Annotated in this window: 52 protein-coding genes, 3 tRNA genes, 1 other RNA gene and 1 pseudogene (1 of these 57 cut by a window edge); 50 read left to right on the plus strand and 7 right to left on the minus strand. The window is 40.2% G+C overall.

Going from position 1 to position 57,671, the window contains the following annotated elements; genetic code table 11:
• Positions 1-127: 127 nt before the first annotated feature.
• The 9 genes from SPPN_RS04125 (at position 128) to deoD (ending at position 10,306) form a co-directional block, all read left to right on the plus strand.
• On the plus strand, positions 128-985 hold the full coding sequence (locus SPPN_RS04125; protein ID WP_000192087.1) for a bifunctional methylenetetrahydrofolate dehydrogenase/methenyltetrahydrofolate cyclohydrolase: 858 nt from the start codon (positions 128-130) through the stop codon (positions 983-985).
• A 140-nt stretch (positions 986-1,125) separates the two neighbouring features.
• Entirely contained in the window at positions 1,126-1,998 is an 873-nt protein-coding gene (locus tag SPPN_RS04130; protein WP_000863090.1) for an NAD(P)H-hydrate dehydratase, read from the plus strand.
• 281 nt (positions 1,999-2,279) lie between these two features.
• Positions 2,280-2,963 carry a ribose-5-phosphate isomerase RpiA gene (gene rpiA, locus SPPN_RS04135; protein ID WP_000429302.1) on the plus strand — a complete coding sequence of 228 codons (684 nt, stop codon included), beginning with the start codon at positions 2,280-2,282 and terminating at the stop codon, positions 2,961-2,963.
• A gap of 13 nt (positions 2,964-2,976) precedes the next feature.
• A complete protein-coding gene (locus SPPN_RS04140) occupies positions 2,977-4,188 on the plus strand; it encodes a phosphopentomutase (protein ID WP_000033123.1) in 1,212 nt (403 codons plus the stop codon).
• Position 4,189: 1 nt separating this feature from the next.
• A complete protein-coding gene (locus SPPN_RS04145; protein WP_000199115.1) occupies positions 4,190-4,750 on the plus strand; it encodes a DUF1697 domain-containing protein in 561 nt (186 codons plus the stop codon).
• The gene (locus SPPN_RS04150) at positions 4,747-5,556 is read left to right on the plus strand and encodes a purine-nucleoside phosphorylase (RefSeq protein WP_000143382.1); all 810 of its coding nucleotides are present in this window, start codon (positions 4,747-4,749) and stop codon (positions 5,554-5,556) included. The genes SPPN_RS04145 and SPPN_RS04150 overlap by 4 nt, the downstream gene beginning before the upstream one ends.
• Before the next feature lie 303 nt (positions 5,557-5,859).
• Complete coding sequence (locus SPPN_RS14295) at positions 5,860-8,607, plus strand: galactose-binding domain-containing protein (protein WP_000690151.1); 2,748 nt, start codon at positions 5,860-5,862, stop codon at positions 8,605-8,607.
• A 107-nt stretch (positions 8,608-8,714) separates the two neighbouring features.
• A complete protein-coding gene (locus tag SPPN_RS13850) occupies positions 8,715-8,924 on the plus strand; it encodes a hypothetical protein (RefSeq protein ID WP_031233770.1) in 210 nt (69 codons plus the stop codon).
• Positions 8,925-9,595: 671 nt separating this feature from the next.
• Positions 9,596-10,306: a purine-nucleoside phosphorylase gene (gene deoD / locus SPPN_RS04175; RefSeq protein WP_000022091.1), complete on the plus strand. Its 711-nt coding sequence runs from the start codon at positions 9,596-9,598 to the stop codon at positions 10,304-10,306.
• A 94-nt stretch (positions 10,307-10,400) separates the two neighbouring features.
• Here the strand turns inward: deoD and SPPN_RS04180 are convergent, their stop codons facing one another.
• From SPPN_RS04180 to coaA, 3 genes are all read right to left on the minus strand, one after another.
• Complete coding sequence (locus tag SPPN_RS04180) at positions 10,401-10,913, minus strand: DNA topology modulation protein (protein WP_000684198.1); 513 nt, start codon at positions 10,911-10,913, stop codon at positions 10,401-10,403.
• A gap of 52 nt (positions 10,914-10,965) precedes the next feature.
• A complete protein-coding gene (gene rpsT / locus SPPN_RS04185) occupies positions 10,966-11,202 on the minus strand; it encodes a 30S ribosomal protein S20 (RefSeq protein WP_001274000.1) in 237 nt (78 codons plus the stop codon).
• Positions 11,203-11,269: 67 nt separating this feature from the next.
• Entirely contained in the window at positions 11,270-12,190 is a 921-nt protein-coding gene (gene coaA / locus SPPN_RS04190) for a type I pantothenate kinase (protein ID WP_000180513.1), read from the minus strand.
• Positions 12,191-12,389: 199 nt separating this feature from the next.
• Between coaA and SPPN_RS04195 the strand changes: the two genes are divergently transcribed.
• The 9 genes from SPPN_RS04195 to SPPN_RS04235 all read left to right on the plus strand — a co-directional run bounded on the left by SPPN_RS04195 (position 12,390) and on the right by SPPN_RS04235 (position 20,739).
• Positions 12,390-12,794 (plus strand): hypothetical protein, encoded by a 405-nt coding sequence (locus SPPN_RS04195; RefSeq protein ID WP_000698105.1) that lies wholly within the window; start codon positions 12,390-12,392, stop codon positions 12,792-12,794.
• Positions 12,795-12,985: 191 nt separating this feature from the next.
• Entirely contained in the window at positions 12,986-13,576 is a 591-nt protein-coding gene (locus SPPN_RS04200; RefSeq protein WP_001038611.1) for a class I SAM-dependent methyltransferase, read from the plus strand.
• Positions 13,573-14,850, plus strand: a complete 1,278-nt coding sequence (locus tag SPPN_RS04205) for a pyrimidine-nucleoside phosphorylase (RefSeq protein WP_001266841.1) — start codon at positions 13,573-13,575, stop codon at positions 14,848-14,850. The genes SPPN_RS04200 and SPPN_RS04205 overlap by 4 nt, the downstream gene beginning before the upstream one ends.
• Positions 14,851-14,869: 19 nt before the next feature.
• The gene (gene deoC / locus SPPN_RS04210) at positions 14,870-15,532 is read left to right on the plus strand and encodes a deoxyribose-phosphate aldolase (protein ID WP_000773714.1); all 663 of its coding nucleotides are present in this window, start codon (positions 14,870-14,872) and stop codon (positions 15,530-15,532) included.
• Positions 15,519-15,908 carry a cytidine deaminase gene (locus SPPN_RS04215; RefSeq protein WP_000246089.1) on the plus strand — a complete coding sequence of 130 codons (390 nt, stop codon included), beginning with the start codon at positions 15,519-15,521 and terminating at the stop codon, positions 15,906-15,908. Before deoC ends, SPPN_RS04215 begins: the two co-directional genes overlap by 14 nt.
• A gap of 89 nt (positions 15,909-15,997) precedes the next feature.
• Positions 15,998-17,050, plus strand: a complete 1,053-nt coding sequence (locus SPPN_RS04220; protein WP_001036123.1) for a BMP family lipoprotein — start codon at positions 15,998-16,000, stop codon at positions 17,048-17,050.
• Between the two features lie 143 nt (positions 17,051-17,193).
• On the plus strand, positions 17,194-18,729 hold the full coding sequence (locus SPPN_RS04225; RefSeq protein WP_000929841.1) for an ABC transporter ATP-binding protein: 1,536 nt from the start codon (positions 17,194-17,196) through the stop codon (positions 18,727-18,729).
• On the plus strand, positions 18,722-19,780 hold the full coding sequence (locus tag SPPN_RS04230; RefSeq protein WP_000038691.1) for an ABC transporter permease: 1,059 nt from the start codon (positions 18,722-18,724) through the stop codon (positions 19,778-19,780). Before SPPN_RS04225 ends, SPPN_RS04230 begins: the two co-directional genes overlap by 8 nt.
• 2 nt (positions 19,781-19,782) lie before the next feature.
• Positions 19,783-20,739, plus strand: coding sequence for an ABC transporter permease (locus SPPN_RS04235; protein ID WP_000029121.1), 957 nt, complete (start codon positions 19,783-19,785; stop codon positions 20,737-20,739).
• 37 nt (positions 20,740-20,776) lie between these two features.
• On the opposite strand, the gene plsY is transcribed toward SPPN_RS04235, so the two are convergent.
• On the minus strand, positions 20,777-21,418 hold the full coding sequence (gene plsY, locus SPPN_RS04240) for a glycerol-3-phosphate 1-O-acyltransferase PlsY (protein WP_000628800.1): 642 nt from the start codon (positions 21,416-21,418) through the stop codon (positions 20,777-20,779).
• 135 nt (positions 21,419-21,553) lie between these two features.
• On the opposite strand from plsY, the gene parE reads away from it, so the two are divergent.
• The 26 genes and pseudogenes from parE (at position 21,554) to sufB (ending at position 46,239) form a co-directional block, all read left to right on the plus strand.
• Entirely contained in the window at positions 21,554-23,497 is a 1,944-nt protein-coding gene (gene parE / locus SPPN_RS04245) for a DNA topoisomerase IV subunit B (RefSeq protein ID WP_000037272.1), read from the plus strand.
• A gap of 14 nt (positions 23,498-23,511) precedes the next feature.
• Positions 23,512-25,538: pseudogene (locus SPPN_RS14195) on the plus strand (HsdM family class I SAM-dependent methyltransferase).
• Between the two features lie 17 nt (positions 25,539-25,555).
• Positions 25,556-26,182 (plus strand): restriction endonuclease subunit S, encoded by a 627-nt coding sequence (locus SPPN_RS04255; protein WP_014017232.1) that lies wholly within the window; start codon positions 25,556-25,558, stop codon positions 26,180-26,182.
• Positions 26,133-26,672 carry a restriction endonuclease subunit S gene (locus SPPN_RS04260; protein WP_237701467.1) on the plus strand — a complete coding sequence of 180 codons (540 nt, stop codon included), beginning with the start codon at positions 26,133-26,135 and terminating at the stop codon, positions 26,670-26,672. Before SPPN_RS04255 ends, SPPN_RS04260 begins: the two co-directional genes overlap by 50 nt.
• A gap of 149 nt (positions 26,673-26,821) precedes the next feature.
• Positions 26,822-27,163 carry a hypothetical protein gene (locus SPPN_RS04265; RefSeq protein WP_000428283.1) on the plus strand — a complete coding sequence of 114 codons (342 nt, stop codon included), beginning with the start codon at positions 26,822-26,824 and terminating at the stop codon, positions 27,161-27,163.
• A gap of 12 nt (positions 27,164-27,175) precedes the next feature.
• Positions 27,176-27,778 carry a protein adenylyltransferase Fic gene (gene fic / locus SPPN_RS04270; protein ID WP_000242275.1) on the plus strand — a complete coding sequence of 201 codons (603 nt, stop codon included), beginning with the start codon at positions 27,176-27,178 and terminating at the stop codon, positions 27,776-27,778.
• Between the two features lie 64 nt (positions 27,779-27,842).
• The gene (locus SPPN_RS04275) at positions 27,843-28,703 is read left to right on the plus strand and encodes an aminoglycoside 6-adenylyltransferase (protein ID WP_001217743.1); all 861 of its coding nucleotides are present in this window, start codon (positions 27,843-27,845) and stop codon (positions 28,701-28,703) included.
• On the plus strand, positions 28,700-29,260 hold the full coding sequence (locus SPPN_RS04280) for a nucleotidyltransferase family protein (RefSeq protein WP_000570840.1): 561 nt from the start codon (positions 28,700-28,702) through the stop codon (positions 29,258-29,260). The genes SPPN_RS04275 and SPPN_RS04280 overlap by 4 nt, the downstream gene beginning before the upstream one ends.
• Before the next feature lie 478 nt (positions 29,261-29,738).
• Positions 29,739-32,210 (plus strand): DNA topoisomerase IV subunit A, encoded by a 2,472-nt coding sequence (gene parC, locus SPPN_RS04285; protein ID WP_080564708.1) that lies wholly within the window; start codon positions 29,739-29,741, stop codon positions 32,208-32,210.
• Positions 32,211-32,344: 134 nt separating this feature from the next.
• Positions 32,345-33,367, plus strand: coding sequence for a branched-chain amino acid aminotransferase (locus SPPN_RS04290; RefSeq protein WP_000219024.1), 1,023 nt, complete (start codon positions 32,345-32,347; stop codon positions 33,365-33,367).
• A gap of 22 nt (positions 33,368-33,389) precedes the next feature.
• The gene (locus tag SPPN_RS04295) at positions 33,390-34,127 is read left to right on the plus strand and encodes a hypothetical protein (RefSeq protein WP_000837382.1); all 738 of its coding nucleotides are present in this window, start codon (positions 33,390-33,392) and stop codon (positions 34,125-34,127) included.
• Positions 34,128-34,191: 64 nt separating this feature from the next.
• A complete protein-coding gene (locus SPPN_RS04300; RefSeq protein ID WP_000454774.1) occupies positions 34,192-34,881 on the plus strand; it encodes a DUF969 domain-containing protein in 690 nt (229 codons plus the stop codon).
• Positions 34,878-35,801, plus strand: a complete 924-nt coding sequence (locus SPPN_RS04305) for a DUF979 domain-containing protein (RefSeq protein WP_000137265.1) — start codon at positions 34,878-34,880, stop codon at positions 35,799-35,801. Before SPPN_RS04300 ends, SPPN_RS04305 begins: the two co-directional genes overlap by 4 nt.
• A gap of 14 nt (positions 35,802-35,815) precedes the next feature.
• Positions 35,816-36,460, plus strand: a complete 645-nt coding sequence (pcp, locus tag SPPN_RS04310) for a pyroglutamyl-peptidase I (RefSeq protein WP_000699369.1) — start codon at positions 35,816-35,818, stop codon at positions 36,458-36,460.
• 167 nt (positions 36,461-36,627) lie between these two features.
• Positions 36,628-36,858: a DUF2969 domain-containing protein gene (locus tag SPPN_RS04315; RefSeq protein WP_000037111.1), complete on the plus strand. Its 231-nt coding sequence runs from the start codon at positions 36,628-36,630 to the stop codon at positions 36,856-36,858.
• A 49-nt stretch (positions 36,859-36,907) separates the two neighbouring features.
• Positions 36,908-36,988, plus strand: a tRNA-Tyr gene (locus tag SPPN_RS04320).
• Positions 36,989-36,997: 9 nt separating this feature from the next.
• Positions 36,998-37,069, plus strand: a tRNA-Gln gene (locus tag SPPN_RS04325).
• A gap of 162 nt (positions 37,070-37,231) precedes the next feature.
• Positions 37,232-38,434 carry a 30S ribosomal protein S1 gene (rpsA, locus tag SPPN_RS04330; protein ID WP_001001629.1) on the plus strand — a complete coding sequence of 401 codons (1,203 nt, stop codon included), beginning with the start codon at positions 37,232-37,234 and terminating at the stop codon, positions 38,432-38,434.
• Positions 38,435-38,520: 86 nt separating this feature from the next.
• A complete protein-coding gene (locus SPPN_RS04335; RefSeq protein WP_000920156.1) occupies positions 38,521-39,018 on the plus strand; it encodes a GAF domain-containing protein in 498 nt (165 codons plus the stop codon).
• Positions 39,018-40,673, plus strand: coding sequence for a DNA polymerase III subunit gamma/tau (gene dnaX / locus SPPN_RS04340; RefSeq protein WP_000283809.1), 1,656 nt, complete (start codon positions 39,018-39,020; stop codon positions 40,671-40,673). Before SPPN_RS04335 ends, dnaX begins: the two co-directional genes overlap by 1 nt.
• A 27-nt stretch (positions 40,674-40,700) precedes the next feature.
• Positions 40,701-40,895 (plus strand): DUF3272 domain-containing protein, encoded by a 195-nt coding sequence (locus SPPN_RS04345; protein ID WP_001041547.1) that lies wholly within the window; start codon positions 40,701-40,703, stop codon positions 40,893-40,895.
• Between the two features lie 149 nt (positions 40,896-41,044).
• Positions 41,045-41,815 (plus strand): Fe-S cluster assembly ATPase SufC, encoded by a 771-nt coding sequence (gene sufC, locus SPPN_RS04350; RefSeq protein ID WP_000114489.1) that lies wholly within the window; start codon positions 41,045-41,047, stop codon positions 41,813-41,815.
• Positions 41,816-41,842: 27 nt separating this feature from the next.
• On the plus strand, positions 41,843-43,105 hold the full coding sequence (gene sufD / locus SPPN_RS04355; RefSeq protein ID WP_000196419.1) for a Fe-S cluster assembly protein SufD: 1,263 nt from the start codon (positions 41,843-41,845) through the stop codon (positions 43,103-43,105).
• A gap of 10 nt (positions 43,106-43,115) precedes the next feature.
• Positions 43,116-44,342, plus strand: a complete 1,227-nt coding sequence (locus SPPN_RS04360; RefSeq protein ID WP_000887741.1) for a cysteine desulfurase — start codon at positions 43,116-43,118, stop codon at positions 44,340-44,342.
• Positions 44,329-44,769, plus strand: coding sequence for a Fe-S cluster assembly sulfur transfer protein SufU (gene sufU, locus SPPN_RS04365; protein ID WP_001218477.1), 441 nt, complete (start codon positions 44,329-44,331; stop codon positions 44,767-44,769). The genes SPPN_RS04360 and sufU overlap by 14 nt, the downstream gene beginning before the upstream one ends.
• 57 nt (positions 44,770-44,826) lie before the next feature.
• The gene (gene sufB / locus SPPN_RS04370) at positions 44,827-46,239 is read left to right on the plus strand and encodes a Fe-S cluster assembly protein SufB (protein WP_000797052.1); all 1,413 of its coding nucleotides are present in this window, start codon (positions 44,827-44,829) and stop codon (positions 46,237-46,239) included.
• A gap of 231 nt (positions 46,240-46,470) precedes the next feature.
• On the opposite strand, the gene pbp3 is transcribed toward sufB, so the two are convergent.
• Entirely contained in the window at positions 46,471-47,712 is a 1,242-nt protein-coding gene (pbp3, locus tag SPPN_RS04375; RefSeq protein WP_000719172.1) for a D-alanyl-D-alanine carboxypeptidase PBP3, read from the minus strand.
• A 102-nt stretch (positions 47,713-47,814) separates the two neighbouring features.
• On the opposite strand from pbp3, the gene cozE reads away from it, so the two are divergent.
• Together cozE and ssrA are read left to right on the plus strand one after the other, a co-directional pair.
• On the plus strand, positions 47,815-48,924 hold the full coding sequence (gene cozE, locus SPPN_RS04380) for a cell elongation protein CozE (RefSeq protein WP_000489838.1): 1,110 nt from the start codon (positions 47,815-47,817) through the stop codon (positions 48,922-48,924).
• Between the two features lie 540 nt (positions 48,925-49,464).
• Positions 49,465-49,812: a transfer-messenger RNA gene (gene ssrA / locus SPPN_RS11945) on the plus strand.
• A 187-nt stretch (positions 49,813-49,999) separates the two neighbouring features.
• Here the strand turns inward: ssrA and SPPN_RS04385 are convergent.
• Positions 50,000-50,087: transfer RNA gene (locus tag SPPN_RS04385), tRNA-Ser, on the minus strand.
• Between the two features lie 161 nt (positions 50,088-50,248).
• On the opposite strand from SPPN_RS04385, the gene SPPN_RS04390 reads away from it, so the two are divergent.
• The 3 genes from SPPN_RS04390 to SPPN_RS04400 are packed head-to-tail and all read left to right on the plus strand — an operon-like array spanning position 50,249 to position 53,852.
• A complete protein-coding gene (locus tag SPPN_RS04390) occupies positions 50,249-50,989 on the plus strand; it encodes a DeoR/GlpR family DNA-binding transcription regulator (RefSeq protein WP_000920650.1) in 741 nt (246 codons plus the stop codon).
• A complete protein-coding gene (gene pfkB / locus SPPN_RS04395; protein WP_000640796.1) occupies positions 50,986-51,897 on the plus strand; it encodes a 1-phosphofructokinase in 912 nt (303 codons plus the stop codon). Before SPPN_RS04390 ends, pfkB begins: the two co-directional genes overlap by 4 nt.
• On the plus strand, positions 51,894-53,852 hold the full coding sequence (locus tag SPPN_RS04400) for a fructose-specific PTS transporter subunit EIIC (protein WP_000701453.1): 1,959 nt from the start codon (positions 51,894-51,896) through the stop codon (positions 53,850-53,852). The genes pfkB and SPPN_RS04400 overlap by 4 nt, the downstream gene beginning before the upstream one ends.
• Before the next feature lie 92 nt (positions 53,853-53,944).
• Here SPPN_RS04400 and SPPN_RS04405 read toward each other — a convergent pair whose 3' ends face one another.
• Positions 53,945-56,266, minus strand: coding sequence for a hypothetical protein (locus SPPN_RS04405; RefSeq protein WP_000188013.1), 2,322 nt, complete (start codon positions 56,264-56,266; stop codon positions 53,945-53,947).
• Positions 56,267-56,757: 491 nt separating this feature from the next.
• Here SPPN_RS04405 and SPPN_RS04410 point away from each other — a divergent pair, with 491 nt between their 5' ends.
• On the plus strand, positions 56,758-57,671 hold the start of the coding sequence (locus tag SPPN_RS04410; RefSeq protein ID WP_080564663.1) for a DNA translocase FtsK. It continues 1,390 nt past the right edge of the window; the window shows 914 of its 2,304 coding nt (coding positions 1-914); it begins with the start codon at positions 56,758-56,760; the stop codon falls past the right edge of the window.

Here is a 57,671-nt window from a genome sequence, read left to right on the forward strand (position 1 = left end):
TAGTGAAAAGCTCAACCAGAGCTTTTTCTTATAGTTTGAAACTATAGGATAGCCTAGGAAAGAAGTGTTAGAGGGTGCTGGCAGTTTTTGGTATAATGGAAGATATTTGAAAGAAAAGAGAAGTGATATGACACAGATTATTGATGGGAAGGCTTTAGCAGCTAAATTACAAGGACAGTTGGCTGAAAAGACTGCAAAACTAAAAGAAGAAACAGGTCTAGTGCCTGGTTTGGTAGTGATTTTGGTGGGAGATAATCCTGCCAGCCAAGTCTACGTTCGCAACAAGGAGAGGTCAGCTCTTGCGGCTGGTTTCCGTAGCGAAGTAGTGCGAGTTCCAGATACCATTACTCAAGAGGAATTGTTAGACTTGATTGCCAAATACAATCAAGATCCAGCTTGGCATGGGATTTTGGTCCAGTTGCCATTACCAAAACACATTGATGAAGAGGCGGTTTTGTTGGCCATTGACCCAGAAAAGGATGTGGATGGTTTCCATCCCCTAAACATGGGACGTCTTTGGTCTGGACATCCAGTTATGATTCCTTCGACACCTGCAGGAATTATGGAAATGTTTCATGAATATGGGATTGAATTGGAAGGTAAAAATGCGGTCGTCATCGGTCGTTCTAATATCGTTGGAAAACCCATGGCCCAGCTTCTTTTGGCCAAAAATGCAACAGTGACCTTGACCCACTCACGCACCCATAATCTTGCCAAGGTGGCTGCAAAAGCAGATATTCTTGTGGTCGCAATTGGTCGTGCCAAGTTTGTGACTGCTGACTTTGTCAAACCAGGTGCGGTTGTCATTGATGTCGGTATGAACCGCGATGAAAATGGGAAGCTCTGTGGAGATGTTGACTATGAGGCAGTTGCCCCACTTGCTAGCCACATCACACCAGTTCCTGGAGGTGTAGGCCCTATGACCATTACCATGCTAATGGAGCAAACTTATCAGGCAGCACTTCGGACATTGGATAGAAAATAAGAGAAAAATCGCTGAAGAGAGTGTATTTTCTATAGCTATATCTGAAATGGCAGAAATGAGTATTAAATTTTAGATATAAGATTACAAAAGGAGGTCTGCGCCTCCTTTTTGTTGTATAATAAAAGCGAGAGGAAAAAACGATGAAAGTGATTGATCAAACTTTACTAGAAAAAGTTATTATTGAACGTTCTCGTACAAGTCATAAAGGAGACCATGGTCGTCTGCTGCTGCTTGGTGGCACTTATCCTTATGGAGGTGCTATCATTATGGCTGCACTAGCTGCTGTTAAGAGTGGTGCAGGATTGGTGACCGTTGGAACGGACAGGGAAAATATTCCAGCTCTGCACAGCCATTTACCTGAGGCTATGGCATTTTCTCTTCAAGACAAGCAATTGTTAAAAGAGCAGTTGGAGAAGGCAGAAGTTGTCTTGCTGGGACCTGGTTTAGGAGACGATGCTTTTGGAGAAGATCTAGTCAAACAGGTCTTTGCTAGCTTAAAACAGAATCAGATTTTGATTGTAGATGGTGGTGCCCTGACCATTCTTGCTAGGACAAGTTTGTCGTTTCCGTCTAACCAGCTTATCCTAACTCCCCACCAAAAAGAATGGGAAAAGCTGTCTGGTATTGCTATTGAAAAGCAAAAGGAAGATGCAACAGCTAGTGCCCTGACTTCATTTCCTCAAGGAACAATTTTGGTGGAGAAAGGTCCGGCTACTCGTATTTGGCAAGCTAGCCAATCTGATTATTACCAGTTACAGGTTGGTGGTCCCTATCAGGCGACTGGGGGAATGGGAGATACTATCGCTGGAATGATTGCAGGATTTGCAGGCCAATTCCGACAGGCCAGTCTCTACGAATGTGTGACGGTAGCGACCCATCTTCATTCAGCTATTGCCCAAGAACTAGCTCAAGAACAGTATGTGGTTTTGCCAACGGAGATTAGTAATTGTATTCCTAAAGTAATGAAAATTATTTGTCAACAAGAGAGGGTAAGCAAAGATAAACTTGTTTAAAATAGATAGATAAACCCACTTCCTTCTCTTAATTTATGATTCTTGAAATGCGCCTGCTTTAATGCTAAACTAGACGTATCAAAGTTAAGGTCTTGTTTTTGGAACTGGAAAGAGATGAACAAAGCAAATACATAAAAGATAAATTCATTTTTATTCGTTTTATAAAAATAAAATGCATGTTTTCAAAGAAAGATTGATAAAAAATGTAAATTTGATCTTTTTACTTGAATAAAAAGCGATTTCATAGTAGAATAAGAACTGAGAATGATGGAGGTAAATCGGTGGAAAATCTGAAGAAAATGGCAGGTATCAAGGCTGCTGAGTTCGTGAGCGATGGAATGGTCGTTGGACTTGGAACAGGCTCGACTGCCTATTATTTTGTAGAAGAAATCGGTCGTCGTATCAAGGAAGAAGGATTGCAGATTACAGCTGTAACAACTTCTAGTGTGACCACTAAACAGGCAGAAGGCCTTAATATCCCGCTCAAGTCTATTGACCAAGTAGACTTTGTCGATGTGACGGTTGATGGCGCGGATGAAGTGGATAGTCAGTTTAATGGAATTAAAGGCGGTGGTGGTGCCCTTCTCATGGAAAAGGTGGTCGCAACACCATCAAAAGAATACATTTGGGTGGTGGATGAAAGCAAGCTGGTCGAAAAACTAGGTGCTTTTAAATTGCCAGTAGAAGTGGTTCAGTATGGTGCAGAGCAGGTCTTTCGTCATTTTGAACGAGCTGGCTACAAACCAAGCTTCCGTGAAAAAGATGGCCAACGTTTTGTGACCGATATGCAGAACTTTATCATTGACCTTGACTTGGATGTCATCGAAGATCCAATTGCTCTCGGACAAGAATTGGATCATGTCGTTGGTGTCGTAGAACACGGTTTATTCAACCAAATGGTGGATAAAGTAATCGTTGCTGGACGAGATGGGGTTCAGATTTTAACCTCAAGAAAAGAAAAATAGAAGGGGGCATAAGATGTCTAAATTTAATCGTATTCATTTGGTGGTACTGGATTCTGTAGGAATCGGTGCAGCACCAGATGCTAATAACTTTGTCAATGCAGGGGTTCCAGATGGAGCTTCTGACACACTGGGACACATTTCCAAAACAGTTGGTTTGAATGTGCCAAATATGGCTAAAATCGGTCTTGGAAATATTCCTCGTGAAACTCCTCTTAAGACAGTACCGGCAGAAAGCAATCCAACTGGATATGCAACAAAATTGGAAGAAGTATCCCTTGGTAAGGACACCATGACTGGGCACTGGGAAATCATGGGACTCAACATTACGGAGCCTTTCGATACTTTCTGGAACGGATTCCCAGAAGAAATCTTGACAAAAATCGAAGAATTCTCAGGACGTAAGGTCATTCGTGAAGCCAACAAACCTTACTCAGGAACAGCCGTTATCGATGATTTTGGACCACGTCAGATGGAAACTGGAGAGTTGATTATCTATACTTCAGCTGACCCTGTTTTGCAGATTGCTGCCCACGAAGACATTATTCCTTTGGATGAATTGTACCGTATCTGTGAATACGCTCGTTCGATTACCCTTGAGCGTCCTGCCCTTCTTGGTCGCATCATTGCTCGCCCTTATGTAGGTGAACCAGGTAACTTCACTCGTACGGCAAACCGTCGTGACTTGGCTGTATCTCCATTTTCCCCAACTGTTTTGGATAAATTGAATGAGGCTGGTATCGATACTTATGCTGTGGGTAAAATCAACGATATCTTTAACGGTGCTGGTATCAACCATGACATGGGTCACAACAAGTCAAATAGTCATGGAATTGATACACTATTGAAGACTATGGGACTTGCTGAGTTTGAAAAAGGATTCTCATTCACAAACCTAGTTGACTTTGATGCCCTTTACGGCCATCGTCGTAATGCTCACGGTTACCGTGATTGTTTGCATGAGTTTGATGAACGCTTACCTGAAATTATCGCAGCTATGAGAGAGAATGACCTTCTCTTGATTACTGCGGACCATGGAAATGACCCAACGTATGCAGGAACGGATCACACTCGGGAATATATTCCATTGTTGGCCTATAGCCCTGCCTTTAAAGGAAATGGTCTCATTCCAGTAGGACATTTTGCAGATATTTCAGCGACTGTTGCCGATAACTTTGGTGTGGAAACTGCTATGATTGGGGAAAGTTTCTTAGATAAATTGGTATAAGATGACGCGCTATGCTTTGCTGGTGAGAGGTATCAATGTTGGTGGTAAGAATAAGGTCGTCATGGCGGAGCTTCGTCAAGAATTGACAAACTTGGGACTGGAAAAGGTTGAGAGCTACATCAATAGTGGCAATATTTTCTTTACTTCGATAGATTCCAAAGCCCAATTGGTTGAAAAGCTAGAGACTTTCTTTGCAGTCCATTATCCATTTATTCAGAGCTTTTCTTTACTGAGTCTAGAGGACTTTGAGGCGGAACTTGAAAATCTACCAGCTTGGTGGAACAGAGACTTGGCACGAAAAGATTTTCTCTTCTACACGGAGAGTTTGGATGTGGATCAAGTCATTGAGAAAGTAGATAGTTTGAAACTGGAAGATGAAGTTCTTCATTTTGGAAGACTTGGGATTTTCTGGGGGAAATTCTCTGAAGAATCCTACTCTAAGACTGCCTATCACAAGTACTTGCTCAAGATGCCTTTCTATCGCCATATTACCATTCGCAATGCAAAAACCTTTGACAAAACCGGTCAAATGCTAAAAACTAATAAAGGAGACACACAATGACATTTTTAGATAGAATAAATGAAACAGCTGCTTTCCTGAAAGAAAAGGGAATCCAAACGCCTGAGTTCGGTCTAATCCTTGGATCAGGACTTGGAGAATTGGCAGAAGAAATCGAAAATCCAGTTGTAGTAGACTATGCTCAGATTCCAAACTGGGGCCGTTCGACAGTAGTTGGTCACGCTGGGAAATTGGTATATGGTGAACTGGCAGGTCGCAAGGTCTTGGCTCTTCAAGGACGTTTCCATTTCTACGAAGGAAATCCTCTGGAAGTTGTGACCTTCCCAGTACGTGTCATGAAAGTTCTTGGATGTGAAGGTGTTATTGTAACCAATGCAGCTGGTGGTATTGGTTATGGCCCTGGTACTTTGATGGCTATCTCAGATCATATCAATATGACGGGGCAAAATCCATTGATGGGTGAAAACTTGGATGACTTTGGTCCACGTTTCCCAGATATGTCTAAGGCCTACACTCCAGAATACCGTGCTACTGCCCATGAAGTGGCTAAAAAACAGGGTATCAAGCTTGATGAAGGTGTCTATATCGGTGTAACTGGTCCAACTTATGAAACACCAGCAGAAATTCGTGCTTATAAGACACTGGGAGCAGATGTAGTTGGTATGTCTACGGTTCCTGAAGTGATCGTGGCAGCCCATTCAGGTTTGAAAGTTCTAGGAATTTCATGTATTACTAACTTTGCGGCTGGTTTCCAAGAAGAACTCAATCACGAAGAAGTTGTAGAAGTAACCGAACGTGTCAAAGGTGACTTTAAAGGCTTGCTTAAAGCGATTCTTGCAGAATTGTAAGAAAAAAGATTTAAAAGGGGGAATGCCTCTTTCCTTTCATGGTTGACTATTCGGAACAAAGAAGAAACATAGGTAGACTATGGGTTTCTTCCTACTCTTGTAACTGAAAGAGTCTGATAGTTAGCATTGTGAAAGATAAGATTCTAGGATGCTAGCATTAGTTTCCTAGCCAAGCAGACTAGGATGATAAGGAAAGATAAGAATGAATTTACTTTCTGAATTTCTTAGCCTTGTCCTATATATAGCACAAGGAGATTTAGTTTGAGTCTGCTTATAAATAAACGAAAAGAAAGATAAAGAATAATGAAAATTGGTCAACGAATGATGCGCTTTGGCATAAAAAAATTAAGTATCGGAGTTGTATCTGTTGCAGTCGGCTTTGCATTTCTAGCTCCAGCTGGAATTTCAGCCAATGAACTACAGCAAGATGTAACATCTGAAGTGGCAACAAGAGTGCTAGATTCTAAGGAGGAATTGAGAGAGCCGGAAAATGCTACTCCAAAACTAGAAACTCCTCTTAGAGAGGAGTCAAGACTAGCTCCTCAAACGCTTCCGGAAGCAAGTGAAGTTCTTGAAAACAAAAGGGAAGAGTCAAAAGTAGAGATAACCGAGCCAGCTCAATACTTACCTATTCTTGCTCCTGTAGAAGAAACTAAAGAAGAAGCTGTGACAGAAAAACCAACAAATACTCGTTCTCTAACAGCAGAAGATTTGGTGAAGATTTCCAAAGGGGAATTGCATTTAGAAAATGATTTGATTGATGAATCTCTCTACGGTGAAAAAGTTCTTGATTTGGAAGGGGATGATGACCAAGATGGCATCAAAAACAAAGATGAACTTTATGTTTACAACAAAGATGGTAAGGATTATCTAGGATATAACAGTCATCCCTTGCTAGCAGACAGTGATGGGGATGGTTTGGCAGATGGAGAAGATGACAATAAGAAAGAATGGTATGTCACAGACCGTGATTCTCTTCTCTTTATGGAGTTAGCCTATCGAGACGATGATTATATTGAGAAAATTTTAGATCATAAGAATCCTTTCCCTAGTCTCTATCTTGACCGTCAAGAATACAAACTCATGCACAATGAATTGGCTTCTTTCTGGAAGATGAAAAAAGCCTACCATACAGATAGTGGCTTGGATGCTTTCTTATTTGAGACCAAGAGCGACCTTCCTTATCTCAAAGATGGAACGGTGCACATGTTGGCTATACGTGGAACAAGACGGAATGATGCGAAAGATTTAAGTGCAGATTTTGTTTTGTTAGGAGGAAATAAACCAGCGCAAGCGGATGATATCCGCAAGGTTGTTGGGGAATTAGCCAAGGATACAAGTATTACCAAGTTGTATATGACAGGCCATTCTCTTGGAGGCTACCTAGCTCAGATTGCAGCGGTTGAAGCTTACCAAAAATATCCTGATTTTTATAACCATGTATTGCGAAAAGTGACGACTTTCAGTGCGCCTAAAGTGATTACTTCCAGAGCGGTTTGGAATGCTGAGAATGATTTCTGGGATGTTGGTTTGGAAAGCCGTAAATTAGCTGTTAGTGGAAAAATTAAGCATTATGTGGTTGATAATGATAATGTTGTGACTCCCTTGATTCATAATGATCGTGATATTGTTACATTTACAGGTAATTCACGCTTTAAACACCGTTCTCGTGGCTATTTTGAAAGTCGAATGAATGATATTCTTAACTTTAATATTGGTAAACGAGCTACCTTAGACAAACATGGTTATCGTGATCCGAAATTGGATAAAGTGCGATTCTTTAAGAAACAGGCTCTGCCTCAATCTTCTAGTCAACCAAGCGCTGAACCAATGGAAAATATTGCCTTAGGAAAACAGGTTACTCAAAGTTCGACAGCTTTCGGAGGAGATGCTAGAAGAGCTGTGGATGGCAAAGTTGATGGTAACTATGGTCACAATTCTGTCACTCATACCAACTTCCAATCTAAGCCTTGGTGGCAAGTAGATTTGGCTAAAGAAGAAACCATTCGCCAAATCAATATTTACAACCGAACAGACACTGCTCAGGATAGATTGGCAAACTTTGATGTCATTCTTTTAGACAGTTCTGGTAAAGAAATTGAGAGAAAACGCATAACATCTCTTAAAGATGTGTCAGCACAAATTGCGATTAACCATAAAAAAGCGCGCTATGTTCGAATTGAGCTAGAAGGCTATAATGCCCTCAGTCTTGCAGAAGTCCAAGTATATCGTGCTGAGAATATCGCTTGGAAAAAACAAGCTAAGCAAAGTTCTACTGATTTTGGAGGAGATGCTAGTCGTGCCTTGGATGGCAATGCCAATAGTAGTTATAGCCAGCAATCAATTACCCATACAAAATTTGAAAACCAGCCTTGGTGGGAAGTTGATTTAGGTCGTACAGAACAGGTAGGACTTGTTCGCCTTCATAACCGTGGGGATGGAGAACTTTCTAAACGTCTGTCAGACTTTGATGTGATTTTATATGATGAAAAAGGGAAAGAAGTTGCTAGACAGTATGTTTCTAAACTTGACGGAGCGAGCTTGGATGTTCAATTAAATGGGAAATTGGGACGCCGTGTTCGTGTGCAACTACGTAAGAACAATCAAGCCCTCAGTCTTGCAGAAGTAGAAGTTTTCCGCTTTATAGCTACGAATGGTGAGACGGCGACACAAGTTTCTAAGCCAGTTCAACCAATCAGTCAGACTCCTGCCAAAGATAAAACATTGACAATTCAACATAGTGGAGCTTACATTGCCCGCTACTCTATCACTTGGGAAGAAGTTACAGTAGACAAAGATGGAAACCAAGTTGTTCGTAGTCGTTCTTGGGAAGGAAACGGTCGCAACCAGACTGCAGGTTTTGTCCTCAACCTCCCAATCAAAGAAAATATGAGAAATCTGCGAATTAAGATTGAGAAAAAGACAGGTCTACTATGGAATAGGTGGCAAACAATCTATGAAAACAGACCAATTTTAACTCAACCCCACCGTAAAATTACCCATTGGGGAACAACATTAAATTCTAAGATTTCTGATGACGATGTCTTGTAAAAAATCCTACTATTCAAGAATGAGATGATTTAGTTTATAAGAGAAGTACTACCTGAGCTCGAATAGGACTCAGGTAGCTATCTGTGAGAGAACAAAATTAATACTCAATGAAAATCAAAGAGCAAACTAGGAAACTAGCCACAGGCTGCTCAAAGCACTGCTTTGAGGTTGTAAATAGAACTGACGAAGTCAGCTCAAAACACTGTTTTGAGGTTGTGGATAGAACTGACGAAGTCAGCTCAAAACACTGTTTTGAGGTTGTGGATAGAACTGACGAAGTCAGTAACCATACCTACGGCAAGGCGACGTTGACGTGATTTGAAGAGATTTTCAAAGAGTATAAACAGAAAGGTAGAGCGCGTGTTCTAATTTGAACATGAGCGGAAAAACTTAGAAAGGAAGGGGAGTTCGGGTTTGAATTGAATCCGATCTACTCTTCTCAATATTATCAAAATTAAGAAAGGAATTGAACCCATCATAAAAGCAGTGGGAAAAGATAGTTGGTCTAGCGAGCATCGCTCACTGCGCCCCACTCCTATTTTCCCTTTGGCTTTTTAACGAGTTTGGTATCTTTCTCAATATAAAATATAAAAAAGAAAGGTAGAGCATGTGTTTTGATTTGAACATGAGCGGAAAACTTTTCTAAAACTCAGAAGAGAAGGGGAGTTCGGGTTTGAATTGAATCCGGTCTAATCTTCTCAATATCATCAAAGTTAAGAAAGAAAGGAATTGACCCCACCCTAAAAGCAGTGGGAAAAAGATAGTTGGTCTAGCGAGCATCGCTCACTGCACTCAACTCCTATTTTCCCTTTGCTTTTTGACGGGTTTGGTATCTTTCTCAATATAAAATAAAGAAAGGTAGAGCGTGTGTTCTGATTTGAACACGAGCGGAAAACTTGGAAAATAGATAATCTGACTGAAAAATCAGGATTTCTCGTCAGATTCCTAATTTTCAGTCGTTTTCTTGTCGCTCTTTGTATCATAAATTATGTCTATCCATATTGCTGCTCAGCAGGGTGAAATTGCTGATAAAATTCTTCTTCCTGGGGATCCTCTTCGTGCTAAGTTTATTGCGGAGAATTTCCTTGAAGATGCTGTTTGTTTTAACGAAGTGCGTAACATGTTTGGTTACACTGGTACTTACAAGGGCCACCGTGTATCTGTTATGGGAACTGGGATGGGAATGCCATCTATTTCGATTTATGCGCGTGAGTTGATTGTTGACTACGGTGTGAAGAAATTGATTCGTGTGGGAACTGCGGGTTCTTTGAATGAAGATGTTCACGTCCGTGAATTGGTTTTGGCTCAGGCAGCTGCAACCAACTCTAACATCATCCGCAATGACTGGCCACAGTACGATTTCCCACAAATCGCTAGCTTTGATTTGCTAGATAAGGCTTACCATATCGCCAAAGAACTCGGTATGACCACCCACGTTGGGAACGTTTTGTCTTCTGATGTCTTTTATTCAAACTACTTTGAAAAGAACATCGAGCTTGGTAAATGGGGAGTCAAGGCTGTGGAAATGGAAGCAGCAGCTCTTTACTATCTGGCTGCTCAGCACCATGTTGATGCGCTTGCTATCATGACCATATCTGATAGTTTGGTCAATCCAGACGAAGACACAACTGCAGAAGAACGCCAAAATACCTTCACAGATATGATGAAGGTTGGTCTAGAAACCTTGATTGCTGAATAAAAGAGAACACAAAAGGAAGACTTTCTGGATGAAAATCTTCCTTTTTTAGTCATTCAGTTCATACTGTGACCTTAATGAAATGTTGCTCTATCGTCTATTTTTTAAGAGATTGCAAGAAATAATCAATCTCTGCTTGAGAATGGAGAATACGCATCTTTTCTGGGTAAGTATTGTTTAAATATTGGTATCTATCCTTAGCATTTTTTGTTCGACCATCCCAGAGAATCCAACGAATAAATTCCCAGTTGAATTGCTCGGGGCATCCCTTAGCCATACTTTCTCTGACTTTTCCCCGGTATTTAAGATAACGCTTAAAAGCTCGAAAGAGACAGGTAAATGGTGAAAAATTGAGAAAGATGATTTGGTCAGCTTCCTGCATTCTTTCCTCATAAAAACACCAAGAATAATTACCATCGATGACCCAAGCTTCATGCTTGGTGAGAAAATTTTTCATCTCGGTTAACATCCAATCACGGTCACTGTCTTGCCAACCAGGTTGAAATTGGAGTGTGTCCATATGAAGTTTTGGGATGGAGTAGTAGAGAGATAACTTTTCAGCTAGCGTTGACTTACCAGCACCAGAATATCCGATAATTGCAATTTTCATTTTCTACCTTTTCCTATTTGGAGACAAAAAAACAGCCTCTATGGACTGTTTCTTATTTAGCAAGTTTAGCTGAAAGACGAGCTTTATCGCGGCTTGCTTTGTTTTTGTGAATCAAACCTTTAGTTTCTGCTTTATCGATAGCTGAGCTAGCAGCACGGAAAAGTTCTTCAGATGGGTTTGCTTCGAAAGCTTTGATAGCAGTACGCATAGCTGATTTTTGAGCTGAGTTCTTTTCGTTTTGTTTAACGTTCAATTCAGCGCGTTTGATAGCTGATTTAATGTTTGCCAATGTTCTTACCTCCATATTTACTAACTATACCATTATATCTGAAAACTTACGTTTTGACAAGGGAAAATTACTTTTTTAAGTAAATTTCATCGATTTCATGGTTCTTGCTTTTATGAAGAATCACTTCCGCACGATTTCTGGTTGGTTCAATATAATTTTGTAGATTTGTGAGATTGATACTGGTCCAGACCTGATGGGCAAAGGACTCCACTTCCCCAATCGGCATCTGAGTAAAACGATAATAGTAGCTATCAGGGTCGTTTTGGGCTAGGCTCAGCATTTTCAAGAAACGGTCCAGATACCAACTCTCAATATCATCCACTCCAGCATCAACATAGATGGAAAAGTCGAAGAAGTCAGTGATATAGAGACGTTCGTTTTGTGGATTTTGAAAGACATTGATTCCTTCAACAATCACAAAATCAGCAGCTTTGACACTTTGCTTTTCCTCAGGTACGATGTCGTAGACTTCATGAGAATAGACAGGAATATCCACATCTTGTCCATTTTTGATGCAGTCCAAGAAGTTGAGAAGAGCTTCCATATCATAGCTTTCAGGAAATCCCTTACGATTTAAAATCCCTTGTTCAATCAAGGTCTGGTTGGGATAGAGAAAGCCGTCAGTTGTTACCAACTCAACCGTAGCATCTGTAAGTGTACGGGACAGTAGGATTTGAAGTAGGCGACTGGTTGTGGATTTTCCAACGGCAACACTCCCAGAAACCCCAATGATAAAAGGCTGGGATTTGCTTTCACGTTGAAGGAAAATCCCTTTTGAAAAGGCCAAATCATCCTTGGTACGCTTGTAAATCTGGATGAGATGGGCTAGGGGGAGATAGACATCGGTAACATCCTGCAAGCTAATCTGGTCATTAAAACTCTTGATGGATTCTAATTCCTCTTCTGTCAAAGGAGGTGTCGTCTTTCGATGTAAAGATTGCCAAGTTTGGCGACTGATTTTTTCAAAATGTAAAAATTCGTTGGTCATTTGTTTTCCCCTAGATATTTTGTCTATCATACCATAAAAAGTTAAAAAAATAAAGCGGTTTCTTGAATGTGGTAAGTCAATAGTATATAATATAAGTAGATAGAGGATGAACAATTTATTGATGAAGTAGGAGCTGCTTTCTACTGACTTATCAGCTATAAAGGGGGCTTTGGGGTTTATAACTTATAGGAGGTGTACTATGAAAATCTTGAAACGTTACCTATTGGAACTCTGTTTTATTTTAAGTTTTGCCTTACCTTTTATAAAAGGAGTCAATGCGGATAATGGTAGACGCTTTGTGGAAATCTATTACGGTTTTACTTTTTTGATGGAACATGCCATTGTAACAGCTGTCTTTATCTGTTCGCTTTTGATTGCTTTCTTCCTAAAAAAACGGTGGACGAAATGGCTTGCTGCTGGTAGTTATTTCTTTTTAGTTCTATGGATTGCGACAGAGGGTTATTTCGCTAGAAGATCGCTAGAAGATTTGATACGACTTTGGACAAGTTTGGAAATCCTGACACAAACTTATCAGTTGGGCTTTTATCTAAACATCCTGTTGGGAATTTTGTTGATAATAAAGTATTTGAAGGTTAAGCAATAGTCATAAAAATGAGCCTAATTACAGACAATAGACTATGAGATATCTGCTCCTACATGATTTGTCATTCGTTTCCAATAATTGAAAGAGATTGAAGAAAAGGTCTTCTTGGCTAGCTTTCTTCAGTCTTTTTCGTTTTATTATCAGTTTGTAAACGATTTACAATTTAAGTCAAATTATGGTAAAATAGTTTCATGAATAAAATGTACTATGCAGAAAATCCTGACGCTGCTCACGACATACATGAGTTGCGAGTAGAATTGTTGGGAGAAAAAATGACCTTTCTGACGGATGCAGGTGTTTTTAGCAAGAAGATGGTTGACTTTGGAAGTCAACTCTTGCTCAAGTGTCTGGAGGTCAACCAAGGAGAAACTGTCCTTGATGTAGGCTGTGGTTACGGACCTTTGGGCTTGTCTTTAGCTAAGGCTTATGGCGTTCAGGCTACCATGGTCGATATCAATAATCGTGCCTTGGATTTGGCGCGACAAAATGCTGAAAAAAATAATGTAAAAGCGACGATATTTCAATCTAATATTTATGCAAGAGTTCAAGGGCGATTTGACCATGTCATTTCCAATCCTCCTATCCGTGCGGGCAAGCAAGTCGTTCATGAAATCATCGAGAAAAGTAAAGATTTCTTGGAAACTGGTGGGGATTTGACCATCGTCATCCAGAAAAAACAAGGGGCTCCAAGTGCTAAGTCCAAGATGGAGGATGTGTTTGGTAATTGTGAAATCGTCAAAAAAGATAAGGGATACTATATCCTTAGAAGTGTGAAAGAATGAGAGTAGTTGATTTAATCCAAAAGAAACGAGATGGTCAAGAATTGACTTCAAGTGAAATTGAATGGCTGGTAGAAGGCTATGTGTCAGGAACTGTCCCTGATTATCAAATGTCTGCCTTTGCTATGGCTGTCTATTTCAAAGGAATGACGACACGAGAAATCTCAGATTTGACTATGAAGATGGTCAAGACTGGGCAAGAGTTTGACCTGTCTGCCATTGATGGTGTGAAAGTTGACAAGCATTCTACTGGTGGTGTCGGCGATAAGGTAACCTTGATTTTAGCTCCTCTTGTTGCTAGCTTTGGTGTGCCTGTGGCAAAAATGAGTGGTCGTGGTCTCGGCCATACTGGTGGGACAATTGATAAATTGGAATCCATTAAGGGCTATCAAGTCGAGCGCAGTCAAGAAGATTTCATTCGTCAGGTTCAGGATATTGGTGTATCTGTCATTGGGCAATCAGACCAGCTGGTTAAAGCAGATAAACTTCTCTACGCCCTCCGTGATGTGACCGCAACTGTCGACACGATTCCTTTGATTGCGAGTTCGGTGATGAGCAAGAAAATCGCGGCAGGAGCGGATGCTATTTTGCTAGACGTAACTGTCGGTGAGGGCGCCTTCATGAAGACGGTTGATGAGGCGCGTGAGTTGGCTCAAACCATGGTGGAACTTGGTAAGGCTGTTGGCCGGAAGACAGTAGCGGTGATTACGGATATGAGCCAGCCTTTAGGGCGTGCGATTGGAAATCGTCTGGAAATCCTTGAAGCATTGGAGATTCTACAAGGTCAAGGACGTCAGGATATTACCCACTTTATTTGTGAATTGGCTCAAATTATGCTTGGTCTGGCAAATGTAAATAAAACAGTTGAAGAAGTTCGCCAACATCTTGAAAATGGCCAAGCGCTGGCTAAGTTTGAGGAAATGGTCCAAGTCCAAGGTGGAGACTTAGAAGACCTCTATCGTCCTGTAAATGTGTCCCATGTGGTGGAAATCCCTGCTCAGGAAACGGGTGTCATTTCAGCTCTTCCAGCAATGGAATTTGGGCTTTATGCCATGAGACTGGGGGCAGGCCGTGCAGTCAAGTCTGATGCCTTGGACTATGAAACAGGAATTGTTTTTGAAAAGAAAGTTGGAGATTCCGTTCAAACGGGAGAAATTGTTGCAAAAGTATACACAAATGGAAAAATTTCTCCTCAGCTAGTTACAGATTTTCAAAAATATGTTAAAATAAATGATAGGGTGCAAAGTTTACGAGAAATTATAGAAATTATCTCATAAACAGCAGGAGAATCCGAATATGAAATTAAATAAATATATCGATCATACGCTTTTAAAACAAGATGCAACAGAAAATCAAATTGATTGTTTGTTGTCTGAGGCTAGGGAGTATGATTTTGCCAGTGTTTGCGTTAATCCGACCTGGGTTGAACATGCCAAAAAAGGGCTTGAAGGCACAGATGTCAAGGTCTGCACAGTAGTAGGTTTCCCTTTGGGGGCAACAACTTCAACTGTGAAAGCTTTTGAGACAAAAGAAGCTATCCAAAATGGTGCAGATGAGATTGATATGGTGATCAATGTTGGGACTCTCAAATCAGGCAATTTAGCCTTGGTAGAGTCAGATATTCGCGCAGTCGTGGAAGTAAGTGGTAACAAGTTAGTGAAAGTCATTATTGAAGCATGCCTTCTGACAGACCAAGAAAAAGTTGTGGCTTGCCAATTAGCCCAAAAAGCTGGAGCTGACTTTGTCAAAACATCTACTGGCTTTTCAACTGGTGGTGCTACGATAGCAGATGTTCAACTAATGCGTGAAACAGTTGGAACTGAGATGGGTGTCAAGGCTGCTGGTGGAGCTCGTTCTTATGCAGATGCTCTAGCCTTTGTAGAAGCAGGGGCGACCCGTATCGGAACGTCAGCTGGGGTAGCCATTCTAAAAGGAGAATTGGCAGATGGCGACTACTGAGTTGATTGAACTGGCAATTGAAACCAGCAAACATGCCTATGTCCCCTATTCTCACTTTCCTATCGGAGCAGTTTTAGTAGCCAAAGACGGAAGTGTTTACACGGGAGTGAATATCGAAAATGCTAGCTATCCTTTGACCAATTGCGGTGAGAGAACAGCCATTTTTAAGGCTGTATCTGAAGGGCAAAGAGAATTTTCAGAGCTGATTGTTTATGGTCAAACTGAAAAACCGATTTCACCATGTGGTGCTTGTCGCCAAGTAATGGTCGAATTTTTTGAACAAGATCTAAAAGTGACCTTAGTCGCAAAAGATAAATCGACGGTCGAGATGACGGTCGGGGAATTACTTCCATACTCTTTTACAGACTTAAATTAGTCTGAGTCGCTCTCTGAGTGGCACGGTCCTTGCGGCCAACCAATCCATACTTGCAACATCGTTGCACATCTTATTTAGGAGGTTCAGTAATGAACAAGAAACAATGGCTAGGTCTTGGCCTAGTAGCAGTGGCAGCAGTTGGACTTGCTGCATGTGGTAACCGCTCTTCTCGTAAGGCAGATTCATCTTCTGATGTGAAGACAAAAGCAGCAATCGTCACTGATACTGGTGGTGTTGATGACAAATCATTCAACCAATCAGCTTGGGAAGGTTTGCAGGCTTGGGGTAAAGAACACAATCTTTCAAAAGATAACGGTTTCACTTACTTCCAATCAACAAGTGAAGCTGACTACGCTAACAACTTGCAACAAGCGGCTGGAAGTTACAACCTAATCTTCGGTGTTGGTTTTGCCCTTCACAATGCGGTTGAAGAAGCAGCTAAAGAACATTCTGACTTGAACTATGTCTTGATTGATGATGTGATTAAAGATCAAAAGAATGTTGCGAGCGTAACTTTCGCTGATAATGAGTCAGGTTACCTTGCAGGTGTAGCTGCAGCAAAAACAACTAAAACAAAACAAGTTGGTTTTGTAGGTGGGCAGGAGTCAGAAGTTATCTCTCGTTTTGAAGCAGGATTCAAGGCTGGTGTTGCGTCAGTAGACCCATCTATCAAAGTACAAGTTGACTACGCTGGTTCATTTGGTGATGCTGCTAAAGGTAAAACAATTGCAGCCGCACAATACGCAGCCGGTGCAGATATTGTTTACCAAGTAGCTGGTGGTACAGGTGCTGGTGTCTTTGCAGAAGCAAAATCACTTAACGAAAGCCGTCCTGAAAATGAAAAAGTTTGGGTTATCGGTGTTGACCGTGACCAAGAAGCAGAAGGTAAATACACTTCTAAAGATGGTAAAGAATCAAACTTTGTTCTTGTATCTACTTTGAAACAAGTTGGTACAACTGTAAAAGATATTTCTAACAAAGCAGAAAAAGGTGAATTCCCTGGTGGTCAAGTAATCGTTTACTCATTGAAGGATAAAGGGGTTGACTTGGTAGTAACAAACCTTTCAGAAGAAGGTAAAAAAGCTGTCGAAGATGCTAAAGCTAAAATCCTTGATGGAAGCGTAAAAGTTCCTGCAAAATAATGGATGGAAGTCATTTCTTAGGAAGCGGCCCTCGGCCGCTTTTTTAAGAGTTGAGACAAAGTCATTTTGTCTCAGTAAAGCTTGCTACTAGATAAAATAGCAAGTTTTATTGAAATAAAATAAGACTCTGAAAGGAAGAGCACATGGCACACGAAAATGTCATTGAGATGCGTGATATTACCAAGGTGTTTGGTGAATTTGTTGCCAACGACAACATCAACCTGCACCTACGAAAAGGTGAAATTCATGCACTTTTAGGAGAAAATGGGGCTGGAAAGTCCACGCTCATGAACATGTTAGCAGGACTTCTTGAACCAACTAGTGGTGAAATCGCGGTCAACGGTCAAGTTGTCAATCTCGATTCACCATCTAAAGCAGCTGGCTTGGGAATCGGAATGGTTCACCAGCACTTTATGTTGGTAGAAGCTTTCACGGTGGCTGAAAACATCATTTTAGGAAGTGAATTGACTAAAAATGGTGTACTAGATATTGCTGGAGCTAGCAAAGAAATCAAGGCTCTTTCTGAACGTTATGGCTTAGCTGTTGACCCTTCTGCCAAGGTAGCAGACATCTCAGTCGGAGCCCAACAACGTGTAGAAATTTTAAAAACCCTTTATCGGGGGGCTGATATCCTTATCTTTGACGAACCAACGGCTGTTTTGACTCCATCAGAAATTGATGAGTTGATGGCTATTATGAAAAATCTTGTCAAAGAAGGAAAATCAATTATCTTGATCACCCACAAGTTGGACGAGATTCGCGCAGTTTCTGACCGCGTTACAGTTATCCGTCGTGGGAAATCAATTGAAACCGTCGAAATTGCAGGGGCTACCAATGCTGATTTGGCAGAAATGATGGTGGGACGTTCTGTTTCCTTTAAAACGGAGAAACAAGCCTCTCAACCAAAAGAAGTGGTCTTGTCTATTACAGACTTGGTGGTCAATGAAAACCGCGGTGTCCCAGCTGTGAAAAATCTGTCCTTGGATGTTCGTGCTGGAGAGATTGTTGGAATTGCGGGGATTGATGGAAATGGTCAGTCTGAACTGATTCAAGCCATCACAGGTCTTCGCAAGGTTGAATCTGGTAGCATTGAGCTAAAAGGAGATTCAATTGTAGGCTTGCATCCACGACAAATTACAGAGCTAAGTGTTGGGCACGTTCCAGAAGATCGTCACCGTGATGGTTTGATTTTAGAGATGATGATTTCTGAAAATATTGCCCTTCAAACCTACTACAAAGAACCACATAGTAAAAATGGAATTTTGAACTATTCAAATATTACTTCTTATGCTAAAAAGCTAATGGAAGAATTTGATGTTCGTGCTGCCAGTGAATTTGTTCCTGCAGCTGCACTTTCAGGAGGAAATCAACAAAAAGCAATTATTGCTCGTGAAATTGATCGTGATCCTGATCTCCTTATCGTCAGCCAGCCAACTCGTGGGTTGGATGTCGGTGCCATTGAATATATCCACAAGCGCTTGATTGAAGAGCGTGATAATGGTAAGGCTGTTCTAGTTGTCAGCTTTGAATTGGATGAGATTTTAAACGTCTCAGACCGTATTGCCGTTATTCATGATGGTAAGATTCAAGGTATTGTGTCACCAGAAACAACCAATAAACAAGAACTTGGTGTCTTGATGGCTGGTGGAAACTTGGGAAAGGAGAAGAGTGATGTCTAAAAAATTACAACAAATTTCGGTTCCCTTGATCTCTGTCTTCCTTGGAATTTTACTTGGAGCCATTGTCATGTGGATCTTCGGCTATGATGCTATTTGGGGCTACGAAGAATTGTTCTATACATCCTTTGGTAGCCTGCGTGGGATTGGAGAAATCTTCCGTGCAATGGGGCCTTTGGTCTTGATTGGTCTTGGATTTGCTGTTGCCAGTCGTGCAGGTTTCTTTAACGTTGGGCTTCCTGGTCAGGCTTTGGCAGGTTGGATTTTAAGTGGTTGGTTTGCCTTGTCGCATCCAGATATGCCCCGTCCCTTGATGATTCTAGCAACCATCGTGATTGCCTTGATTGCTGGTGGGATTGTCGGAGCGATTCCGGGTATTCTTAGAGCTTATCTAGGGACGTCAGAGGTTATCGTCACCATCATGATGAACTACATTGTCTTGTATGTAGGGAATGCCTTTATTCATGCCTTCCCTAAAGAATTCATGCAAAGTACAGATTCGACCATTCGTGTCGGGGCTAATGCAACCTATCAGACACCTTGGTTATCTGAATTGACTGGTAACTCACGGATGAATATTGGTATTTTCTTTGCTCTCATTGCCGTTGCAGTCATTTGGTTTATGCTCAAGAAAACAACCCTTGGTTTTGAAATTCGTGCGGTTGGTCTTAATCCACATGCTTCAGAATATGCTGGTATTTCTGCAAAAAGAACGATTATCCTCTCAATGATTATTTCAGGTGCCTTGGCTGGTCTTGGTGGAGCTGTTGAAGGACTTGGAACCTTCCAGAACGTCTATGTTCAAGGGGCATCATTAGCTGTCGGATTTAACGGGATGGCGGTTAGTCTGCTTGCGGCCAACTCACCAATTGGTATTCTCTTTGCAGCCTTCCTATTTGGTGTTCTCCAAGTTGGAGCTCCTGGTATGAATGCGGCGCAGGTACCGTCTGAGCTTGTTAGCATTGTAACAGCGTCTATTATCTTCTTTGTCAGTGTTCATTACCTTATCGAACGCTTTGTCAAACCGAAAAAACAAGTTAAAGGAGGTAAGTAAAGATGTCTATTACAACCTTGCTCACCCTCTTGGTGTCTTCTATGCTGATTTATTCAGCACCCCTCATCTTTACAAGTATTGGTGGTGTTTTCTCTGAACGTGGTGGTGTGGTAAACGTCGGTCTTGAAGGAATTATGGTTATGGGTGCCTTTTCTGGAGTTGTCTTTAACCTTGAATTTGCAGAACAATTTGGAGCAGCAACCCCATGGCTATCCTTGCTTGTAGCAGGATTGGTAGGGGGAATCTTTTCTATCATCCACGCAGCAGCAACGGTTCATTTCCGTGCAGACCATGTTGTCAGCGGTACTGTCTTGAACTTGATGGCGCCTGCCTTGGCTGTTTTCTTGGTGAAAGTTCTTTATAACAAAGGACAAACCGACAACCTAAGTCAGACTTTTGGACGCTTTGATTTCCCAGTCTTGGCAAATATCCCAGTGATTGGTGATATCTTCTTCAAGTCAACTAGTCTTCTTGGTTATCTGGCCATTGCCTTCTCATTCCTTGCTTGGTTTATCCTCTTCAAGACTCGATTTGGTCTTCGTCTCCGCTCTGTCGGTGAACATCCTCAAGCATCGGATACCTTGGGAATCAATGTCTACAAGATGAGATATTTTGGAGTTATTATTTCAGGTTTCCTAGGTGGAATTGGCGGAGCGATTTATGCTCAATCAATCTCAGTTAACTTTTCAGTGACAACTATTGTTGGACCTGGATTTATCGCTCTTGCTGCGATGATTTTCGGAAAATGGAATCCAATCGGAGCCATGCTATCTAGTCTCTTCTTTGGGCTTTCACAAAGTTTGGCTGTTATCGGTTCTCAATTGCCGTTCCTACAAGGAGTTCCTGCGGTTTACCTTCAAATCGCACCTTATGTTTTGACAATTCTAGTCTTGGCAGCTTTCTTTGGAAAAGCAGTCGCACCAAAAGCAGATGGTATCAACTATATCAAATCAAAATAAGCATACAAAAAACGTCAGTACATATAGAACTGGCGTTTTATTTTTTAGGATGTTGGTGGGTCAAGTTCAATCCCCAAGGGACCAAATTTTCAGTTTTATTTTTGATGCGTGTGATATTGTCCTTATGGCGAATGATAATCAAGCTAGCAAGAGCCAGGATAATAGCGATGAAGAGAGGGTCATAATTGCTCAGGATAAAACCAAAAAGTGGAAAGAGTAGAACTCCGATGACAGCCGCGATAGATGCTGTGACACTAGATAGCGAAATCATACTACCAAGATAGAGGGTTCCAAAGAAAATAACTGCAAGGTAGAGACAGAAGACAGGCGCAAATCCGAAAATCACTCCAGCGCTAGTTGCGACAGCCTTGCCACCCTTAAATCCTGCAAAGATAGGGAAGGTATGACCAATAACAGCCAAAAGTCCAAAGATGAGAGGCGAAACACCTTGAAGATGAAACATAATTGGAAGAAGTGTTGCTAGGGTTCCTTTGAAAAAGTCAATCACAAAGGTCGCCATACCTGCTTTCTTACCTAAAATACGGAAAGTATTGGTTGTTCCAGTATTTCCAGAACCATGCTCGCGCAGATTGATTTGAAAGAATACTTGTCCAATCCAGAGACCAGACGGAATCGAACCTAGCAGATAGGCTAGAATTAATAAAACTATTGTAATCATACTCCTATTATATCATGAAATGGAGAAGAAAGGCAGAGAATCTCTTCTGAAATTGTCACAGCGGAGAAAGAAAAATTTTGCAAAATCCTTAGAAAACTTGTAGAATAGTAAAGATGAACGAATAGGAGGTTCCTTGTGTCAAAAAAGGAAATCAATATTAACAATTATAATGATGATGCCATTCAGGTGCTAGAAGGGTTGGATGCGGTCCGAAAACGTCCAGGGATGTATATCGGATCGACCGATGGTGCTGGTCTCCACCACCTAGTCTGGGAAATCGTCGATAATGCAGTCGATGAGGCCTTGTCTGGATTTGGTGATCGTATTGATGTGACCATCAATAAAGATGGGAGTTTGACTGTGCAAGACCACGGACGTGGGATGCCGACAGGTATGCACGCTATGGGAATCCCAACTGTTGAGGTTATCTTTACCATTCTCCACGCTGGAGGAAAATTTGGTCAAGGTGGTTATAAGACATCTGGTGGTCTCCACGGGGTTGGTTCTTCCGTTGTAAATGCTCTATCTAGTTGGCTGGAGGTAGAAATCACTCGTGACGGTGCAGTCTACAAGCAACGTTTTGAAAATGGTGGAAAACCTGTTACGACTTTGAAGAAAATCGGTACAGCACCCAAGTCTAAGACAGGTACCAAGGTTACTTTTATGCCAGATGCCAGTATCTTTTCTACGATAGACTTCAAGTACAATACCATTTCAGAACGTCTCAATGAGTCAGCCTTTCTCTTGAAAAATGTGACCTTGTCCTTGACGGACAAGCGAACAGATGAGTCTGTTGAGTTTCACTATGAAAATGGGGTACAGGACTTTGTTTCTTATTTAAACGAAGACAAGGAAACCTTGACGCCTGTCCTCTACTTTGAAGGTGAGGATAATGGTTTTCAAGTAGAAGTAGCTCTTCAGTACAATGATGGATTTTCAGATAACATCTTGTCCTTTGTCAATAACGTTCGTACCAAGGACGGCGGAACGCATGAGACAGGACTCAAATCTGCTATCACTAAGGTTATGAATGACTATGCGCGTAAGACGGGGCTTCTCAAGGAAAAAGATAAAAACCTTGAAGGGTCAGATTACCGTGAAGGGTTAGCAGCTGTTCTTTCTATCTTGGTTCCTGAAGAACACCTCCAGTTTGAAGGTCAGACCAAGGACAAGCTAGGAAGCCCTCTTGCCCGTCCGGTTGTGGATGGCATTGTGGCGGATAAGTTGACCTTCTTCCTCATGGAAAATGGAGAATTGGCTTCTAACCTCATTCGCAAGGCTATTAAGGCCCGTGATGCTCGTGAAGCAGCACGTAAGGCGCGTGATGAGAGCCGAAATGGGAAGAAAAATAAGAAAGACAAGGGCTTGCTGTCTGGGAAATTGACCCCAGCCCAGTCTAAGAATCCAGCTAAGAATGAACTCTATCTAGTTGAGGGAGATTCTGCCGGAGGTTCTGCCAAACAAGGCCGTGATCGCAAGTTCCAGGCTATTCTACCTCTTCGTGGTAAGGTTATCAATACAGCTAAAGCCAAGATGGCGGATATTCTCAAAAATGAGGAAATCAACACTATGATTTATACCATCGGTGCTGGTGTGGGGGCTGACTTCTCTATTGAAGATGCCAACTATGACAAGATCATTATCATGACCGATGCGGATACAGACGGTGCCCATATCCAGACCTTGCTCTTGACATTTTTCTACCGTTACATGCGTCCGTTAGTTGAGGTAGGCCATATCTATATTGCCCTCCCACCTCTTTACAAGATGTCCAAAGGCAAAGGCAAGAAAGAAGAAGTGGCCTATGCTTGGACGGACGGAGAGCTAGAAGAACTCCGCAATCAGTTTGGCAAAGGCGCAACCCTCCAACGCTACAAGGGACTTGGTGAGATGAATGCGGATCAACTCTGGGAAACAACTATGAATCCAGAAACCCGTACACTCATCCGTGTCACCATTGAAGACCTAGCCCGCGCCGAACGTCGCGTCAATGTTCTCATGGGAGACAAGGTCGAACCACGCCGTAAATGGATTGAGGATAATGTCAAGTTTACGCTGGAAGAAGCGACAGTGTTTTAATGAAAGAAAATAATATGTTAGTAAACTGGAAATTAGAGTCGGATGTGAATGACTATGTGAAAAAGCAGTTTGAAAATCTTGGTTTGAAAAAATTGCAGGATTATAATGAAGAATCTGCTATGAGTGCTTATCTCAAAGAGGCGCTTAAGGGAGCGGCTAAGACGCAAACTAAGACTAATTTTGGAAAACCAGATTTTCATATTGAAAAATACAAACAAGTTCCTATCTTGATTGAAAACAAACTCAAATTATCTAAGCTAGTTGCTCAAACAAAGGACGGTATTAAGTTTGATGATAAATCAATTAGTGATTTTGCGGTGAATGGGGTTTTGCATTATGCGAGGGCAGTTATTGATAGTGGTAAATATCATGAAGCCGTCGCAGTTGGTGTTGCAGGTGATAACGAAGAAAATGTGACTATCAAAGTTTATTATGTCTTTGGTTCTGCTCCTAATGCCTATAAAGAGCTATCAAAGGTAACGACTTTTGATTTTTTGGAAAATGAGTCCACCTTTGAGATATTCTACAAAGATGCTGTTTTGAGCGAAGAAGAAAAACACCAAATTCTGATTGATAGTCAAGCGACCTTGCAAGGCTATGCTAAAAAGCTCAATAAATTGATGCACAACCATAATATCACAGCTCCTCAACGGGTGCTTTATGTGTCTGGTATGCTATTATCTATGCAGGATATCGTAGATTGTAAGGGCAAAAAGGTTGATGAGGGCTTAATACCTGACGATTTAAAAGGTGTGCAGTCTGAAACCAAGCGTGATGGTAAGAAAGTTGTTGATCAAATCAAGGCTTTCCTAGATGAACGTGAAATCAATGAAGATAAGAAAACTCTCATGTTGGCTTCTTTTGGAGAAATTTCCAAAGATAGCCAGCGTGACGAGTTGATTACCAATGACAAAGAAGTAGCACAACTTCTCCCTCAAAAGGAAAATTCTGTTACCAAGCAAATCTTCACTTTTATCTATGAGAATATTTTCAAGTCCATTGATGGTTTGGGTGGACATATCGATATTATGGGGGAGATGTACTCCGAATTTCTAAAGTATGCTTTGGGAGATGGAAAAGAAATTGGTATTGTTCTGACCCCTCCTTATGTTACCAAAATGATGGCGCAAATTCTGGGATAACAAGTGAGAGCAAGGTTATGGATTTGGCGACTGGTTCAGCTGGTTTCCTCATTTCAGCGATGGAGTTGATGATAGATCATGCAAATATCAGTTTTGGGAAGGGGACTTCTCGAGCCAACGAGGAGATTGCGAAGCTCAAGAAAGATAACCTGCTAGGAATAGAACTTAATGCAGAGATGTATACCTTAGCGACAACCAATATGATTCTTCGTGGAGATGGATCTAGTCGAATTGAAAAAGGTTCTGCATTCAATCATCCTGAGAGTCTGTTTACGGATTTTAAAGCTAATCGTGTCTTGCTGAATCCCCCTTTCTCTTATGAAGAAAATGGTCTTCCTTTTATAGCCTATGGTTTGGATAAGATGGAGCGTGGTGGCCTAGGTGCCATTATCATTCAAGATAGTGCTGGTTCTGGTAAGGCAACAAAGACAGCTAAAGCTATTTTGAAAAAGCATACCCTACTTGCTTCTATCAAAATGCCTGTTGACCTTTTTGTTCCCATGGCAGGAGTCCAGACTTCTATCTACATTTTTAAGGCTCATGAGGCACACGATTACGACCAGACGGTTAAATTTATTGACTTTAGAAATGACGGTTTTAAACGTGCTAAGCGAGGTATTTCAGAGGTTGATAATCCTATCCAGCGTTACCAAGATGTGATTAAAATTTATAAGGCTGGAAAGAGAGCGGAAGTGAGTAAAGAACTTTGGGATTTAGATGCTATCTTTATTGAGGACTTTATCACTGACAAGGGTAATGATTGGAATTTCGAACAGCACCAGATCATTGATACAAAACCAACCTTGGATGATTTTAAAAAGACTGTTACTGACTACTTAGCTTGGGAAGTGGAACAACTCCTGAAAAACAAGGGGGAAGATAGCTCAAAAAAAGCCTAAGCCCTCGCCTTCAAAAATTGGAAGAGGAATTTGAAGCAAGTGGGGGCGAGTGGAGAGAGTATCGGATAGGAGATTTATTTGGTAATATTGTTCAGGGTTCCCGTCTAACGAAAGCAGATCAGATAGATGGCCTTTTACCATTTGTGATGGCAGGAGTGACTAATACGGGTGTCGTTAGACATATTGGGAATAAGATGACTATTTTTCCAAAAAATTCTCTGACTATTGATATTTTTGGAAATGTTTTTTATCGAAATTATGAATTTAGCGCATCAGATGATGTGGGTGTCTACTGGAATGACGAAGAGTATAGTGAACACTCCATGTTATTTTTAGCATCTTCAATTCAAAAATCTTTAGTTGGTAAATTTGATTTTGGAAATAAGCTACGCTTTTCTAAATCTCATGACCTCCTAGTTAAACTTCCAACTCTCAATAACAAATTAGCATTTTCATACATGGAAAGCTACATCAAAGCGCTCGAGTCTGAACGCATCGAGACGCTTGAGTCTTATCTAACTGTAACAAATCTTAGGGATTATCATCTTACAAAAAATGATGAAAAAGTACTTGACAAGTTTGCAAAACTTTCCGATACTAAGAGTAGAGGAGTCGGAGGTATTCCAACTTTCTCAGGTCTTTAACTTATCCAGTAGTAAAAAGAAATTCAATGCAAATATGATTGAGTTTGGAGGAAAGTTTCCTTATGTAGCTCGTGGAGATAGTAACAATGGGATTCGAGGTTATATTACAGAGAGTGAAGAATTTCTCAATCCTGCCAACACAATTAGTTTTGGTCAAGATACGGCAACGATGTTTTATCAAAAAGAACCCTATTTCACAGGAGATAAAATTAAGGTATTGCGCACTAAAGAAGTAGAATTGGATAGGTATAAAGCTCTTTATTTAATTACTTCATTAAGAAAGAGTTTCTCTACATTTAGTTGGGGAAGTAGCTCTTTTAATGAAAAAGTATTAAAAGAGACAGATGTTAAGCTTCCTATCAAAAATAATCAAATCGACTATACATTTATGTCTGACTTTGTTCGAGCAGTGGAGAAATTAGTTATCAAGGATTTAGTCATCTGGGCTGACAAAAAAATTGCTGCGACTAAGGAAGTAGTAGCAAGATAGTTCAGTATATCTGTCCTTTTTAGGGAGTAGCTGTCCTAATTTTTAGGCAGTTTTTCCCTAAAAAGGACAAGTTGAGTTTTGATAATAGCTATTTATTTACACCTTACAAAAAGTTTACATTGAAAAAAGTAAGAAGGAGGATCCAGTAAATGGAGAATAAGAAACCTAAAGGAGCTGCAAAGATTAGATTGTTCAAAATAAGTCATGCAGAGTATGGGAAAGTACTTGATGTGTTGGATGCGAAAACATCTATTTTGGATGTAAGAAATATGATTTGTAATAGAGAGCCTGATTATGAGTATTTTATTCCAAAAGTGATATTTTCATTGGACAAAGAGGCTAAGGAAAATGGTTTCTATTTTAGCGGACTCAACGGAGATTTTGCTTACTTACCAAGGGTTACTACAGACATTGTAGAGTTTAAGTTGCCAGATGAACTGAAAGAACATATTGCTAAAGGGCACCCTGTTTTCTATACAAAATGGCGTTAATAAGGGGAAGATATGGTATTGGAAAATAAACTAGGCATTACAAACTCAGCCCAGCTGTCAGATGCAGAAGAAAAACTGACAAAAAAACAAGCCGCCCTGCTTTTTCAGACAGGAGACTTGTTCAAGATGGAAGTTGGGACATTTGCAGGGCTGTCAGCTATTCACCACTATCTTTTTTCAGGTATCTATGATTTCGCTGGAAAAATCCGTGATGTCAATATTGCAAAGGATAACTTTCAATTTGCCCCCCGTATTTTTTTAGAGCAATCCTTGCAGTATATTGACAAACTTCCTCATGATAATTTTGATCAAGTAGTTGATAAGTATGCGGATATGAATATTGCCCATCCTTTCCGTGAGGGGAATGGACGCGCAATGCGGATTTGGCTAGATTGTATGCTTCGTCAGAAACTGGGCAAAGTGGTAGACTGGAATGCTATAGATAAGGATGAATACCTGAATGCCATGAAGCGTAGTGCAGTATCGACTGGAGAACTCAAGTATTTGCTCCTCAATAACTTGACGGATGACCTTACTCAGACCAGTTTCTTTAAGAGAGTAGATGCTTCATACTACTACGAAGGATACAGTCTTTACAAGACAGGGGAATTATAGTATAAAAACTATCCAGTAAGAAGAATCAGACGCTTGGTAACCTATAAAATGAGAAGGTGCTGACATGAGAATTGAAACAGAAATGCTAGATCTGATTTTACAAACTGCCAAAACTTTACAAGTTAAAGCTATCGCCATGTCTGGTTCACGGACAAACCAAAAGGTTCAAACAGATGAATTTCAAGACTATGACGTGGTCTATATCGTGGATGATTTAGATAATCTGACGAGTGACCTTTCTTGGCTAGATCAGTTTGGCAAACGCCTGATTGAACAGCATGTCCAGCTTGACCATCGTCGTCTCTACCTCATGCTCTTTGAAGATGGCAATCGTATCGATTTGACTCTTTGTCCTAAAGAACACATTCAAGAATGGGTGGACAGTGAAGCAGGATTCACTGTTTTAGAAGATAAGAAGGGCTTGTTTGAGTCCTATTCTCCCAGTCCAAAGCGTTTCTGGATACATCCAGCTACTGAGACAGATTTTAAAAATTCCTGCAATGAATTTTGGTGGGTGTCATCTTACGTGGTTAAAGGGATTTGTCGGAATCAGCTCATCTACGCGATTGACCATCTTTACGGCATTTGTCAGCAAGAATTCTTGAAAATTTTGGCTTGGCAGGTAGCAAGTGATAGGGGGAAAGTAGACGTCGGCAAGAATTATAAGCATCTTTTTAACTATTTACCTGCTGAGCAAAAGAAGGAATTCTCAGATTTGCTTGATTTTTCAAGTATAGATAAAATCACTCAGTCTTTATTGACTACGATGCAACTTTTCCATAGAGAAGCTCAAAGACTTGCTCAAAAGCTGGGCTTTGACTACGATAAAGAAGTGGCTGAGAAGATGATTGAGTATGCTGAGGAAAGAGTGAAGAAGTTTGGGAATAACTGGAAAAATGAAAAAGCGAGAGGAGGAGACTCATGATTGAAAAAGTGGAACGCCTCATTACAGAGATTAATCGTATTCATCGAGAATATTCTAAAGATTATTTTGAAACGGGTAAGGTGGAAAAAATAAATCTCAAGCATACCTTTTCAAAAGTTCCGACTAAAGCGATTTTGTCCTACCGTCTGAATTTACATGAGTCAATTAATGATTATCTGATGAAAGCGGATGTCCAAGATATTGCCTATGTTTATCGTGTCAAAACTTCTGAGTCTATTTTAGATAAAATTATACGTTTTTCAGAGCGTCAAGAGGGCTATCCTGTGAATTCAATTCTTAATGATATTTTTGGTGCTCGTATGATTTTAAGTTCCAAAGAGATAGCTCAAGTCATGGAGAAACTAGATGATTGGCAAGAGATTTACGGACTAAAAAACTGGTATTTACGTGATAAAGATGGCTATGTCGGTATTCATATCTATTTTAAAAATAAAAGTAATTTTTATTACCCATGGGAACTCCAACTTTGGGATAAGAAAGATGTAGATAGTAATATCGCCAGCCATATCAAGTATAAACGAGGATTTGTGGAGTAGACATTTCAAGTGGAAATGACGATACAGGAATTGGATGGAAGTGACTTACTCTATATTTTTTCTTTTTCCATAGTATTTACTCTACATTCTTCGAAAGGAGTTAAACGCGCCCTGAATGCTATGTGAAATTTCTTATTAACTGAAGCAACGCATTTTAAACACATTAAACTACAGAAAGGGTCGTTTGGTTATTTGTAGTAACTGAACACGGGACTAATTTTATTCGGAAAAAAGTCAAATCGTCTTGACTTCATCGAGCCCTACATCGATTTTCTATTTTTCTACAGACATTTTTGGCAAGCCAAATCGTCCCTTTATATCATAACTGAAAACCTTTTCTGTAAAAACCTACTCTACATTCTTTGAAAGGAGTTGAACACGCCCTAAATGCTGTGTGAAAAAGATAAATTCTCTTGCGAACATCGCTCGCTTTAAGAATTTTCTATTTTCACTTGGTATTTTATGGGCTTTGTATCTTATGTCTAACATTCAAAACATGTCCCTGGAGGACATCATGGGAGAGCGCTTTGGTCGCTACTCCAAGTACATTATTCAAGACCGGGCTTTGCCAGATATTCGTGATGGGTTGAAGCCGGTTCAGCGCCGTATTCTTTATTCTATGAATAAGGATAGCAATACTTTTGACAAGAGCTACCGTAAGTCGGCCAAGTCTGTCGGTAACATCATGGGGAATTTTCATCCACACGGTGATTATTCTATCTATGATGCCATGGTCCGTATGTCACAGGACTGGAAAAATCGTGAGATTCTAGTCGAAATGCACGGTAATAACGGTTCTATGGACGGAGATCCGCCTGCGGCTATGCGTTATACTGAGGCGCGTTTGTCTGAGATTGCGGGTTATCTTCTTCAGGATATCGAGAAAAAGACCGTTCCTTTTGCTTGGAACTTTGACGATACGGAGAAAGAGCCGACAGTCTTGCCAGCAGCCTTTCCAAATCTCTTGGTGAATGGTTCTACTGGTATTTCGGCTGGTTATGCCACAGATATTCCTCCCCATAATTTGGCCGAAGTTATCGATGCGACAGTCTACATGATTGATCATCCAACTGCCAAGGTGGATAAACTCATGGAATTCTTGCCTGGACCAGACTTCCCGACTGGAGGGATTATCCAGGGTCGTGATGAAATCAAGAAGGCCTATGAAACTGGGAAAGGGCGCGTTGTTGTTCGTTCCAAGACTGAGATTGAAAAGCTAAAAGGTGGTAAGGAACAAATTGTTATTACTGAGATTCCTTATGAAATCAACAAGGCCAATCTAGTCAAGAAGATTGATGATGTTCGTGTCAATAGTAAGGTGGCAGGTATTGCTGAGGTTCGCGATGAGTCTGACCGTGACGGTCTTCGTATCGCTATTGAACTTAAGAAAGACGCTAATACAGAGCTCGTTCTCAACTATCTCTTTAAATATACTGACCTGCAAATCAACTACAACTTTAACATGGTGGCGATTGACAATTTCACACCTCGTCAGGTCGGTATTGTCCCAATCTTGTCTAGCTATATTGCCCACCGTCGTGAAGTGATTTTGGCGCGTTCACGCTTTGATAAGGAAAAGGCTGAAAAACGTCTCCATATCGTCGAAGGTTTGATTCGTGTGATTTCAATCTTGGACGAAGTCATTGCGCTTATCCGTGCTTCTGAGAATAAGGCGGATGCCAAGGAAAATCTCAAAGTTAGCTATGATTTTACAGAGGAGCAGGCTGAGGCCATCGTTACCTTGCAATTGTATCGTTTGACCAATACCGATGTGGTTGTCTTACAGGAAGAAGAAGCAGAACTTCGTGAAAAGATTGCCATGCTGGCGGCTATTATCGGGGATGAGCGGACTATGTACAATCTCATGAAGAAAGAGCTTCGTGAGGTCAAGAAGAAATTTGCGACACCACGTTTGAGTTCGTTAGAAGACACTGCGAAAGCAATTGAGATTGATACAGCTAGTCTGATCGCTGAAGAAGATACCTATGTCAGCGTGACCAAGGCAGGTTACATCAAGCGTACCAGCCCACGTTCCTTTGCCGCTTCAACGCTGGAAGAAATTGGCAAACGTGATGACGACCGTTTGATTTTTGTTCAATCTGCCAAGACAACCCAGCATCTTTTGATGTTCACGACGCTTGGAAATGTCATTTATCGACCAATTCATGAATTGGCAGACATTCGTTGGAAGGATATCGGGGAACATCTGAGCCAAACCATTACAAACTTTGAAACGAACGAAGAAATTCTTTATGTGGAAGTAGTGGATCAGTTTGATGATGCGACAACCTACTTTGCGGCGACTCGTTTCGGTCAAATCAAGCGTGTAGAACGCAAAGAATTCTCTCCATGGCGGACCTATAAATCTAAGTCTGTAAAGTATGCTAAGCTCAAAGACGAGACAGACCAGATTGTAGCAGTGGCTCCGATTAAACTGGATGATGTTCTCTTGGTTAGCCAAAATGGTTATGCCCTTCGTTTCAATATCGAAGAGGTACCAGTTGTCGGTGCTAAGGCTGCAGGTGTCAAAGCTATGAACCTGAAAGCAGATGATGTTCTCCAATCCGCCTTTATCTGTAACACCTCATCCTTCTACCTCTTGACCCAACGTGGAAGTTTGAAACGTGTTTCTATTGACGAAATTCCGGCAACAAGTCGTGCCAAACGTGGCTTACAAGTCTTGCGTGAGTTAAAAAACAAACCGCATCGTGTCTTCTTGGCAGGAGCGGTTGCAGAACAAGGCTTCGTTGGTGACCTCTTCAGTACAGAAGTGGAAGAGAACGACCAAACTCTGCTTGTTCAATCCAACAAAGGAACAATCTACGAAAGCCGATTACAAGACTTGAATTTGTCAGAACGGACTAGTAACGGAAGCTTCATTTCTGATACGATTTCTGATGAAGAAGTTTTTGATGCCTATCTTAAAGAAGTATTTACTGAAGCTAAATAAGTGAAATGAAGAATCAGTTCTAAGAGCTGGTTCTTTTTATTGAAGAAATTTTCTGAAAATTACAAAATATACTTGCTATTTTAGAAAAATAGTGTAGAATATAAGAAATAGGTTTTTAGAATAAGGAGTGGAATATGACAGTAACGATTGATTGGGAAAACCTTGGTTTTTCCTATATGAAATTACCTTATCGCTATCTTGCTCATTTCAAAAATGGACAATGGAATCAAGGAGAGCTTACAGAGGATGCAACTTTGCATATTTCAGAGTCTTCTCCAAGTCTCCACTATGGACAACAAGCATTTGAAGGTTTGAAAGCTTATCGTACTAAGGATGGCAGTGTTCAACTGTTCCGTCCTGATGAAAATGCTAAACGCCTGCAACGTACATGTGACCGTCTCTTGATGCCACAAGTTCCGACAGACATGTTTGTAGAAGCTTGTAAAGCAGTTGTCCGTGCGAATGAAGAATACGTACCACCATACGGAACAGGTGGAACCCTCTATCTTCGTCCACTTTTGATTGGTGTCGGAGATATTATCGGGGTAAAACCAGCAGAGGAGTATATTTTTACTATCTTTGCTATGCCAGTTGGAAATTACTTTAAAGGTGGTTTGGTCCCTACCAACTTCTTGATTCAGGATGAATACGACCGTGCCGCTCCAAATGGTACAGGTGCGGCTAAGGTTGGTGGGAATTATGCTGCCAGTCTCTTGCCAGGGAAATTGGCCAAGTCACGTCATTTCTCAGATGTTATTTACCTAGATCCATCAACACATACAAAGATTGAAGAAGTTGGATCAGCTAACTTCTTTGGAATTACAGCTGATAATGAATTTGTAACGCCATTGAGTCCATCTATCTTGCCATCTATTACCAAGTATTCCTTACTTTATTTGGCAGAACATCGCTTGGGCTTAACTCCTATTGAAGGAGATGTTCCAATTGATAACCTTGACCGTTTTGTAGAGGCAGGTGCCTGTGGTACAGCAGCGGTTATTTCTCCAATTGGAGGTATTCAACACGGTGATGATTTCCATGTATTTTATAGTGAAACAGAAGTTGGCCCTGTGACTCGTAAACTCTATGATGAATTGACAGGTATTCAGTTTGGTGATATTGAAGCGCCAGAAGGTTGGATTGTAAAAGTAGATTAAAAATATATTAAAGGAGATTTTTATGAAATCAAAAAAGTGGATTTTAACAACAGGACTTATCCTAAGCACAACAGCTCTTTTAGCAGCCTGTGGGAAAGCTGATAAAGAAGCAGATGCTCCGACAACATTTTCTTATGTCTATGCAGTGGATCCAGCATCCTTGGACTACAGCATAGCAACGCGTACATCCACAACAGATATTATCGGGAATGTTGTTGATGGTTTGATGGAAAATGATAAATACGGCAATGTTGCTCCTTCTCAAAAAGACTATGATTTGAACAGTACAGGATGGGCTCCAAGCTATCAAGATCCAGCGTCTTACTTGAATATTATGGATCCAAAATCTGGTTCTGCCATGAAACACCTTGGTATTACGAAAGGAAAAGATAAGGATGTTGTCGCTAAACTTGGTTTGGATCAATATAAGAAGTTGTTAGAAGATGCTGTTTCTGAGACCACTGACTTAGAGAAGAGATATGAAAAATATGCCAAAGCTCAAGCTTGGTTGACAGATAGTTCATTATTGATGCCAACAGCTTCATCTGGTGGTTCTCCAGTTGTAAGTAATGTAGTACCATTCTCAAAACCATACTCACAAGTTGGTATTAAGGGAGATCCATATATCTTTAAAGGAATGAAATTGCAAAAAGATATTGTTACAACAAAAGAATATGACGAAGCTCTTAAAAAATGGCAAAAAGAAAAATTGGAATCCAATAGCAAATACCAAAAAGAATTAGAAAAGCATATTAAATAAAGAATGGTATTGCTCTTGATAAAATTTTAAAAATACTGTCATTTTGGATATAAAGGAGTTTGATATGGAGTGGATTAAGCTAATAGGAATAGCAATCATTGTTGTGGGTTTTATTTTAAAATTTGATACAATTGCAACAGTAGTCTTAGCTGGTTTGGTTACAGCTTTAGTTTCAGGTGTTTCTCTTGTTGAATTTTTGGAGATTTTGGGAAAAGAATTTAGCAATCAGCGAGTGCTCACGATTTTTATGGTTACCTTGCCTCTTGTGGGGCTGTCAGAAACCTTTGGACTCAAGCAACGATCAATTGATTTGATTCGAAAGATTAAAGGTCTGACAGTTGGAAACTTCTATACAGTTTATTTCTTTATTCGAGAGTTAGCTGGTTTCTTTTCAATTCGTCTAGGAGGACACCCTCAGTTTGTCAGACCTTTGGTTCAACCTATGGGAGAAGCAGCAGCAGAGTCTCAATTAGGTAGAAAGTTAACAGAGGTTGAAGATGAGACAATAAAAGCGCGTGCGGCTGCGAATGAAAATTTTGGAAATTTCTTTGCTCAAAATACGTTTGTAGGTGCTGGGGGAGTCCTCTTGATAGGGGGAACATTAGATCAGTTAGGCTATGAAAGCAATTATGCAGGGATTGCTTCTACATCTATTATTGTTGCTGTTATAACACTTATTGTAGTAGGGATTTACAATTATTTATTTGATAAAAAATTGATATCAAAAAAGACTAGGGGAGGAGAACAAAAATGACAGAGTTGGCAAAGCAACTATTAGAGTTGACCTATATTGTGATTGGTTGTCAATTTCTCCATACAGCCTATTGTAGTTATAAAGATAAAACAAACCCAGTTCGACTTGGGACATCTGCATTTTGGACTCTATTGTCTATTACGTTTATAGGTGGTTCCTATATGCCAAATATGAGTATTGGTATTATTGTAATCCTATTATCGCTGCTAACATTGTTTAAGCAAGTCCGTATCGGAACCTTGCCATCCTTAGATGAAATGAAAGCCAATATTGAATCTAACAGGTTGAAAAATAAAATTTTTATTCCAGTTATGCTGATGGCAATACTTGCGTTGGTCTTAGCGCAAATGATTCCAGAATTTAGCAAGATTTCGATTAGCCTTGCCGCCTTGTTTGCTACAATTTCTGTTCTTGTGATTACCAATAGTCACCCTAAGAGTCTGTTATCAGAAAATAATCGAATGACTCAGCAAGTTTCAACAAGTGGGATTGTTCCTCAATTATTAGGGGCTTTGGGGGCTATTTTTACTGTAGCAGGTGTTGGTGATGTTATCTCTCATCTGATTAGCGGTATTGTTCCTTCAGATAGTCGCTTTATAGGAGTTTTGGCCTATGTTCTTGGAATGGTTCTATTCACAATGATTATGGGAAATGCTTTTGCAGCATTCACCGTTATTACAGCAGGTGTTGGAGTTCCCTTTGTATTTGCTCTAGGAGCTAATCCAATTGTGGCTGGTGCTCTTGCCATGACAGCAGGTTATTGTGGGACCTTATTGACCCCAATGGCTGCTAATTTTAACGCTCTACCAGCAGCATTGATGGATATGAAAGATCAGAATGGCGTTATAAAGGCTCAAGCAGGTGTTGCTCTAGTAATGATTGTTATTCACATATTCTTAATGTACTTTCTCGCATTTTAGTAAAGGAAAATAAAATGAAAATATTGGTTACAGGTTTTAATCCTTTTGGAGGTGAAAAGATTAATCCAGCTTTGGAGGCTGTAAAATTATTACCATCTGAGATTAATGGGGCCGAAGTTCGCTGGGTAGAAATTCCAACGGTTTTTTATAAGTCGTCAGAAGTTTTAGAGGCAGAAATATTACGATATCAACCAGATGCTGTACTTTGTATTGGACAAGCAGGCGGCAGGACCGGCTTAACACCTGAACGAGTGGCTATTAATCAAGATGATGCTCGCATACCTGATAACGAAGGCAATCAACCAATTGATACACCGATTCGTATTGATGGAGCATCGGCCTATTTTAGTAGTTTACCTATCAAAGCGATGGTACAAGCTATTAAAAAACAGGGACTTCCAGCAGTTGTGTCCAATAGTGCAGGAACCTTTGTTTGCAATCATTTGATGTACCAAGCTCTTTATTTAGTGGATAAAAAATTCCCTAATATGAGAGCAGGTTTCATGCATATTCCATATATGATGGAACAAGTAGTAAATAAGCCGAATACTGCAGGAATGAGTCTATGCGATATTGTAAGAGGCATAGAGGTAGCTATTGAAGCTATTGTAGACTACAAAGATAAGGATTTGCAGTTAGTAGGTGGTGAGACTCACTGATAACCTAAAAAGGATAGTCAATTATGCTTGTTTACTAACTATTAGCTATGCTAAATCGATTGAGGTTGTTTACATAAAACTCTATATCAGACAAGCCTGATATAGAGTTTTTTCTTGCTAGTTTTAGGATTTTCTTGTACAATAGAAAAAGTGAAGAGAGGTATGAAATGAGTAAGAAAGATAAAAAAATCGAAATTCAAGTAGCAGATGCCAAAGTTAATGTAGGAAAAGACAGTTTTGAAGGCTATACCTTGATCATTGGTAAAAAAGTTATCGGAGAAATTGCCGAATTAGAGGGACAATTTGCCATCATAAAGAATGGGAATGTCGATAGTTTTTATAAAAAATTGGAAAAAGCTGTGGAAATTTTGATTGAAAATTATAATTTAGCAAAATAAGTCTTGTTTTTTTGAAATTTTCATGATATAATAGTCCATGTTGATTGTAGGAGAGATAGCGAAGAGGCTAAACGCGGCGGACTGTAAATCCGCTCCTTCGGGTTCGGGGGTTCGAATCCCTCTCTCTCCATTTCATCAATGGGGTATAGCCAAGCGGTAAGGCAAGGGACTTTGACTCCCTCATGCGTTGGTTCGAATCCAGCTACCCCAGTTCTTAGGTAATAATCAAGATAAAAAGCAAAATATCTTAGGGTATTTTATTTTTATAATTGAAAGACGTGAACGATATGAACATGTCCTTGCGAGTGCTTAGGAAAAAAATTATAAGTATGTCAAGTTTAAGAAAAAACTTGATTGTTGGAGGATTTTTTAGATGAACGAATTTGAAGATTTGCTAAATAGCGTTAGCCAAGTTGAGACTGGTGATGTTGTTAGTGCTGAAGTATTGACAGTTGATGCGACTCAAGCTAACGTTGCAATCTCTGGAACTGGTGTTGAAGGTGTCTTGACTCTTCGCGAATTGACAAACGATCGCGATGCAGATATCAATGACTTTGTTAAAGTAGGAGAAGTATTGGATGTTCTTGTACTTCGTCAAGTAGTTGGTAAAGATACTGATACAGTTACATACCTTGTATCTAAAAAACGCCTTGAAGCTCGCAAAGCATGGGACAAACTTGTTGGTCGCGAAGAAGAAGTTGTTACTGTTAAAGGAACTCGTGCCGTTAAAGGTGGACTTTCAGTAGAATTTGAAGGTGTTCGTGGATTTATCCCAGCTTCAATGTTGGATACTCGTTTCGTACGTAACACTGAGCGTTTTGTAGGTCAAGAATTTGACGCTAAAATCAAAGAAGTTGATGCTAAAGAAAACCGCTTCATCCTTTCACGTCGTGAAGTTGTTGAAGCAGCTACAGCAGCAGCTCGCGCTGAAGTATTTGGTAAATTTGCTGTTGGTGATGTTGTAACTGGTAAAGTTGCTCGTATCACAAGTTTCGGTGCTTTCATCGACCTTGGTGGTGTTGACGGATTGGTTCACTTGACTGAATTGTCACATGAACGTAACGTTTCACCAAAATCAGTTGTAACTGTTGGTGAAGAAATTGAAGTGAAAATCCTTGATCTTAACGAAGAAGAAGGACGTGTATCACTTTCACTTAAAGCAACAGTACCAGGACCATGGGATGGTGTTGAGCAAAAATTGGCTAAAGGTGATGTAGTAGAAGGAACAGTTAAACGTTTGACTGACTTCGGTGCATTTGTTGAAGTATTGCCAGGTATCGATGGACTTGTTCACGTATCACAAATTTCACACAAACGTATTGAAAATCCAAAAGAAGCTCTTAAAGTTGGTCAAGAAGTTCAAGTTAAAGTTCTTGAAGTTAACGCAGATGCAGAGCGTGTATCACTTTCTATTAAAGCTCTTGAAGAACGTCCAGCTCAAGAAGAAGGACAAAAAGAAGAAAAACGTGCTGCTCGTCCACGTCGTCCAAGACGTCAAGAGAAGCGTGATTTCGAACTTCCAGAAACACAAACAGGATTTTCAATGGCTGATTTGTTTGGTGATATCGAACTTTAATCAAATTGAAAATTCACAAAATCCTTTGTTTACTAAACAAGGGATTTTTTCTTTTGTCTCTGCTCCTTTTTTGATATAATAGTTCTATGTTAAAATCAGAAAAACAATCACGTTATCAAATGTTAAATGAAGAATTGTCCTTCCTATTGGAAGGCGAAACCAATGTTTTGGCTAATCTTTCCAACGCCAGTGCTCTCATAAAATCACGTTTTCCTAATACCGTATTTGCAGGTTTTTATTTGTTCGATGGAAAGGAATTGGTTTTAGGTCCCTTCCAAGGAGGTGTTTCCTGTATCCGTATTGCACTAGGCAAGGGCGTATGTGGTGAAGCTGCTGAGTTGCAGGAAACAGTCCTGGTTGGTGATGTAAGGACCTATCCCAACTATATTTCTTGTGATAGTCTAGCTAAAAGTGAAATTGTGGTGCCGATGATAAAGAATGGCCAACTACTTGGAGTTCTGGATCTGGATTCTTCAGAGATTGAGGATTACGATGCAATGGATCGAGATTATTTGGAACAATTTGTCGCTATTTTGCTTGAAAAGACAGCATGGGACTTTACAATGTTTGGGGAAAAATCTTAATGTATCAAGCACTTTATCGAAAATATAGAAGTCAAAACTTCTCCCAGTTGGTTGGTCAAGAAGTTGTGGCTAAGACTCTTAAACAAGCAGTAGAACAAGAGAAAATAAGTCATGCCTATCTTTTTTCTGGTCCACGTGGAACGGGAAAAACCAGTGTAGCTAAGATTTTTGCCAAAGCTATGAACTGTCCCAATCAAGTGGGTGGTGAACCTTGTAATAACTGCTATATTTGTCAGGCAGTGACGGACGGTAGTTTAGAAGATGTCATTGAAATGGATGCAGCCTCTAATAATGGGGTGGATGAAATTCGCGAAATTCGTGATAAATCTACCTATGCGCCTAGCCTTGCTCGTTATAAGGTTTACATCATAGATGAGGTTCACATGCTGTCTACAGGGGCTTTTAATGCCCTTCTAAAGACGTTGGAAGAGCCAACACAGAATGTGGTCTTTATTTTGGCTACTACTGAATTGCACAAGATTCCTGCCACTATTCTATCCCGTGTCCAACGTTTTGAATTTAAATCGATTAAAACACAGGATATTAAGGAACATATCCGCTATATCTTAGAAAAAGAAAATATCAGTTCTGAGCCAGAGGCTGTGGAAATCATTGCCAGACGGGCTGAAGGTGGAATGCGAGACGCCTTGTCTATTTTGGATCAAGCCCTGAGTTTGACACAGGGAAATGAGCTGACGACTGCCATCTCTGAAGAAATTACTGGCACTATTAGCCTATCAGCCTTAGATGATTATGTGGCTGCCTTGTCCCAGCAGGATGTTCCCAAAGCATTAGCTTGCTTAAATCTTCTCTTTGACAATGGTAAGAGCATGACTCGTTTTGTGACCGATCTTTTGCACTATTTAAGAGACTTGTTAATTGTTCAAACAGGGGGAGAAAATACTCATCATAGTCCAGTCTTTGTAGAAAATTTGGCACTTCCTCAAGAAAATCTGTTTGAAATGATTCGCTTAGCGACAGTGAGTTTAGCAGATATTAAGTCTAGTTTGCAGCCCAAGATTTATGCTGAGATGATGACTATTCGTTTAGCGGAGATTAATCCTGAACTAGCTCTTTCTGGTGCAGTTGAACATGAAATTTCTGCACTGAGACAGGAAGTGACACGTCTCAAACAAGAACTCGCCAATGTGGGAACTGTGCCCAAGCCAACTAGTCCAACTCCTAGTCGCCCAGCAACAGGCAAGACAGTCTATCGTGTGGATCGCAATAAAGTTCAATCTATCTTACAAGAGGCTGTCGAAAATCCTGATTTAGCACGTCAAAATCTGATTCGCTTGCAGAATGCCTGGGGAGAGGTGATTGAAAGTCTTGGAGGTCCTGATAAGGCTCTACTAGTTGGTTCTCAACCGGTTGCAGCCAATGAACACCATGCCATTCTTGCTTTTGAATCTAACTTCAATGCTGGTCAAACCATGAAACGAGACAATCTCAACACTATGTTTGGCAACATTCTCAGTCAGGCAGCAGGTTTTTCACCTGAGATTTTAGCCATTTCCATGGAGGAATGGAAAGAAGTTCGCGCAGCCTTTTCAGCTAAAGCCAAATCTTCTCAAACTGAAAAAGAAGCAGAAGAAAGTCTGATTCCAGAAGGATTTGAATTTTTGGCTGATAAAGTGAAGGTAGAGGAAGACTAAAGAAAGATTTCATGATACAATAAGTTTATGAATAAACAACAATTTATTATTATGGCGCTGTTTACAGCTGCTGAGACCTATTTTTTCAATGAAGCTTGGATGACTGGTCGCTATATTATGGCAGCCTTTTGGGCAATTTTACTCTTCAGAAATTTCCGAGTCAGTTATGTGATGGGCAAAATCGTTGATGTCATCGATCAGCATTTTAATAGGAAAGACTAGCCCTCAGCTTCCAGACAAAATCAAAGCCTTTTAGGCTTTTTTTTGTTATACTAGAAAAGTATATTTATAGACCTTTTACTCTATTTCTGGGGAAATCAGACGTTTTTCTAGTAAGTACTGTAAAAGTCTTGAAAAAGAAAGGAACTATCATGTCAGTATTAGAGATCAAAGATCTTCACGTTGAGATTGAAGGAAAAGAAATTTTAAAAGGGGTTAACCTGACCCTGAAAACAGGAGAAATCGCCGCTATCATGGGACCAAATGGTACTGGTAAATCGACTCTTTCTGCCGCTATCATGGGAAATCCAAACTATGAAGTAACCAAAGGTGAAGTTTTGTTTGATGGCGTAAACATCCTTGAGTTGGAAGTAGATGAGCGTGCGCGTATGGGACTTTTCCTTGCTATGCAATACCCATCTGAAATTCCTGGAATTACCAATGCTGAGTTTCTTCGTGCCGCTATGAATGCTGGTAAAGAAGATGATGAAAAGATTTCAGTTCGTGAGTTTATCACTAAGTTGGACGAGAAAATGGAATTGCTCAACATGAAAGAAGAAATGGCTGAACGTTATCTCAATGAAGGTTTCTCTGGTGGTGAGAAAAAACGTAATGAAATTCTTCAACTTTTGATGTTGGAACCAACTTTTGCCCTTTTGGATGAGATTGACTCTGGTCTTGATATTGACGCTCTTAAAGTTGTTTCTAAAGGTGTGAATGCCATGCGTGGTGAAGGTTTTGGTGCTATGATCATCACTCACTACCAACGTCTTTTGAACTATATCACACCAGACGTGGTACACGTGATGATGGAAGGGCGTGTTGTCCTTTCTGGTGGTCCAGAATTGGCTGCGCGTTTGGAACGTGAAGGATACGCAAAACTAGCTGAAGAACTTGGCTACGACTACAAGGAAGAATTGTAATTTCCTCGTATCTTTTAGGAGAAGTAAATGACTAGAGAAAATATTAAACTTTTTTCAGAAATGCACGCTGAACCAAGCTGGTTGGCTGACCTCCGTCAAAAAGCTTTTGATAAGATTGAGACTTTGGAATTACCAGTTATTGAGCGTGTCAAATTCCACCGTTGGAATCTGGGGGATGGGACGATTACAGAAAGCGAGCCATCAGCAAATGTTCCAGATTTCACTGCACTAGATAACCACTTGAAGTTGGTGCAAGTAGGAACGCAAACTGTTTTTGAGCAAATTCCAGTTGAGTTGGCTGAACAGGGTATCATCTTTACAGACTTCCACTCAGCTTTAGAAGAAATTCCAGAGCTTGTTGAGGAATTCTTCATGTCATCTGTCAAGTATGACGATGATAAGTTGGCAGCCTACCATACAGCTTATTTCAATAGTGGTGCTGTTCTCTATATTCCTGATAACGTGGAAATTGCTGAACCAATCGAAGGAATTTTCTATCAAGATAGCGATAGCGATGTGCCGTTTAACAAGCATATTATGATTATCGCTGGTAAAAATTCTAAGATTAGTTATCTGGAGCGTTTAGAGTCACGCGGTGAAGGAAGTGCCAAAGCAACTGCTAATATCACAGTAGAAGTAATTGCACGTTCTGGTGCTCAAGTCAAGTTTGCGGCTATCGACCGTCTAGGTGAAAACGTCACTGCCTACATTAGCCGTCGTGGTAAATTAGGCAACGATGCAAGCATTGACTGGGCTATTGGTGTCATGAACGAAGGGAATGTCGTTGCTGACTTTGATAGCGATTTGATTGGTAACGGTAGCCATGCTGACCTGAAAGTTATAGCTCTTTCAAGTGGCCGTCAGGTACAAGGAATTGATACTCGAGTAACTAACTATGGCTGCAACTCAATCGGAAATATCCTCCAACATGGGGTTATTCTTGAAAAAGCGACCTTGACCTTCAATGGTATCGGTCACATTATCAAGGGTGCTAAGGGAGCGGATGCGCAACAAGAGAGTCGTGTTCTTATGCTTTCAGACCAAGCGCGTTCAGATGCCAATCCAATTCTTTTGATTGATGAAAATGACGTAACTGCTGGTCACGCTGCTTCTATCGGTCAGGTGGATCCAGAAGATATGTACTACCTCATGAGTCGTGGTTTGGACAAGGCAACTGCAGAACGCTTGGTTGTCCGTGGTTTCCTTGGATCTGTTATCGTTGAGATTCCAGTCAAGGAAGTTCGTGATGAAATGATTGCAACTATCGAAGAGAAATTGTCAAAACGCTAAGGGGAAGCCGATGTTAGATGTAGAAACGATTCGCAAGGATTTTCCAATTTTAGACCAAATTGTCAACGATGAACCGTTGGTCTATCTGGACAATGCTGCAACGACACAAAAACCACTAGCAGTTCTGGAAACAATCAACCGCTATTATGAGCAGGACAATGCCAATGTTCATCGTGGGGTTCATACCTTGGCAGAAAGGGCGACAGCTTCTTATGAGGCGGCTCGTGAAACCATTCGTAAGTTTATCAATGCAGGGTCTACAAAGGAAGTTCTCTTTACCAGAGGAACGACAACCAGTCTTAACTGGGTAGCGCGTTATGCTGAGGAAGTCCTGGCTGAGGGAGACCAGGTCTTGATTTCCGTCATGGAACACCATTCTAATATCATTCCTTGGCAGGAAGCCTGCCGTAAGACTGGGGCAGAGCTTGTCTATGTCTATCTTAAGGACGGTGCCCTGGATATGGAGGATTTGCGAGCTAAATTGTCTGACAAGGTCAAGTTTGTTTCGCTAGCTCACGCCTCCAATGTTCTTGGTGTGGTCAATCCAATCAAAGAAATCACTCAATTGGCCCACCAAGTTGGAGCCATCATGGTGGTGGATGGTGCTCAATCTACGCCTCATATGCAGATCGATGTCCAGGACTTGGATGTGGACTTCTTTGCCTTTTCAGGTCACAAGATGGCTGGTCCGACTGGTATCGGTGTTCTGTACGGAAAAGAGAAGTATTTAGAACAAATGTCACCCCTTGAATTTGGCGGCGAGATGATTGATTTTGTCTACGAGCAATCTGCTAGTTGGAAGGAATTACCTTGGAAATTCGAGGCTGGAACTCCTAACATGGCAGGTGCTATCGGACTGGCAGCAGCAGTGGATTATCTGGAAAAGATTGGTATGGATGCCATTGAAGCCCATGAACAGGAATTGATCGCATACGTCTATCCAAAACTGCAGGAGATTGAAGGACTGACTATTTATGGTTCACAGGACTTGGCTCAACGTTCAGGTGTCATTGCTTTTAACCTAGGCGACCTTCATCCTCACGACCTTGCAACGGCTTTGGATTATGAAGGTGTGGCAGTTCGTGCGGGTCACCACTGTGCGCAACCCTTGCTCCAGTATTTGGATGTTCCAGCAACAGCACGTGCAAGTTTTTATATCTACAATACCAAGGCAGATTGCGATAAGCTAGTCGATGCCTTACAAAAGACAAAGGAGTTTTTCAATGGCACTTTCTAAACTAGATAGCCTTTATATGGCAGTGGTAGCAGACCATTCGAAAAATCCACATCACCAAGGGAAGTTAGAAGACGCTGAGCAAATCAGTCTCAACAATCCGACCTGTGGAGATGTCATCAACCTCTCTGTCAAGTTTGATGCAGAGGACCGTTTGGAAGATATTGCTTTTCTAAATTCAGGTTGCACCATCTCAACTGCCTCTGCCAGCATGATGACAGATGCAGTTTTAGGAAAAACCAAACAAGAAATTTTAGAACTTGCAACTATTTTTTCTGAAATGGTTCAAGGGCAAAAAGATGACAGACAAGATAGTCTTGGAGATGCAGCCTTCTTGTCAGGTGTTGCCAAATTCCCTCAACGAATCAAGTGTGCAACTCTAGCTTGGAATGCCCTGAAGAAAACAATTGAAAATCAAGAAAATCAATAAGACAAGTTTCTTTTGTCTTATGAATCAGTAGAAATGAAGAATGAAAGAAAGGATATTATGGCTGAAGAAAGAGTAGAACCAAAACCAATTGATCTTGGTGAATATAAATTTGGTTTCCATGATGATGTAGAGCCTGTCCTATCGACAGGAAAAGGATTGAATGAGGATGTCATTCGTGAACTATCAGCTGCCAAGGGAGAACCTGAGTGGATGTTAGAATTCCGTTTGAAGTCTTATGAAACCTTCAAAAAAATGCCCATGCAAACTTGGGGAGCAGACTTATCAGAGATTGATTTTGATGACTTGATCTACTACCAAAAACCATCTGATAAACCAGCTCGTTCCTGGGATGAGGTTCCTGAAAAAATTAAAGAAACCTTTGAACGTATTGGGATTCCAGAAGCTGAACGTGCTTATCTTGCTGGAGCTTCTGCCCAGTATGAGTCCGAAGTAGTTTACCATAACATGAAGGAAGAATTTGAGAAGTTAGGTATTATCTTTACAGATACGGATTCTGCTCTCAAGGAATACCCAGATTTGTTTAAACAATACTTTGCTAAGTTGGTACCACCAACAGATAATAAGTTGGCTGCCCTCAATTCGGCAGTATGGTCAGGTGGAACCTTTATCTATGTACCAAAAGGGGTCAAAGTGGATATTCCACTTCAAACTTACTTCCGTATCAACAACGAAAATACAGGTCAGTTTGAACGTACCTTGATTATCGTTGATGAGGGAGCAAGTGTCCACTACGTTGAAGGGTGTACAGCGCCAACATATTCAAGTAACAGCTTGCATGCTGCCATTGTAGAAATCTTTTCCTTAAAAGGAGCTTATATGCGTTATACAACCATTCAAAACTGGTCTGACAACGTCTATAACTTGGTAACGAAACGTGCCAAAGCCTTGAAAGATGCGACTGTTGAGTGGATTGATGGAAACTTGGGTGCCAAAACAACCATGAAATACCCATCTGTTTGCCTAGATGGAGAAGGGGCGCGTGGTACTATGCTTTCTATTGCCTTTGCTAATGCAGGGCAACACCAGGACACTGGTGCCAAGATGATTCACAATGCTCCACATACCAGTTCGTCTATCGTGTCTAAATCCATCGCTAAAGGCGGAGGAAAGGTTGACTACCGTGGTCAAGTAACCTTTAACAAGAACTCTAAGAAATCTGTTTCTCACATTGAATGTGATACCATTATCATGGATGACTTGTCGGCATCAGATACTATTCCATTTAATGAAATCCACAACTCGCAAGTTGCTTTGGAACACGAAGCTAAGGTTTCTAAGATTTCAGAAGAACAATTGTATTACCTCATGAGTCGTGGATTGTCAGAATCTGAGGCAACTGAGATGATTGTTATGGGATTTGTTGAACCCTTCACAAAAGAACTTCCAATGGAATATGCTGTTGAGCTGAACCGCTTGATTAGCTATGAGATGGAAGGGTCAGTTGGGTAAAATTTGATTTTAGATATACTCAAAATCAAGGACTTTGATACTATTCGAAAATCAAAGTGTAAACCACGTCAGCTTTATCTACAACCTCAAAGCGGTGCTTTGAGCAACCTACGGCTAGCTTCCTAGTTTACTCTTTGATTTTCATTGAGCATTAGATCTACTCAAAATCAAGAACTTTGAAGATGAATTTGTAATAAAAAAAATCGCGGTTTAAATCGCGATTTTTTTTTTTTATAATTTCTCGTTAACAAAGCGGACAAACTGATTCCACCAAACTTTTAAGAAGAAGGCTTTTTCCATTTTCTTGTCTGCAACCATTTCGAAACTAGGGCGCTCTGTGGTGATGTAACCTTGACCGATCAAGTCCTTGTCTTCGTAAGTCAGATGGCCAACCACTGTTCCAGCTTCAAGTGGTGCTGGGATTGTTTTAGAATCGGGAGTGAATTGAACAGATTGGGAAGATTGGTTCCCAACACGTTCAATTAGATAGATATCCTCTGGGGCCACTGCAGTGACGGTATCTTCTTTTCCATCTTGTACAGGGGCTTTGCTATCTTGATAGGCATCGCCTTGCTGAACGATTTTGCGAAGTGTAAATGTAGAAGAAATATAATCCATTAGGGAAGAGGTAGCTGTAAACCGAGCGTAAGGATTATTGTCTTGATGGTCTGCATTTAAAACAACTGTGATGACTCTCATGCCTTTTTCGACAGTAGTACCAACAAAAGACTCTCCAGCCTTATCTGTTGTTCCTGTTTTCAGTCCATCAAAACCACCACGGTAAGCAGGCATACCTTCTAACATGTAGTTGGTTGAAGTGATTGTTATCCCATCAAAAGTAGAAGAAGGTTTTTTGGTGATTTCCAAAACTTGTGGGTATTTTTTGATGAGGTTGCGGGCAACGATGGCAACATCATAAGCACTGAGCTTATTTTCATCATCTTTATTAGAACCTGGGTAAATGTTATCTCCTAGAGTCTCGTTGTTAAGACCAGTTGTATTGACAACCGTGGCATCTTTGATTCCCCATTCCAAGAGTTTTGCCCTCATCCTATCGACGAAATCTTTTTCTGAGCCAGCAATTTTCTCAGCTAGGGCAATAGCGGCGCTGTTGACACTAGATACCAGAGTTGCTTCAAGTAACTCTTCAACAGTATAATTACGAGCCTCCATAGGAACATTACTGGCTTCAGAATTTGTCGTCAATTGATAAGGATAATCAGAAATATCTACTGGGGTGGAGAGGGTAATACTTCCGTTTTCCAGAGCTTCATAGACCAGGTAAACGGTAAGCAGTTTTGTAATAGAAGCGATTTCGACTGGCTGAGTTGCATCTTTTTCATAAAGTATTTTTCCAGTATTTGCTTCAACAGCAATGGCATGTTTTGCAGCAATATTAAAATCTTGAGCAGCAACAGTAGAAGCACCTCCTAAAAGGGAGACAGTTAATAAAGTTAAAAATATTTTTTTCATAGTAGTCTTATTCTATCATAAAGAAAAAAAATATTCTTGCTTTAATAATTCATCCGTTAAGCTTTTTGAAAATATGGTAAAATAGAGTGAGGGAGGTAACTCATGTTTCGTAGAAATAAATTATTTTTTTGGACCACAGAAATTTTACTCTTAACAATCATCTTTTACCTATGGAGACAGATGGGGTCTTTGATTAACCCTTTTGTTAGCGTGCTTAATACAATTATGATTCCATTTTTATTAGGGGGCTTTCTTTATTATTTGACAAACCCTATTGTTACTTTCTTAAATAAAGTCTGTAAACTCAATCGTTTGCTTGGTATTTTAATTACCTTGTGTGCTTTGGTCTGGGGGATGGTCATAGGTGTTGTCTATCTCTTACCTATTTTGATTAATCAGTTATCTAGCTTGATTATATCTAGTCAAACTATTTATAGTCGAGTACAAGACTTAATCATAGACTTATCTAATTATCCTGCGCTCCAGAATTTGGATGTAGAAGCTACAATTCAGCAGTTAAACTTATCCTATGTTGATATTCTTCAAAAGATCCTAAATAGCGTATCAAATAGTGTGGGGAGCGTCTTGTCAGCTCTTATCAGTACTGTTTTGATTTTGATTATGACTCCAGTTTTTTTGGTTTATTTCTTACTAGATGGACATAAATTCTTGCCCATGCTTGAAAGAACGATTCTAAAGAGGGATCGTTTGCATATTGCAGGCCTCTTAAAGAATTTGAATGCGACGATTGCTCGCTATATTAGTGGAGTTTCGATTGACGCAATCATTATAGGTTGTTTAGCTTATATTGGCTATAGTATTATTTGTTTAAAATATGCTTTAGTTTTTGCTATTTTTTCTGGTGTAGCCAATTTAATTCCTTATGTGGGGCCAAGTATTGGTTTGATTCCTATGATCATCGCAAATATATTCACTGATCCCCATAGAATGCTGATTGCAGTGATTTATATGCTTGTTGTTCAGCAGGTAGATGGCAATATCTTATATCCTCGAATCGTAGGAAGTGTTATGAAGGTTCATCCAATCACGATTTTAGTTTTACTTTTGTTGTCAAGCAATATCTATGGTGTAGTTGGAATGATTGTCGCAGTGCCAACCTATTCTATCTTAAAAGAAATTTCTAAGTTCTTATCCCGTTTGTATGAAAATCATAAAATAATGAAAGAACGAGAAAGAGAATTAGCTAAGTAAAAGTCAGGAGAACCATGATTTTTCTTTACTAGAAGTGGCCTTTAGATTAGAAGATTGAAAATAAGTTAAAGTCCTCAACTAATTTTCACAGCTAAAAATAGTAGAAGTTAATCTGATAAAAATCGAAAAAACCAGTGGAATTCCGTGTCAGGGTAAGTTCCACTGGTTTTCATAGTCTATTAAAGTTTGAATGAAATTTATTTATTTTAGCACAACAAGTAAAACGTAGTCCGAATAATATAAGGATTGATTTTATAGTTTTTAAACTCAAATGGATTGAAACAAAGAGAGTAGGAAAATTCTCATCTGAAAGTATTTTAGAATAATTCTCTTCGTGAATTTCTTCAAAACAGATAGCTTCATCTTAGGTATGTGTTAATTGGATTTCGTAAGTTCTATTCATAATCGTAAAGTTATGCACTGAGAAAGTTGTAGTTAGTATCCCAGTTTGCTAAATTTCTCGAATAGTATCTTTTTTAGGTATGTGATTTCTTTTTGCATTTTTGTGTTAGATAAGGTATAATAGTTTTATTGTCTTTTGGGGTCGTTACGGATTCGACAGGCATTATGAGGCATATTTTGCGACTCGTGTGGCGACGTAAACGCTCAGTTAAATATAACTGCAAAAAATAACACTTCTTACGCTCTAGCTGCCTAAAAACCAGCAGGCGTGACCCGATTTGGATTGCTCGTGTTCAATGACAGGTCTTATTATTAGCGAGATACGATTGAGTCTTGTCTAGCGGCTTGATAAGAGATTGATAGACTCGCAGTTTCTAGGCTTGAGTTATGTGTCGAGGGGCTGTTAAACTAATACATAACCTATGGTTGTAGACAAATATGTTGGCAGGTGTTTGGACGTGGGTTCGACTCCCACCGGCTCCATTATTCCTTTGCATTCTTTTGCATTCCTTGGTAAAACGTTGTTAAATCAACGTTTTTTGTTTTTGTCTTTGGTATTCCTTGGTATTCTTTTGCTAAAAAGTCAGCCCCTAAAACAGACTCTATTTGTAAAAAAGGGATACAAAAAAGGATACAACATTTGTTGCATCCTAGAAATAATTTTTCTTTTCCACGGAAGACATGGGATTCGAACCCACGCACGCTATTACACGCCTACCGCGTTTCCAACACGGCCTCTTAAGCCTCTTGAGTAATCTTCCAATACTTACTTAAATAGTCTACCATAAAGGTCCTTATCTTGCAATAAAAATTCTGTAAATAAGAAAAATGATAGAATTTGGAAGAAAATGATAAAAAATGCTTGACTTTAAAAGAAAGTGTGATAGAATGAATAGTGTAAACGATAACAGGAGGTGATTCGGTGTTAAAAACAGAGCGGAAGCAACTGATTTTAGAGGAGTTAAATCAACATCATGTAGTTTCTCTAGAAAAATTAGTTAGTTTGTTAGAAACGTCAGAATCAACGGTTCGAAGAGACTTGGATGAATTGGAAGCAGAAAACAAGCTTCGTCGCGTGCATGGTGGAGCAGAATTGCCTCATTCCTTGCAGGAAGAAGAAACCATTCAAGAGAAATCTGTCAAAAACCTTCAAGAAAAGAAGTTGCTGGCTCAGAAAGCTGCTTCTCTCATCAAGGAACAAGATGTCATCTTTATCGATGCTGGAACAACTACAGCCTTTTTGATTCATGAATTGGTCAATAAGAATATTACTGTTGTGACCAACTCCATTCACCATGCCGCTCAGTTGGTTGAAAAGCAGATTCCAACTGTCATAGTTGGAGGAAGCGTCAAGACAGCGACGGATGCTAGTATCGGGGGCGTTGCTCTCAACCAGATTAACCAATTGCACTTTGACCGTGCCTTTATTGGGATGAATGGTGTGGACGATGGCTATTATACGACTCCTGATATGGAGGAGGGGGCTGTGAAGCGTGCTATTTTAGAGAATGCCAAACAGACCTATGTCTTGGTGGATTCGTCTAAAATTGGACAAACTTGCTTTGCCAAGGTAGCACCACTCAAGCGAGCTATTGTTATCACAAGCCAAGGGCATGAGCTCTTGCAGGCTATTAAGGAGAAAACGGAGGTAATAGAAGTATGATTTATACAGTCACACTCAATCCATCCATTGACTATATCGTTCGTTTGGACCAAGTCCAAGTCGGTAGTGTCAATCGTATGGACAGTGATGATAAGTTTGCTGGTGGGAAAGGAATCAATGTCAGTCGTGTCTTGAAACGCTTGGATATTCCAAATACAGCGACGGGATTTATCGGTGGCTTTACTGGTAAATTTATCACAGATACTTTGGCTGATGAAGAAATCGAGACACGTTTTGTCCAAGTGGCAGAAGATACTCGTATCAATGTTAAAATCAAAGCAGACCAAGAAACAGAAATCAACGGAAGGGGTCCAAATGTGGAACCAGCTCAGCTAGAAGAATTGAAAGCTATTTTATCTAGTCTGACAGCAGAAGATACGGTTGTGTTTGCAGGTTCAAGTGCTAAAAATCTAGGCAATGTTATCTATAAGGATTTGATTTCCTTGACGCGCCAGACTGGTGCGCAAGTGGTTTGTGACTTTGAAGGACAGACCTTGATTGATAGTTTGGACTATCAGCCACTTTTGGTCAAACCAAATAATCACGAACTTGGAGCGATCTTTAGAGTGAAACTCGAAAGTTTAGATGAAATCGAGAACTATGCTCGTCAGTTACTGGCCAAAGGAGCTCAAAACGTCATTATCTCTATGGCTGGGGATGGTGCCCTTCTGGTAACATCTGAGGGATCATATTTTGCTAAACCAATCAAAGGGACAGTTAAAAATTCAGTTGGGGCTGGTGATTCTATGGTCGCTGGATTTACAGGTGAATTTGTCAAATCAAAAGACGCAGTAGAAGCCTTCAAATGGGGAGTGGCTTGCGGAACGGCAACCACCTTCTCAGATGACTTGGCAACAGCAGAATTTATTAAAGAAACATATGAAAAAGTTGAGGTAGAAAAAAGATGAAAATTCAAGACCTATTGAGAAAAGATGTCATGTTGCTGGATTTGCAGGCAACTGAAAAAACAGCTGTCATCGAGGAGATGATTAAAAGTTTGACAGACCACGGTTATGTAACAGATTTTGAAACCTTTAAAGAAGGCATTTTGGCGCGTGAAGCCTTGACTTCTACTGGTTTGGGTGACGGAATAGCAATGCCTCACAGCAAAAACGCTGCTGTCAAAGAAGCAACGGTTCTCTTTGCTAAGTCAAACAAGGGAGTTGACTACGAAAGCTTGGATGGGCAGGCAACTGACCTCTTCTTCATGATTGCAGCTCCAGAAGGCGCCAATGATACTCACTTGGCAGCCTTGGCAGAATTGTCTCAATACTTGATGAAAGACGGCTTTGCTGATAAACTTCGTCAAGCAACATCAGCTGATCAAGTTATTGAACTTTTTGACAAAGCTTCAGAAAAAACTGAGGAACCTGTTCAAGCACCTGCCAATGAATCTGCTGACTTTATCGTGGCTGTTACAGCTTGTACGACAGGTATTGCCCACACTTACATGGCCCAAGAAGCCCTTCAAAAAGTGGCTGCTGAAATGGGTGTTGGCATTAAGGTCGAAACAAACGGTGCTAGCGGTGTTGGCAACCAACTAACTGCGGAAGACATCCGTAAGGCTAAAGCTGTTATCATTGCAGCAGACAAGGCCGTTGAAATGGATCGATTTGATGGAAAACCATTGATCAATCGTCCAGTTGCTGACGGTATCCGTAAGACAGAAGAATTGATCAACTTGGCTATTTCAGGAGATGCGGAAGTCTACCGTGCCGCTAATGGTGCCAAAGCCGCAACAGCCTCTAACGAAAAACAAAGCCTTGGTGGTGCCTTCTACAAACACTTGATGAGTGGTGTCTCTCAAATGTTACCATTCGTTATCGGTGGTGGTATCATGATTGCCCTTGCCTTCTTGATTGACGGTGCTTTGGGTGTTCCAAATGAAAATCTTGGTAGTCTTGGTTCCTACCATGAACTAGCTTCTATGTTCATGAAAATTGGTGGTGCAGCCTTTGGCTTGATGCTTCCAGTCTTTGCAGGTTATGTTGCCTACTCTATCGCTGAAAAACCAGGTTTGGTAGCAGGTTTCGTGGCTGGTGCTATTGCCAAAGAAGGTTTTGCATTTGGTAAAATTCCTTATGCTGCAGGTGGTGAAGCAACTTCAACTCTTGCAGGTGTCTCATCTGGTTTCCTAGGTGCCCTTGTGGGTGGATTTATCGCAGGTGCTTTGGTTCTTGCTATCAAGAAATACGTTAAAGTTCCTCGTTCACTTGAAGGTGCTAAGTCAATCCTTCTCTTGCCACTTCTTGGAACAATCTTGACAGGATTTGTCATGCTAGCTGTTAATATCCCAATGGCAGCAATCAACACTGCTATGAATGACTTCCTAGGCGGTCTTGGAGGCGGTTCAGCTGTCCTTCTCGGTATCGTCCTTGGTGGAATGATGGCTGTCGATATGGGTGGACCAGTTAACAAAGCTGCCTATGTCTTTGGTACAGGTACGCTTGCAGCAACTGTTTCTTCAGGTGGTTCTGTGGCTATGGCAGCAGTTATGGCTGGAGGAATGGTGCCACCACTTGCAATCTTTGTCGCAACTCTTCTTTTCAAAGATAAATTTACTAAGGAAGAACGCAACTCTGGTTTGACAAACATCATCATGGGCTTGTCATTTATCACTGAGGGAGCAATTCCATTTGGTGCCGCTGACCCAGCTCGTGCGATTCCAAGCTTCATCCTTGGTTCAGCAGTAGCAGGTGGCCTCGTTGGTCTTACTGGTATCAAACTCATGGCGCCACATGGAGGAATCTTCGTTATCGCGCTTACTTCAAATGCTCTTCTTTACCTCGTTTCTGTCTTGGTAGGAGCAATTGTAAGTGGTGTGGTCTATGGTTACCTACGCAAACCTCAAGCAGTGAAATAAAAGGGAACTATATACCAGTTTAAACTAACCACAAACTGTAGTATTTCAACAATATCGAAAAAGACGATTTCCGTTTGGAAATCGTCTTCTCACTATTTCAATAGTTCATACTCAAATAATTTACTTTCAAGTTCATTTTCGTAGTATTCAGCTAACCTTGTTTTAAGTTCTTTTAGTTTAGTGTTAACTTTTTCATTGTTGAATATCTTTTTATCATTACCATCTTTGTATGATGTATTTATGTCCAATTCAATTTGATAAGTACCATAATTGTATTTTGGATTATATTCTTGAGTATTTTTAGCTAGTTCAAGTAATTCATCGAAGACACCTAGCAACATTAAGTCAGTTCTATCAAGTTTTCCATATTTTTCTTGTTGGACCAATTCTTTACGAACTAGAGAGTTCTCATCTAGGCACATTTCGTTATTATAAAACTTTCCATCAGAACCATCAAAGCTCAAACAATGGTTTTTTTGAGAGATACAAGTCCATAATGTAGCTTTTCTAAGAAAATCTGTATCCTCTGTATACAAATCCCCTTTATCAGCAGTTGTATAGTAAACATCCCTTTCATACCAGTTTTTTTGAGGGTATTGCTTGGCAACAAACAAAGCAGTTTGCTCTGCGTAATTATTTGTTCTAACTTGACTACCTCGTCCATGATAAATAGCAATTCTAGTCATTCTTATGTCCTGCGGAGTAGTACCAAAACCACTGGCTTCTATAACCGCTAAAATATTGTCATTATAAACAGGTTTTCCATAGCTTTTTAATGGCACTTCTTTACCATCGTAGCCAGTAGCAATTTTAGATAACACATCTGTTTTTAACTTTTTAGAATAGTATTCTCCTAGCGTTTTGTATACTTTTTTTATAGTGACATGCTTCACATCTTTAAGAATAGCATCCTCAGGTACATCAATGACTGTCGCTCCTTTCCCAGTTCCCCATTTTTTATTATCTCTCCATATTTCTTTAGCAGTTACAGTAATACTTTCAGTTTCGTTATCTTGATCGTTTTTCCAAAGTGCTACCAAAACGGAACTTTCTTGTGCTTTAAAGTTCCCTCTGTTTGCTAGAAAACCATCAATAAAGATTTTTTGCATCAGACCAACTGATTTCCAATACTTAACAGGAGCAAATAAAATATAATAGTCGTTTTCATCTCTCATAAAGTATTTTTCAAAAGACCAAACGAATTGATTTAGCAAATCTTTTGCATGGTTACTATCACCAACAAATTCATCGGACATCAATTTCCTTATATGGCTAGATTTATCTATCGATTTAACATTTCCTTCTTGAGCACGAGCTAATTCGCTAGAATAAGGGGGATTTTCAAAACCAATAATCGCAACATTTTTGTCATCTATGACTTCTTGTAATGTATTATGTTTTCCATCTGTTTCCATTGGAATTGATAAAAACTCTTGTGCTAAGGCATCCCCACCTGTTACTAAGTTTCCCTTGTTTGCTTGTACCATTGAAAGTGGTGGTATGATAGCTCGTACCTTCCCAATATATTTGTTATACAAAACAAGCCATTCTTTTATTTCATAAGTATTCAAGATAACATGGCTTAACTCTTCTTCAGTTAAATAGTACTCTAATGCTCCTGTACCAGCACATCTATCTAAAATAACATAGTCCATACCTTTAGGAAGACTGCTAATAGCTTGACGAACAAGTTTAGTTGCTTCTTTAACATAAGGTAATGGTGTATAAAAGGCTCCTAAATCTTTTCTATTTGCAGGGTCATTTAATGCGTCCATCACGGTGTCAAAATCGCTTTCGTCTCCACACCAAGGTAAGATATAGTTTTCGACTATTGAATTAGATGGTTGTTTGAGCATCTCAAACATTTGAGATTTTGTTGTTGTTTTATCGTGGCGGTATATGTAGTTAGCCCACCCTAAAATGTTTGGAAAATCAATTTCAAACTTTTGATACTTGTCTATTTGGAATAATTCACGCAATTCACGATTTTTAGGGCTATTTGGTTGAAAAACATCAAATTCAATTACTTTTTCAGGATTAGTAGCATCTTTTAAAGTCTTCTGATTGACATTTTTTGATGCACTATTTGTATAATTTTGTAAAATTTCTAAACGATATTGAGTTGCATCATAAACACTAGCACGATTTTTATTAATATCAACTAAAACGATTTTGCTTGGTATAGGAATACCACCTTTAATTCTTAATTTAGACAGATAGTGGATAGCTTGAACAAGCACAGCATTAAGATCAGCAATGCTATTTTTAAATTCAAACAGAGCTCCGTTAATGATACCATCAGTATTTTCGATTAAAATATCTTTTTCATCAAAACCGAAATTTCTCCAGAAAAATAAATTGTCAGCTCTTTCATTTCCAGATTGCCAACTTCTATCAATAGCTAGAGGTGTCATTTTACACCTCCAACAATCAGCTCATGGAGTTGATAAATAACAGAAAAGACTTCCTCACAAAAATGTGAAAAAGCCTGTTTTAGTGCTTGACAAAAAACACGTCCGATTACATAATCAGCGTGAGCTGTGAGCTGTGAGCTGTGAGCTGTGAGCTGTGAGCTGTGAGCTGTGAGCTGTGAGCTGTGAGCTGTGAGCTGTGAGCTGTGAGCTGTGAGCTGTGAGCTGTGAGCTGTGAGCTGTGATTGCGTTCATACCAATCATTCCTTTACTTTTTGATAGTTTTATTATATCAAAATTTCAAAACTTTGCATATCTTCTTTTTTTGATGAACAGTCAGCTGGATTATAAAGGCTATCAAAAAGATGTTCTGAAATTGCTTAGAGAGGGAAACTATGGATAAGAAAATTTTATTTGAATATCTTAATACTGAACTATCCAAGGAGAATATTGACCTTTCCTGAAATGGCTGTGAAATATGGTATAATAGAAGAATGGCAAACAAGAATACAAGTAAAACAAGACGGAGATCGTCTAAAGCAGAACTCGAAAGAAAAGAAGCGATTCAACGAATGTTGATTTCGTTGGGAATCGCGATTTTATTGATTTTCGCAGCTTTCAAATTAGGGGCTGCAGGTATAACCCTTTACAATTTAATTCGCTTGTTGGTGGGTAGCCTAGCCTATTTGGCAATATTTGGTATCCTGCTCTATCTCTTCTTCTTCAAGTGGATACGAAAACAGGAAGGGATCTTATCTGGCTTTTTCACCATATTTGCAGGTTTGCTCCTGATTTTTGAGGCCTACTTGGTTTGGAAATATGGTTTGGACAAGTCCGTTCTAAAAGGGACCATGGCTCAGGTTGTGACGGATTTAACTGGTTTTCGAACGACCAGTTTTGCTGGAGGTGGCTTGATTGGTGTTGGCCTTTATGTGCCAATCGCCTTTCTCTTCTCAAATATTGGTACTTATTTTATTGGTTCTATCTTGATTTTAGTGGGTACTCTCCTAGTCAGTCCTTGGTCTGTTTATGATATTGCTGAATTTTTCAGTAGAGGCTTTGCCAAATGGAGGGAAGGACATGAGCGTCGAAAAGAGGAACGCTTTGTCAAACAAGAAGAAAAAGCTCGCCAAAAGGCTGAGAAAGAGGCTAGATTAGAACAAGAAGCGGCTGAAAAAGCCTTACTCGATTTGCCTCCTGTTGATATGGAAACGGGTGAAATTCTGACAGCAGGTGTTGTACTTGACGCTCCACCTTTTCCAGAAGAAGAGTGGGTGGAACCAGAAATCATCCTGTCTCAAGCTGAACTTGAATTCGCTGAACAGGAAGATGGCTCAGATGATGAAGATGTTCAGGTCGATTTTTCAGCCAAAGAAGCCCTTGAATACAAACTTCCAAGTTTACAACT

Origin of the sequence: Streptococcus pseudopneumoniae IS7493 (assembly GCF_000221985.1) — a bacterium.
GTDB lineage: Bacteria > Bacillota > Bacilli > Lactobacillales > Streptococcaceae > Streptococcus > Streptococcus pseudopneumoniae.

Coding starts and splice junctions, on each gene's coding strand:
- cozE (WP_000489838.1), top strand. CDS start 47,815: ATGTTTCGTAGAAATAAATTATTTTTTTGGACCACAGAAATTTTACTC.
- SPPN_RS04400 (WP_000701453.1), top strand. CDS start 51,894: ATGAAAATTCAAGACCTATTGAGAAAAGATGTCATGTTGCTGGATTTG.
- pcp (WP_000699369.1), top strand. CDS start 35,816: ATGAAAATATTGGTTACAGGTTTTAATCCTTTTGGAGGTGAAAAGATT.
- dnaX (WP_000283809.1), top strand. CDS start 39,018: ATGTATCAAGCACTTTATCGAAAATATAGAAGTCAAAACTTCTCCCAG.
- SPPN_RS04195 (WP_000698105.1), top strand. CDS start 12,390: ATGAAAATCTTGAAACGTTACCTATTGGAACTCTGTTTTATTTTAAGT.
- pfkB (WP_000640796.1), top strand. CDS start 50,986: ATGATTTATACAGTCACACTCAATCCATCCATTGACTATATCGTTCGT.
- SPPN_RS14295 (WP_000690151.1), top strand. CDS start 5,860: ATGAAAATTGGTCAACGAATGATGCGCTTTGGCATAAAAAAATTAAGT.
- SPPN_RS04230 (WP_000038691.1), top strand. CDS start 18,722: ATGTCTAAAAAATTACAACAAATTTCGGTTCCCTTGATCTCTGTCTTC.
- SPPN_RS04140 (WP_000033123.1), top strand. CDS start 2,977: ATGTCTAAATTTAATCGTATTCATTTGGTGGTACTGGATTCTGTAGGA.
- sufC (WP_000114489.1), top strand. CDS start 41,045: ATGTCAGTATTAGAGATCAAAGATCTTCACGTTGAGATTGAAGGAAAA.
- rpsA (WP_001001629.1), top strand. CDS start 37,232: ATGAACGAATTTGAAGATTTGCTAAATAGCGTTAGCCAAGTTGAGACT.
- sufD (WP_000196419.1), top strand. CDS start 41,843: ATGACTAGAGAAAATATTAAACTTTTTTCAGAAATGCACGCTGAACCA.
- SPPN_RS04405 (WP_000188013.1), bottom strand. CDS start 56,266: ATGACACCTCTAGCTATTGATAGAAGTTGGCAATCTGGAAATGAAAGA.
- SPPN_RS04215 (WP_000246089.1), top strand. CDS start 15,519: ATGGCGACTACTGAGTTGATTGAACTGGCAATTGAAACCAGCAAACAT.
- deoC (WP_000773714.1), top strand. CDS start 14,870: ATGAAATTAAATAAATATATCGATCATACGCTTTTAAAACAAGATGCA.
- SPPN_RS04295 (WP_000837382.1), top strand. CDS start 33,390: ATGAAATCAAAAAAGTGGATTTTAACAACAGGACTTATCCTAAGCACA.
- SPPN_RS04360 (WP_000887741.1), top strand. CDS start 43,116: ATGTTAGATGTAGAAACGATTCGCAAGGATTTTCCAATTTTAGACCAA.
- deoD (WP_000022091.1), top strand. CDS start 9,596: ATGTCTATCCATATTGCTGCTCAGCAGGGTGAAATTGCTGATAAAATT.
- SPPN_RS04300 (WP_000454774.1), top strand. CDS start 34,192: ATGGAGTGGATTAAGCTAATAGGAATAGCAATCATTGTTGTGGGTTTT.
- pbp3 (WP_000719172.1), bottom strand. CDS start 47,712: ATGAAAAAAATATTTTTAACTTTATTAACTGTCTCCCTTTTAGGAGGT.
- SPPN_RS04150 (WP_000143382.1), top strand. CDS start 4,747: ATGACATTTTTAGATAGAATAAATGAAACAGCTGCTTTCCTGAAAGAA.
- SPPN_RS04315 (WP_000037111.1), top strand. CDS start 36,628: ATGAGTAAGAAAGATAAAAAAATCGAAATTCAAGTAGCAGATGCCAAA.
- SPPN_RS04305 (WP_000137265.1), top strand. CDS start 34,878: ATGACAGAGTTGGCAAAGCAACTATTAGAGTTGACCTATATTGTGATT.
- SPPN_RS04130 (WP_000863090.1), top strand. CDS start 1,126: ATGAAAGTGATTGATCAAACTTTACTAGAAAAAGTTATTATTGAACGT.
- sufU (WP_001218477.1), top strand. CDS start 44,329: ATGGCACTTTCTAAACTAGATAGCCTTTATATGGCAGTGGTAGCAGAC.
- SPPN_RS04280 (WP_000570840.1), top strand. CDS start 28,700: ATGATTGAAAAAGTGGAACGCCTCATTACAGAGATTAATCGTATTCAT.
- plsY (WP_000628800.1), bottom strand. CDS start 21,418: ATGATTACAATAGTTTTATTAATTCTAGCCTATCTGCTAGGTTCGATT.
- SPPN_RS04265 (WP_000428283.1), top strand. CDS start 26,822: ATGGAGAATAAGAAACCTAAAGGAGCTGCAAAGATTAGATTGTTCAAA.
- SPPN_RS04225 (WP_000929841.1), top strand. CDS start 17,194: ATGGCACACGAAAATGTCATTGAGATGCGTGATATTACCAAGGTGTTT.
- SPPN_RS04345 (WP_001041547.1), top strand. CDS start 40,701: ATGAATAAACAACAATTTATTATTATGGCGCTGTTTACAGCTGCTGAG.
- sufB (WP_000797052.1), top strand. CDS start 44,827: ATGGCTGAAGAAAGAGTAGAACCAAAACCAATTGATCTTGGTGAATAT.
- SPPN_RS04275 (WP_001217743.1), top strand. CDS start 27,843: ATGAGAATTGAAACAGAAATGCTAGATCTGATTTTACAAACTGCCAAA.
- SPPN_RS04180 (WP_000684198.1), bottom strand. CDS start 10,913: ATGAAAATTGCAATTATCGGATATTCTGGTGCTGGTAAGTCAACGCTA.
- SPPN_RS04235 (WP_000029121.1), top strand. CDS start 19,783: ATGTCTATTACAACCTTGCTCACCCTCTTGGTGTCTTCTATGCTGATT.
- coaA (WP_000180513.1), bottom strand. CDS start 12,190: ATGACCAACGAATTTTTACATTTTGAAAAAATCAGTCGCCAAACTTGG.
- SPPN_RS13850 (WP_031233770.1), top strand. CDS start 8,715: ATGAAAATCAAAGAGCAAACTAGGAAACTAGCCACAGGCTGCTCAAAG.
- parC (WP_080564708.1), top strand. CDS start 29,739: ATGTCTAACATTCAAAACATGTCCCTGGAGGACATCATGGGAGAGCGC.
- SPPN_RS04125 (WP_000192087.1), top strand. CDS start 128: ATGACACAGATTATTGATGGGAAGGCTTTAGCAGCTAAATTACAAGGA.
- SPPN_RS04205 (WP_001266841.1), top strand. CDS start 13,573: ATGAGAGTAGTTGATTTAATCCAAAAGAAACGAGATGGTCAAGAATTG.
- SPPN_RS04200 (WP_001038611.1), top strand. CDS start 12,986: ATGAATAAAATGTACTATGCAGAAAATCCTGACGCTGCTCACGACATA.
- fic (WP_000242275.1), top strand. CDS start 27,176: ATGGTATTGGAAAATAAACTAGGCATTACAAACTCAGCCCAGCTGTCA.
- SPPN_RS04335 (WP_000920156.1), top strand. CDS start 38,521: ATGTTAAAATCAGAAAAACAATCACGTTATCAAATGTTAAATGAAGAA.
- SPPN_RS04145 (WP_000199115.1), top strand. CDS start 4,190: ATGACGCGCTATGCTTTGCTGGTGAGAGGTATCAATGTTGGTGGTAAG.
- SPPN_RS04220 (WP_001036123.1), top strand. CDS start 15,998: ATGAACAAGAAACAATGGCTAGGTCTTGGCCTAGTAGCAGTGGCAGCA.
- SPPN_RS04290 (WP_000219024.1), top strand. CDS start 32,345: ATGACAGTAACGATTGATTGGGAAAACCTTGGTTTTTCCTATATGAAA.